The sequence below is a fragment of the Paenibacillus sp. FSL H8-0537 genome, from assembly GCF_038051995.1.
In the GTDB taxonomy this organism is placed as follows: domain Bacteria; phylum Bacillota; class Bacilli; order Paenibacillales; family Paenibacillaceae; genus Pristimantibacillus.
This window is the reverse complement of the sequence record NZ_CP150290.1, coordinates 1,047,226-1,104,896: the sequence shown is the minus strand read 5'-3', so window position 1 is coordinate 1,104,896 and position 57,671 is coordinate 1,047,226. Positions and strand designations below refer to the sequence as shown.

The following is a 57,671-nucleotide window of genomic DNA, read 5'->3' as shown; positions in this document are numbered from 1 at the left end:
AATTTCCAACATAATTTTCGTTTTTATTATACACCCAATTCTTTGAAAATTTCAATACAATAAATTACTTCCTGTACTAATGAGATTAATTTCAAAATCACCGATTTTAAATATAAATTAATTGAAATTTTCATTACCTTTAAATTACTTTAATTAAGGCATTATACCTGCATTTATTTTGTGAATAATTAAAAGGAGAGTTAGGGAGGGTGGAATTAGTCCTATTTAACGACTTTCCGATTCAAATGACTGTTAACAATCATTAAAAATAGGAAAATTAACCTATTTATAAAATTGGTGTTTTAATTCATAATTCTCCCTCTATTTCGACATTTATGTGATACGGAATTTGCTATCTGTATCAGTTATGAACCACATATTCCAAAACTTTGGTGTAAACACGTCTCTTTTACATTCCCATCTGTAATATAGGATAGTAGACCATTGGTTGGTATTGGCGGCACGTAGATGCTTAATGAGCTGGATATATATAAGCCAGCGAAAATATGACAAAGAGACTACGACTAAATAGCGAGAAATATGGTAAACTGTACGAGAATCAAATCCGAAGGGCAGTCTCGCCAGGTAAAGCGGTTAACTTCTAATGATGACGAGGGTTTTCCTCATTCAAAAAAACCACAAACCTAAAAAGGAGCAACAACATGGACTCCATCTATCAGCGCTTGGTGCAATTAAATGATCAGCTTGTCACCCAATCTCTTGGCCTTCAAATTAAAGACTCCGAAAGCCGAAATGTCGGAGGCATTATAGACTCATTTACAGGCCTGCCTCATCCGAGCCATGTCGGAACAGGCGCTGTCATCGCAAAGTGGACTGCTGCCTTGTGCAGTCCGGAATCGGCGTTTTATCGCGACAAGCAGCTGCTTGCCAGCCTTGAGCTTGCGCTGCAATATATGCTGAACCGCCAGCATAGCGACGGAACGATTACGCTTGGCTCAACCAACTACCACTCGCCGCCGGATACCGGCTTTGTCGTGATTGGTTTTGCGCAGCTTTATGAGCTACTGGAGCAGCAAAGTGTGGAATATCCCGCTTTTGAAAAGGCTGTTTCCCTGCTTGCGCTGTTTCTGAAGCGGGCAACGCCAGCCATGCTTGAGGGCGGCTGCCATACGCCAAATCACCGCTGGATTCTAACAGCAGCCTTAGGACTGCTGAACAAGTCCTTCCCTGATCCGGCGCTTGTGGCTCGTGCGAATGCATGGCTTGCAGAAGGCATTGATATTACTGCCGATGGCGAATGGACCGAGCGCAGCAATGGCATCTACAATGCTGTCAGCGATATTGCCCTGTATCATACAGCGCTGTCGCTTGATCGCCCTGAGCTGCTGGAAAGTGTACGCAGCAATTTGCGAATGATGCAATATTTGGTTCACCCTTCCGGCGAGGTTGTAACGGACTATTCTGGCAGGCAGGATTATGGACAGCCATCGGATATGTCCGGCTATTTTCTCCCCTACCGCTTGATGGCATCGTATGACCGTGATCCGCTGTTTGCCGCCTTGTCCGATTATGCGGGTCCTTTCTTTAAACAGTTCTTCTCGGTGACAGACCATCCGCTCATTGGCTATCTGCTCTATCCGGAGCAAATGGACATCAGCCATTTAGAGCGGGCTGCGCTGTCTGATCGATATGTAAAAATCATCAACGGTCAGCACCCGATTCATGAAGATTTGCAGGAGATGAAAAAGCAGGGGCATCAGCTTCACATTACGCACAGCTCCGCGCATACCGCCTTCGGCGCGCCGCTCGTTCGTGTCCGTGATGGACAGACAAGCGCAACGGTTATGACGAGTGCGCCATCCTTCTTCTCGCTCCGACATGGCTCAGCGAGCCTGCTTGCGGTTAAAGTGTCGACTGCCTTTACACCCGGCGTCGTCAGCTTCGACCAGTTTCAAGCGGAAGACGGACATTATAAGCTCGGCAAACGCATGTATAAAGGCTATAATGGGCCCATTCCTAGCCATTTGCTTCCGAAGCTGGAAGCGGACGGTGTAACAGCGGACGCCCCTTGGTACCTGCTTCCCCATGGAGAGCGGGAAAGAACCCATTTGCAGGAGCATTTTATCGAATCGGAGCTTACGCAAACGGCAGACGGCTGGGATATTCGCCTGCATTCCGATAAGCTGCAAGAAGATGTAATGACGCAGCTGACGTTTGTTTTTGCCAAGGATGGCAAGCTTAGCGGTGAAGGTCTCGAAGCCATTGCCGGCAGCAGCAACTATTTCTTGAAGCAGGGCTCCTGCCGCTATGAAACGTCAGATGGCTCGGCAATTGAGCTGACGTCCGGCGCATTCGAGCATTGGATGCCTTCCGTTCGCGACGATAGCCACCCCGCTGGCTGTCAAAGCGTGATCGTTAATTTGTTGTCCCCAGTCGATAACCGCTTTTCGATTCGGTTATCGTCGTAAAAGCTATGGTGAAAGGTGGCTGCGTTGCATGAAAAGCTTGACTTCCGATCGCCATTACCGTTGGATTTCTGTGAATTAGCCCCCATAGGGGGAAATCCAACGGTAAAAGCGAACGCTGCGCTTCTCCAGTTCAAGCTTTTCATTCCACTCCGCCCCTCTTCACCACACTTTTAAAACAAACCAAAACAAAAAAGCTACAATGCCGCTTTTAGGCCCCCATTTTTATTTTGGGGGCCTTTTTTAAAACAGATGAAGAGCAGAAGAGCAGAAGAGCTGAAGAGCTGAAGAACAGAAGAGCAGAAGCAACCCCACATACACAAAGAAGGAAAAGTGAAACCGAAGTCTTTTTTCATAGAACGGTCGAATATAAGTAGATAAAGAACTTTTGCTTGGGGGAGGTTTTATCGCGAAATGCATATCCATACGGTTAAAAAAGGCGATACGCTGTGGCAGCTCGGACAGCGCTTCGGCGTCAGCACGGATGCTATCGCTACAGCAAATGGCATATCCGCTGATGTTCCACTCGTCATTGGCCAGGCAATCATTATTCCTTTGGAGGCTGGCAATCATAAGGTGCTTCCGGGAGAAAGCCTATGGTCCATCGGCCTGAAATACGGCGTTACAATCGAACAACTCATGCGCGCAAACGAGCTCAAAAACCCTGCCCTCATTAAGGCAGGCCAAGTGCTCGTCATACCGCAGCCGGAGAAGCCTATCATAGAAGTGAACGGCTATACGGAAAAATTCGGCGCAAACGGCGTAGCGCTCGTCCATGAAATTGGCGCCAACCTTACTTATCTGAGCCCATTCAGCTATCGTGTCCAGTTGGACGGCACGCTTGTGCCAATTGACGACAGCGCTATAATTGAAGCGGCGTTTCAAGAGAAAGCAGCACCAATGATGGTGCTGACCAATTTCGAGAACGGCACCTTCAGCAGCGATATTGCCCATGCTGTGCTGACAGATGCCGCGATTCAAAGCGCGGTCATTGCAAGCGTCTTGTCCGTGATGCAGCAGAAGCGCTACATGGCGCTGAATGTGGATTTTGAATATGTGCGGGCGGCAGATCGTGAAGCGTATAATGCTTTTTTGCAAAAGCTGGTGGATACGCTGCATCCCTATCATCTGCTCGTATCTACTTGTCTTGCCCCGAAGCAAAGCGCGGAGCAGAAAGGCACGTTATACGAGGGGCATGATTATGCCGCCCATGGACGGATTGTCGATTTTGTTATTTTGATGACGTATGAATGGGGCTGGTCTGGCGGACCTCCGCTCGCTGTCGCTCCACTCAACGAAGTCGTTAAGGTGCTGAATTATGCGCTATCCGTCATCCCCGCCTCCAAAATTGTCATGGGCATGCCGCTCTATGGCTATGACTGGACGCTGCCGTACGTAAAAGGCGGCAAGTGGGCGCCGACAGTCAATCCGCCCCAAGCCGTCGCTCGGGCCGCTAAATATGGCGCAACGATTCAATATGATCCGATAGCCGAATCGCCTCATTATACTTACTATGATGAACAAGGCGCGCAGCATGAGGTCTGGTATGAGGACGCCCGCAGCGTACAAGCCAAATTCAATATTGTGAAGGATTATAAGCTCAGAGGAGTAAGCTACTGGGTGCTTGGCGTACCCTTTCCCCAAAATTGGTACGTCCTGCAGCAAAATTTCACCGTCCGCAAGCTGGTGTAGCAGCGTTGCTACCTTGCCAAAAAAGCCCTCCGCTGCGGGAGGGCTTTCGCTTTTTGTTATGTCCATCGTTCGTTAAAACATTCGATTGTCTTACCTCGGCTATTGCTTCAACGCCACAAATATATCAATCTCATTTTCTGTGCTTTCGGGTTCATATCGCTCATCCCAAACTTCGAAATCATAATGCTGCGGCACATGTCCCGTTTCTTCCATCCACTCGCCATAAAGATAATTATACGAGCGGCTAAGCTCCGATTCAGGCCCGATATGCGTGTAGGCCGCATACTTGCTTTCAGCCACCGTATGACTCATCATATGCAGCGGCACATCGCCGAGCTCGCTTACTTCGCAGCAAATGATATTTGTGAACCGATCTGTCTGGGGATTAAAATCAGCAGTCATCGGATAAATTTGAATTAAAAGAATATGGTCATTTTTCCTATGCAAAATTTCTGCTTTTCTTTCTACTAAAGAATGATAGGTCTTCTTTCCAAATCCCGACTCAAACTCTTGAACGCTCGCTTCTACTTTAAAGCCTACGACCTGGAAAAGCGGCAGTGCTACGACCTCTGCTTCTCGTTTCCGTTCCATGAGCTGTCCTCCATTCAATTCTATCTAAACAGGCAGGAAATACAGCTATTTTATCATAAAAAAGCCATCCCCTCGCGCTCATCGGTAAGACTGCTTCCGATGCTGCACTTGGGGATGGCTTTTAATCTGCGAAGCACACTGGCTTTCGCTTAATGAATGATAATCGATAACGGATTACTCTGTCGGCTGACTGACAAGCTTGCCGCGCAGCTTGCTGCCTGCATCCGTATCTGTATCCGCTGCTGCATCCGTGTTTGCTGGCTGTGGTGCTGCATTCGACGTGCGGAGCGGAATTTCTTTCAGGAAGAAGGTCAAAATGACCGCACCGACCAAAATTAGCGTGCCTGCAAGAAACACGGTTGAAAGCGACGAAGCGAGCGCTTCGCGAAGCATTTCCACCATTTTTGTAAACAACGGTTGAAGGTCGGCCGGCAAGCTTTGGTGCAGCTTTTCCAGCTCTGGCTGGTTCGTCAGCATTTGCGGATTCGCAAATACGGCGAACTCTTGGGCCACTTTCGGATCAAGCTTGCTGAGGTCAACAGCGTCTCCCGACTGGGCAAGCTCGGTCAGATTGTTTTTCAAGCTGGTTGAAAGCACGGTTCCCATTACAGCAATACCGATGGTACCGCCCATATTACGGAACAGCTGCATGGCCGCCGTTACGGCGCCAAGCTCCTTGAATGGAACCGCATTTTGAATAGCCAGCGAGAATACCGGCATCCCAAGGCCGAGACCTAGGCCAAAAACGATCATCGCCAGAACTGCCATCCATACGCTGTTCATAAACACCATCAGCACCATGCCAGCCACCATAAGCGGCATGCCGATTAAGGCGAATTTTTTGTATTTGCCCGATTTGCTGATCAATTGACCGCCAATCGCGCTCGTAATAACCATACCAATCGACATTGGCATCGTGACATATCCAGCATAGGTTGGCGAAATCGCCAGCACGCCTTGCACGAAGAAGCTGAGGTAAATCAAAGCGCCCATCATCCCGAAGTTCATCAGGAAGCCAATTACATTAGAGAGCGTTACAATCCCATTTTTGAAAAAATGAAGCGGCAGCACCGGGCTTTTCGCCTTGGATTCGACGAATACAAAAATCAGTGCCGATACGAGCGTTGCCGCGAATAGGCCAATCGTTTGGGCAGAGCCCCACGCATATTTCGTACCTGCCCATGTAAAAGCAAGCAGCAATGGCACAAGCGTGGTCGTCAGAAACAGCGAGCCCAAGTAGTCAATCGACTCGGATTGCTTGCGTTCCGTCTTCGGAAACAGCGTCAAAATCATAATGAAGGCGATAATGCCGATCGGAAGGAAAATCCAGAATACCCAGTGCCATGCCATGTGGTCAACAATATAACCACCAAATGTTGGACCAATAACGCTGGAAAAGCCAAAAACGGCTGTCATAATTCCGGTCCATTTGCCGCGCTCCCGTGGCGGGAATAAGTCGCCTACTGCGGTAAAGGCCGTTGCCATAATTATACCTGCGCCCACACCTTGAATCGCACGGTAGAAAATCATTTGGTAAACGTCAGTCGATGTTCCTGCAAGAAAAGCGCCGATGATAAAAAATAAAATACCGGCCAATATAAAAGGCTTACGTCCGTAAATATCCGACAGCTTGCCGACAAGTACCGTCGCGATGGTTGAAGTGAGCATGTAGATCGAAATCGACCATGTGTACAGCTCCATTCCGTGCAGCTCCGCAATAATTCTTGGCATCGCCGTACTGACGATGGTTTGGTTGATCGCTGCAAAAAACATAGCGAACATAATCGCAACCATAATGGTCAGCTTTCTTTTTTGTGATAAATGTTCCATAGGTTAAATCTCTTCCCCTCATTCGGTATGAATTAATTATGCATATGATCGTTTAGCTTTTTGAAAATCCGTTTTAAATGTGCGATGTCCTCAGGTGCCAGACAGTTTAACATCATGCCGAGCGTCTCTTTTTGATCATCCGATATTTGGTCGAGAGTAGCTTTCCCTTTCTCAGTAATATCGATGTATACGACGCGGCGATCTTCCTCATCCCTAACTCGATCAATATTGCCTTCCGCAGATAGCTTATCAGCCAATCCCGTTATGGCAGCAGCGGAAATGCACATTTTCTCTGCCAGATCGGATACTCTTTGCTGTCCATCTTGTTTGAGCCAATAAAGCAGCTTGAACTGGGACAATGACATATTCCCTTGCATCCGCTTGTTCCACTCTGAATTCGCATTTTTCATGATCAATTTGAACATGGTGGAGAGCTCGACAACGTCTTCCTTGCTTGGCATGTATTCACCCCTTCCCTATTTGCGTTCATCGTCCAATCATTCCAGCGCTTTATCATAAAGCGCAATTAATAAATATTTCATTACTAAACTATTTATCACTATAAATCTTTTTGCGAAATTAGTCAATGCTTTAGCCTATTTGGTTTTGTGACATGTGGCGCTTCACTTGGGCAAAATCAAAAAAGAGCCGAAATCTGCAATACAGATCTCGGCTCTTACTATTTTAACTATAATAGATGCCGTTAATGATAGCTGCGTTCTACAGCTCAGCCAACAGCTTAGTCAAAGCTTTATAGCTAATTTCAATGCTTTCCAGCTCGCCTTTATTTGTTGCGTCCTGCTCTACAATAATGTATTTAGTGCTTGTATGCTTCTGGGTCGCCTGCAAAATGCCCGCAATATCAATCGTGCCTTCTCCAATTTCAGTGAACGCATCTGGGCTTCCAATCGACATAAATGTTCCCATCGTAACGGGCTCGTTCTCATCAAGCGTTTCAAAAAGGTTAACCGGATTAACGCTCGCCGGCAAATCCTTCTGATGAATAAATTCGCAGCGGCTGCCCAGCTTCTCGATATAGCTTACAACATCAACGCCGCCACGCAGCGCCCAATAGGTATCAAGCTCAAACCCAACATTTTCAGGAGAGGTATGCTCCAAAATAATATCGAGCGCATAGCTACCATTGAACTTCTGGAACTCATGGAAATGGTTATGATAAAGCAGGCTGATGCCCTGCTCGCGCATTTGGCTGCCGTAGCGGTTCAGCTTCTCGCTGAATGCAAGGACATCCTCGTAATTGGTGAAAAATGATATCGGAATAATCGTTTTCGTACAGCCCAGCTCTTTATTGAAGGCAATGACATCAGCGATTTGGGCATCGTCCGAGACGAAAATATGAGTGGCGATTACGTTCAGGCCCGCTTGATCTACAAGCTGCTTCAAATCAGCAGCCTTGAGATCGCCGAGCTTGAACAAATCCTGGCCTGTAAAATCGAGTGGAATTTCGATGTTTCGGTAGCCAATTTCCGCAATTTTATTCAAAGTGCCAGCGCGATCACGTGCAAATTCGGTTTTGGCAGAAAACAACTGCAAGCCAATTTCCAATGTCATAAAAGTAATTCCCCTCTCGATGTGAGCATAAAAACGTTTACATTCTTTTTATACCTTAAAGCTTGTATTAGCGTCAATGTTGCATATTTTGCGCAGCTGAAGCTCATTCTAAATATACATATCTATCCATTCAAACCTTTGCCATGGTATAATCGCAAAGTAATAGAAAAGGCTTACAAGGGCGGTCGGCTACCTCTCGATAGAAGGGAGGGATGCCTTGTGACAGTATTTGAAGCACTCATGCTTATGCTTACCTTTGGTACGCTTCTCGTGGCGCTAATAGCACTACTGTTCAATAAAAACAAATAGACCGCCCTCGGTCAAAGGTAGCGGTCTATCTATCGTCATCCTATACTGAAGCCTACCGCCCTTAAAAGCGGCTATTGCGCGGAGAGTCGTGTTACCAGCACGGCTCTCTTTGCATTGTACGCATTTTCTAATCGTATTATAACACGCATCATTGCCTCTAGTCATGTGAAAGTCATCTAAATGTTGACTTTATATCTAGCCTTCATGCAATACAGAGGCAACCGCTTGCTTCCAGCCTTTGTACAAGCGGTCACTCTCCTCCTGCTTCATCGCAGGCAAATACGAGCGATAAGCGCTCGCCTTAGCGCCCAATAGCTGAACCAATTGCTCCTCATTCTCCCAAAAGCCTGCACCTACGCCGCCCATATAGGCGGAGCCCATAGCGGAAAGCTCTGCTACATCGGATTTCGAGACAGCTTGCCCGAGCATGTCCGCCTGAAACTGCATCAGAACGGCATTGTCCGATGCTCCGCCATCGGCTCGCAAACCTTTCAAGGCGATGCCGGTCTCCGCCTGCATCAGCTCGGCCGCATCGCGCACCTGATACGCGATGCTCTCCAAGGCGGCGCGCACAATATGCGCCTTGCCCGTTCCCCGGCTCATGCCGGTAATCGCCGCCCGGGCATGCGGCTTCCAATAAGGCGCTCCCAGCCCGACGAAGGCTGGGACAAGATAGACGCCGTCATTATCCGGCGTCTCCTCAAGCAGCTGCGCAAGCTCGCTAAACGAGCTGAACAGCCCCAGATTATCCCGCACCCAGCGCATGCTGTCGCCGGAGGTGCGAATAACCGCTTCCAGCGCATAGGTCATTTTGCCGCTGAGCCCCCAGGCAATGGCGAGCACCAGCCCATTGCCGGAAGCGACCGGCTTGCTGCCCACATTCATCAGCACCGATGTTCCGGTGCCATAGGTCGCCTTCGCAGTGCCCGGCTCCAGGCACAGCTGTCCGTACAGCGCAGCCTGTGAATCCCCTACGATGCCCGTAATCGGAACTCGCTCAACGAATAAATCCGAGTCGTTCGTATAACCGAACCGCTCATCCGAGCATTTCACCTCGGGCAGCACAGCTGGCGGAATGCCGAACAGCTCGCATAATTCCACATCCCATTGGAGCGTGTGGATATTGAACAATGAAGTCCGACTCGCATTCGTATAGTCGGTCGCATGCACTTCCCCGCCCGTCAGCTTCCACAGCAGCCAGCTGTCGATCGTACCAACGAGCAGCCTGCCTGCTGCGAGCAGCTCTTTGGCGCCAGCGGCATGCTCCAGCAGCCAGCCCCATTTTGCCGCCGAGAAATACGGATCAAGCAGCAGGCCTGTCTTCGCCTGCACCAACGGCTCCAAACCGTCCGCCTTTAGCGCATCACAGCGTTCTGCGGTTCGCTGGCACTGCCAGACGATGGCGCGATAAACAGGCTGCCCCGTCTCCTTATCCCACATCACAGCAGTCTCCCGCTGATTCGTAATGGTAAGTGCCACAAGCTCGCTCGCTGCTATGCCTGCTGCTCGCAGTGCTTCCTTCGCTGCCTGCTTCACCTGCTCATAAATTTCCAGCGGATCATGCTCCACCCAGCCTGCTTGCGGATAATACTGCGTATGCTCTGCAGAGCTGCGCGACACAACCTCGCCCGCATGATTAATAACGAGCGCCTTTGTGCCGGAGGTGCTTTGGTCAATCGTCAGCAGATAGCTTTTGTCCATCGCCGATGCCCTCTACTTTCCCAGCATGCCTAAAGCAATCGCTTTTATATTGCTGCTGCTAATGCCATAATGCTCAAACACTTCTGATGTTTTGCCCGCAATTGCCGGCTCATCGGGAATGCCCAAAATCCGCATCGGCACCGGATGCTGCTGCACAACCACCTCAGCAACCGCTGCACCAAGACCGCCATGAATGCTGTGCTCCTCAACGGTAATGATCCCGCCTGTTTCCTGTGCAGCACACACGATGGCTTCCTCGTCAAGCGGCTTAATCGTATGCATGTTCAGCACGCGTGCCGACACGCCCGCTTCCGCCAGCTCCGCCTGCGCATCCAAAGCGATTCTTACCGTTTCTCCCGTCGCAATAATCGTAATATCCGTGCCTTCGCGCATCGTCACGGCCTTGCCGATAACAAATTCATAGTCATCCGACTCGTAGCTGTCTTCAACCGGATTGCGGCCGATACGGACGTACACGCCACCCTCATGCTGAACAAGTGCTTCGGTCATCCGCTTCGTCTCATGGCGATCCGCTGGCAAAATAATCGCCAGCCCCGGAATCGCCCGCGCCACGGCGATATCCTGCACCGAATGGTGCGACATGCCGAGTGCGCCGTAGCTGACGCCGCCGCTAATGCCAACCAGCTTCACATTCGTGCCGGAATAAGCGACATCGACTTTAATTTGCTCAATGCTGCGCATGCTCAGGAAGCAGGCCGGTGACGTTACGAATGGCTTTTTGCCGCTATGGGCAAGGCCTGCCGAGATGCCGACTATATTTTGCTCCGCGATGCCGACCTCTACAAACTGCTCGGGATAAGCATTCGCGAAAGGCGCCATTGCCGCAGAGCCGCGCGAGTCGCTCGCCAGCACCATAATATCTTTATCCTCCTGCGCCAGTGTTACCAGCGTCTCGCAAATGACTTGCCGATTCGGTATTTTATTCGCCATCGCTTATTGCACCTGCCCTTCCTGTGTGTAGCTGCTGATGACGGCTTCAAGCTCGGCAAGCGCCTTCGCCAGCTCCTCGTCACTAGGCACATGGTGATGCCAATGCGGAACATTTTCAGCAAAAGACACTCCCTTGCCCTTCACCGTATTCGCCATAACGAGCGTCGGTTTGCCTGCTATAGCAGGAGCAGCTTCGAAAGCTTCTACAAGCGCGTCGATATCATTGCCATCGATGGAAACGACATGCCAGCCGAAGGCCGCCCATTTTTCCTCCAATGGCTCCAGTCCCATGACCTCTTCCGTCGAGCCGCTAATTTGCAGCCGGTTGCGGTCGATAATGCCGACCAAATTGTCGAGCTTGTAATGAGCGCCAGCCATCGCCGCTTCCCAAACGGAGCCCTCAGCTTGCTCGCCGTCGCCCATCAAGCAAAATACGCGGCTCGCCCTCGCATCCTTCTTCGCGGCAAGCGCCATGCCCACCGATATCGCCAGTCCGTGCCCAAGCGCCCCCGTATTCATCTCAATGCCTGGCACTTTATTGTTCGGATGCCCGATGAGCCTCGTTCCAAACTGGCTGAACGTCGCAAGCTCCTCCTTCGGGAAAAAGCCGCGGTCGGCCAATATGCACCATAATGATTCTACTGAGTGCCCTTTGCTTGCAATAAAGCGGTCGCGCTCCTGCCATTTTGGCCGAGCCGGATCAATCGTCATAATTTTATAATATAAGGCCGTTAAAATATCCGTATTGCTCAATGAGCCGCCCGTATGTCCTGTTTTCGCGCCATGGATCATGCGCAGCAAATCCATCCGTATTTGTGCCGCCTTGCTTCTGAGCTCCGTGCTGCTCAAGCTTGCATTGCTCCCCATCGTTAGCCCTCCTCGTTGTTTTCCTTAAGCGTTGTCCTCTATTCCGATTACAAGCCCGAGCCGCGCAGCCATGCCTGAATTTCCCGCTCTGTCGGATCAACTGCATCTGGCTTCAAGCCAGGAATATATTGACACGCTTCATACAGCGCCGGAATCGCATTGGCGTGAATGCCAACGGAGTGGTGAACATAAGGACCTTTGACCAGCTTCTCTTCCCACAACGGCCAATCATTGACCTCAACCCATACATACGAGCCGCGTGTGTACGGTCCTTGAATGCCGCGGGCTTTGCCTAAAAACAGCTGGTATTCGCCGTGGTCGCCGTCGAAGCGGGCCAGCGTCATGCCTCCGCCTTTAATTTCACCTTCATGTGTACCCGGTGCATGGTCGTCGAACAGAAAATGCTTGCGCAGCCGCGGCTTGTTCTCAACAGACAAGGAGACCGGGAAGTTGCCACAATGGAAGAGCAGCTCGCCGTTGGCGTTTTCCGGATGGCGTACGGTCAAATCCGCGAAGAAGGTTGGATGCTGATTCATCGTCGCCGCCTGCACCATGACTGACGTAATCGCACCGTGAATATCTGTCTCACAGGTAACTGGAATTTGCTCATCGGTGAGGATCGCATTAGCGAGGCATGGCATAATGCCCATCGCATCCTGCAGCGACGACCAGCATTGGATCGCAATTGCTGTGCTGCCTGTCTGCATGGCATATTGCTTCATCGCTACCTTAAGCGCAGCAATGCGGCGCACATCGGCTTCCGTCACTTCCGACCAGTCGAGCTTAGCTTTAATGTAGTCAATCGCTTGCGCCAGCTCAGAGCTGCTGCCTTTCTCAATGCGCTGCGAGGCGCGCTGAATATCGACTAGCGTAATCGGATGAATTTCAATGCCGAACCGCTCAAGCAGCTCGCCTTCATTGCACATCATCGTCCAAAAGGAAGCCGGGCGCGGCCCGATTTGCAAAATTCTTAAAGAACGGAATTTACGAACGACATTCGCCGCGGCGATAAAATTCGTGAAGCCGCGCTCGAACACCGGATCATCGACCCTTGTGTTCGTGACATAGGTGAATGGAACGTTGAAGCGGCGCAGCACCTTGCCGGAAGCGAATAATCCGCACTGCGTATCGCGCAGCCGCATGCCGTCTTCGAGCGGCGACTCATCGCGCGGGCCCCACAGCAGCACCGGCTTGCCGAGCGCCTTGCCTACACGGGCAACGGTGTCTTCGGTACCGAAGTTGCAATGCGGGAAAAAAACCGCATCGACATTTTCACGCCGAAAATGCTCCGCAATCTCGTCTGCATTAATATGATCATCATAGAGCAGCCCCTCGCTGTTGAGACCCTCAAGATCGACAATGTCTATATCCATGCCGAAGCTTTCGATTTTTTCCTTAATGAGCACCTTATACCGAAACGCATCCTCTGCACTAAAAACAAACCGTCTTGTCGGCGCGTAGCCGAGCTTCAACTTTTTCACCACTGACTCCCCCTTATTGACTCATAATGATCGATTAGGCCAAGCTGTTAAGCTATTATGCAGACGCATTGGCGCGCCGCATTTGAATCGCCATGTAAGGCTTGCCCGGCAGCTCAATGCGGAACGTTCCTTCATAGGTACCAGTCTGCTTGGTCACCGTCATGTTCCACGTATCCAGTACTTCCACCTCATACGCAATGCCCGGCTTCATCGTAAAATTCCGGTAGCGCGGCTGATTGAAGCCGTAATAAAACAAATAATACGTATCGGCAATGCCAGCCGATGGAGCGTCCCACTCAGACCGCAATGGATTTAAGCCCTGCTCCGGCCCTTCCTCCAGCACTTTTCTCAGAAAAGCAATGCGCTCTGGGCTTGTGCCATGCAGCTTGCCGCCCTTCGACCACCACAAAATGTCCTCGGGGTGCAAATACGTCTCCCCATGACCGACATAACCGCCGCGAATCGCACCTTCCCAGAAGCGGCGCACCATTTCCTCACCTGAAATATTGCCCCAGCCCATATCGATGTCGCCTTCATAAGCACATTCGTCAATGACAATCGGCTTGTTCCAGTCCTTGCGCCACTGGTCGGTGTTCTCCGCTGTCCGGTAAACATCCACCCGCTGAACGCTGCAATGGGTGATCCAAGAGCGGGTATAGTCATAAAAGCCGAAGCAATTGTGAATGGAGATGAGATGACCGTAAGGGTCATTATCCGTGACGATCTGGGCAAAACGCTCCCAATCCGACTCCTCCTTCGCCCACATCAGGTCATATTCGTTGGCAAGCGACCACCAGACGTTGCGGTATGCGGCCAGACGTGCTGTAATGTAGCGCAGGTAGCGGTCATCCGCCGACTTCGGCATTTCCGAGAAGCCCCAACGATCGTAGGCATGGAATAAAATCAAGTCCGCCTCAATGCCCAGCCTGCCTAACTCGGCGATCCGCTGCTCCAAATGGCGGAAGTACGCGGGATCAAAGCGCGTGAAATCCCATTGTCCATCTGCCGAGCGCTCAAACGGATAAAGCGGCGGTTCATTTTCATTAAAGAGGTAAGCCTTGGGGAACACGCACATCCGCAGCTTGTTGAAAGGCGTCTGCGCGAGCGTCGCAAGCGTCTGCTCCTCCAGCTCCTGCCCCTGATGCGTCCACGCATAGCAGGTGGTTCCTACAGGCAAATAACGGCTGCCGTCCTCGTAGGCAAAATGAAACGTGTCCGCTACCCGAACCGGACCGTTGTTTCCAGCTTCGGCGCTGCGGCAGGCAAAGCTGCCCGTAATGCCGTTCATGGCGCCGACGCTGCTGCTCGTGCGATAGTGCCACTCGCCTTCGGCATCGGGCATAAAGCGCACGCGGTAGATGCCGTCGCCATCATAGAAGCCTTGGGCGGAGAGGCTTCGCTCTCCTTGGCTGAACACGGCGCTGATCGCCGCGTCCGTGAAAGGGTTGCCATGAGCGGGGCCATGCAGCTCCAGCTCATAAACGTCCCAGCGCGCAACTTCACCCTGCGCAAGCAGCTTCGCTGATCCCTCAGCTTCAGCCTGTGCCTCTAACGTTACTCCTGCCGAAAGCTGTGCTGCTGAACCTTCATTGCTCTCATTGTCTAAAGCAGAAGCAGCCTTCTGCTCCGTTTCATCTTCAATTACATATTCAATGCCAGAGAGCTCGCCCAGCACCTCTGCTACCCATTCCGGCGAGCGCATTAAGGCTTGGTTTGAGGTTGCGAAGCGTGGCAGCGTATTCATTTTAATAAAAGAAAGATAAGGCGAATCCGCAAGCTCAGGAGCATGCTTCAACAATACCTTCCGCCCCTCCGGGCTTGCCCAAATATATCCGATCTTCGTTTCTTCGCTAAAAATCATCTTCGCGTCCTCCTATTGGCTTCTGCTTTTGGCTATTATAAGTTTAGTCGAACGAACTAAACTAAATACTAAACTATTGATGGACTATTCCTGCATTCTTACCCCTAATTTAGCAGTAAAACGGCATCAAGTCAATAAGTTTATATAAATAAAACGCTTTAATTTAGTATATTAACTAAATTATTTAGCTAAACTAGCATTGTCCATTGCTTTTAATGTCTGCTGGATATACACTAAACTTACTAAACAATCGGCTACAAGCTCGAAGGGAGAATCACTTATTGTGAAAATGGAAGACATCGCTGCTCTTGCTGGCGTATCTAAATCAGCTGTTTCGCTTGCCTTCAGCGGCAAGCCGGGCATTGGACAAGAAACCCGCGAGCGTATTTTACAGGTTGCGAAGGACAATGGTTATCTGCCTAAAACGCGTGCCGCCCAGCCGGAAGCCGCCAGCAAATCGCTGACCTTTCTCGTTCTAGCCAACTCTGGCATCGTATTGGAACAATATTATCAACAGCCTTTTTTCCGCGAGCTCATTCATTATATAGAGGTGCGCTGCCGCGCCAAGGGGTATTCGCTGCTGTTTACGTCGATTGACGTCAACGCTTTTTCCAGTGACAGCCATGCCTTGGCGGAGGATATCCGCAGTGATGGCGTCATTTTGCTCGGCACGAACCTTGATAGGGGGCAAATTGCAAGCTTGGCTGAAAGCTTGCCGGCACAGCTCGTTGTGCTCGATACATGCTTTGAAACGCTTCCCGTCCATTTCATTACGATTAACAATGTGATGGGCGGTTATCAGGCGGGCGAGCATCTATGCGAGCTTGGCCATGAGCATATCGGCTATTTGGCCTCCAATGTGCGGATCAGTAATTTTGATGATCGGCGCAAAGGGTTTATGTCCGCTTTAGAGGAGCGGGGACTGTCAATCGACGAGAATGATATTTTCTCCGTAGCCCCGACGATAACCTCATTCCAGGAGGAGCTGAAAAATCAGCTCGCCGCCTATCAAGCTGCCGGACGCCAACTGCCGACCGCCTTCTTCTGCGAATGCGACTATATCGCGATCAGCGCCATCAAGACGCTGACCGAACTTGGGTTCCGCGTTCCCGAGGACACCTCTGTCGTCGGCTTCGACAACATTTCGGAGGCGCGGATTGTTTCACCGGAGCTCACGACCGTTCATGTTGAAAAAGAACGCATGGCCCATCTAGCCGTTGATTTGGCGATTGAAGCCATTGAACAGGACCATGAGGTCAAAACCAAAATTGCCGTCGACACGCAGTTTATCGTCCGCCACTCGTCCAGCGCACCAGCTAATCGATGACGAATAGCCCTTCCAGGACCGCGCATTGCGAGAGCCAGGAGGGGCTACTTTTGAAATTGTTACTGAGACCACGCAGCCCGGGGCGTTCGGGGTACTCGCGGCGCTCGGGGTCATCGGGGTGTTCGGGGTACTCGCGGCGTTCGGGGTACTCGGAGCGCCCCTCTTTTTTGAAGGACTGAGTTTCCGCTATTTTGGCTTTTGAACCGCTTTCAGGGCGCACGCGGACAGGAAATCCGTTATGACCGTCTTTCTCCTGTCAAAATGGCTATTTCCAGCACATTAGCGGCTTCTGAGTCCGCAGCCGGTGCCACAACCCGTGTTTTGGATGAAATAGCCGCTGCTGTGTCCACCAAGTCTAGCTTTGTGCAAGGTGTAAGATGCAAACCCCAAGCCCCAATTCATAGGCACAGCTGCGCCTATTACTTGTATTTGTAAGCCTCAATATAAAGAGCAGAGGCGTAATCGCCCACCGCAATGCGATACGCAGACTCATCGCCGTTCAGCACTCTGCCCCGCACCCACTCATTTTGCTCGAATGCACCTTCCTCCACGCGGATCAAGCCGACCTTCGCGCGTTCACCCTGTTTAGGCAGCAGCTCCACCGAAAAGCCGATCCCGGCGAAAATAAACCGGTCATCGGACAGCTCAATGACGAGCCCGCCTGCCGGAGGCGTCCCTTCTGCTGCCCGTTTGTAGGACAGCTTCACATCGTAGCGCGAGAAGGGGAGTATACAGCCGCCATCGTTTTGCTGGAGAAAACCGGTCATTTTTCCCGTTCCGCGATTTTGCCCAATCAGCCCCAGCATTCCGCCGAGCAGCTTATAGCTTGCCGCAAGGTACGGGCCTGTTCCATTTACGATAAACCCGGAAAAATCAATATTCAACGCCATCATAATGCTGAAATCAGGCCCGCCGCTTGCAGCTTCCTCAGGAAAAAAGCCCTCAATACCAAACGGTGCAAATCCTAGTGCATCATGCTGGCCCATGGCGTAAAACACATTGGCCGCCGACGAGACGTCTCGCCGCGCCTCAGGGATGAACAGCGGGTTGCCATCCTGCGTGTATTCCTTACAAACGTCCGCAAAGCTGGACAAATAAATATCAGGAGCATATAGGCATAGGGTCGGTGCTGCAAGCTTCCACATTTTCATCACCTTGGCAACTGGCCCGCCGCTTGGATACGTGCCTGCACGCCATGGATATTGCTCCAGCCATGCATTGACGAACATCGGTAGCGGATAAGGCTCACTGCCAGCGCTCGCAATTCGTTCAACTGCCAGCGCATAATGGTACGCCATGAACCATTCGCCTGCATCCGTTCCAAAAGCCTGCTCCCAGCTGCCCTGTACGCCATATGCGTCAGCTACCTGCTGAGGCACTGCCGCTTCAAATACAGCATTCGCCGCTGCTGAATAATCCCGATCACTGCCTAGAAAGCCGATTTCGTTTTCTACCTGCATCATAATAACGGTGTGCTTTCCCTCATCAAACGCTTTAAGAAACGCCATCAAACGCTGGAAGGCTGCCGCATCAGCCGTTACCGCCGCTTCACACAGCGGAGAAATGGTGTCCGTTGGCGAACCATCGGCATAGGCGGCACGGAAATACGTCGCATAGTCTCGTTTCACCCAGCTCGGCACGTAGCTGGACTTGCCATTTTTCCATAAGCCGAACCAAAGCAGCACTAAGCAAATTTTTTCCGCACGGGCCTGCTCAATTAAACCTTCTACGAGCGAAAAATCAAACACTCCCTGCTCTGGCTCGATTAATTCCCAATATACAGGGGCAATAATTGTATTTAAATTCAGCTTGCGAACTTCCGGCCACACCTTCTCCTGCATATAAGCCAGATTTGAAGCGCTGGAATTGTGTATTTCCCCGCCAAGCGCAAGGTACGGCTCACCATTTACGTATAAGGTGGCTGTACCATTCTCGCTCACCAAATGAGGGATTTGCTGCATTATGTCTAACCCCTTCCATTTCAACAGTCTACGTATAGAAGCGCGGAGAAAAAAGGAGCCTTACTCCAACGTTTTCACCACGCTTCGATTTAATAGCTTTATAAATTCAGCGGCTTCCTTAGACCTTTGTCATTAACCCTTAGTCCTTAGTCCTTAGTCCTTCGACTTTACAAGCAGCTGCACGGGCCCAATTAAACCGCCTGGCTCCTGCTGCATAAAGCGCGAGAAGAAATCCTTTTGCTGCTTGCCCAGCGTATTGGTCACTTCAATGACAAGCTGGTTCGTTCCCGGCTGAACATTCGCGCCAGCTGCAAAGCGATAAGGCGGAGCAATCGCCGTACCCAGCTTCACGCCATTTACCGATGCCTCCGCTGTCTCAAACGCGGCACCCAAATCCAAGTACAACGGCTCGCCCTCGCCATTCCAATCGAAGGAAAGCTCATAGCGAATCGTTCCGGTGAAATCCGGCAGCAGGTGCGGGGCATTGATATTTTCAAGCTCGCTCAGGTTGCCGTAGCTTTCAAATACCGGATATTGCAGCGCACCGGAGGTTGCAACCGTCCATTCGCCAGTCAGCTCTACCGGTACACATGCTGTACAATCGGGCAGCGTCTGTACCGCCAGTTGCGGCAGCGCTTCTCCCGACAGCACGATTAAAGTCTCGTAGGCGCTTAGCCTTACCCTCAGGCGGTTCACGCCGTCAGCCTGCTCTACGCTTGCCTCGCTCAGCTGATTGTCAAAGGCGTTATAAATCATCATCCGAGCGGAGGTCTGGAAGCTGACATCCGTATCCACCGTCTCATAAGGATGCTCGTTGAAAAAGAAATATACATCGCTGTCTGGATGCCCATAATGGTAATAACGCAAATACGGCGCGGCATCCGCCGTCTCAATATCGTACATGCCTTCATAGCGAAGCGTCGCCGCGAGCTCGGCAAGCGGAACAATCGCTGCGTGCTCCAGCGCTTTCAGGCGCTTAAGCTCCACCGCTTCGCCGCCGCCCTCAATCGTGCGGGCAGGCAGCCCATCTACAAACAGTACCTTCAGCCCTGCTTCTGCCAGCTCGGCAAGCTGCTCCATGAGTACTGCCGGCAGCGCTTCCGCATAAGGCACAATGAGGCACTGGTATTCCTCCTTTGCCACAAGCAGCTCGCCGTCCTTCACCGCGAACGCTCCAGAAGCCAGAATATCAAACGGAATAATATCGCAGTCGATTTGCGCCTGCATCAGCGCCTTAATGGGCTTCTGAATCAGCATCGCCTCAGCGCCTGACCACTCCGCATCCGCATGGTAAAGCACCGCCGCCGTCGCATAATGGCGCCCCCCGTTCAGCAAATGGCTGATGCGGTTCGTATAATCATTGAGCTGGCGATAATAGCGGTATTGCGGATTTTCGCCGCGTGCATACAGATGCGGCGGGCAGTCGGCATCCGGGAACTCTTTTTGCGAAAAAGCGTGGGGCACGAAATAGTTAATGCCGCGAACGAGCATATGGTCGGTCAGCCATTTCATCAGCTTGAGGCCTTCGCTCCAGCCATAGGCGCCGAATACTTCGCACATCGCCCGACCCTTTTTCTTGGGATCGATATGCGCCAGAGATGAACCAAGCTTCGCTAGGGCATAATGAAAAAACTCGCTGTCCGTTTCTCCGGCAATCCAAGTAAATGGCACCTCGTCAAAGCCTGGCATAATTTGATGCAGCACGACGTCAATGCCAGCCATATCCTGCCCCCACATCGAGCGGAAGAAATGTCCCGGCCCACAGCCGAGCCGCGCATGCACATTGTTATCCTCAATGATATGTCCGATATACTCGACGCCGCGCTCGCGGCACCAATCGCCCAGCTTGCCGCAGAAATGCTCGGCATACAGCTTGCTGACCGTATTCATAAACGTATAGCGCAGCGCTTCCGTCTGCTCGCCGCCCTCGTACCACAGCAGCGGCAGCAATGCCGCAACAGGCTGTCCGAACTCGGCGGACAGCAGCTCCAGCATATCGTGGCGCCACGGCAGAACGATGCCCTTTTTCCCTAGTCTGGAGTTGAAGTCAAACGTCGTTTTATCGTTGTAGAAGCCCGGCTCATCGGAGAAAAAACCAGCGAGCGTTTTGCCAAAGTCGTCCCGATACCGCTCGTAATAACCCTCATAAATCGCGTCGATTAATACTTGCGTTGACTCCGGTACAATCGGATTAATATAGTTCCGTTTCGCTTCCTCCGCGCCTTCCGCTGTCTCAATTAGGACGAAAATGCGCCAAAAGCCTGCGGGAATATCCCAGTAAAGCACATTATTTTGCACACTGGCTGTCAGCTCAATAAATCCGCTAAGCTGTTCAGCCGCATCAACACTCGGCTTACCTTCACGCTTAACCGCAACAGCCGCAACTAACCTATCGCCCGGCTGGAGCAGCGTATGGAGCAGGAAGGAGGCTTGCGGAGCCGGGCCGACAGCATCAATATGCCGCTCCGCCAAATACGTTCTGCGCAGCTCGGCTGGAGCTTCCTTCAGCTTGCCTGCCGCATGTCCCGTCGGAAAATGGTCGTCATCGAAAAACCACACCTTCATGCCTCGGCTGCGAGCCTCGTCCATAATGATATCGATATCCCGCCACCAGCCGGGACCAAGCATATCCGGATGGGGACGCGATTCCACGATGACCGCCTTGATCCCTGAAGCATAGATTCGCTCCATTTCCTCGCGGATCTGTCCTTCCTCTTCGCCGCGCTGCCACAGAAGAGGCATAATATAGTTTTCTTCTTCGCCTGCCAATACATGACGTAAGCGTTCAGCCATTATCGTCGTCCCCCTACCCTTTTACAGCACCGATCGTAATGCCTTTAACAAAATATTTTTGGAAAAATGGATAAGCGACAAGAATCGGAATGACGCCGACTACAGCAATTGCCATCCGCACGGTGCCGCTTGGCATTTTCGCCATGCTTTGACTAGCATTCGAGCCAAGGCCGCTGTTCGACAGAAATTGAATATCCGTCAATATTCGGTTCAAAATGTTCTGAATGCTGAACAGCTTCGGATCTGTTAAATAAACGAGCCCGTTAAACCAGTCATTCCAATAGCCAATGGTCTGAAACAAGCCAATCGTAGCCAAAATCGGCAGCGACAGCGGCAGCACGATCGAACGAAAGGTTCTGAATTCAGTTGCCCCGTCAATGTAAGCCGATTCCAAAATCGGGACAGGAATGGACGTTATAAAAAACGTGCGCATGAGCATAACGTTAAAGCCGTTCATTAGGAGGCCTGGAATAATAAGCGCCCAGATCGTATTTTTAATATCGAGATACTGCGTGTAAATGAGGTAAGTTGGCACAAGGCCGCCGTTAAACAGCATCGTGAAAAAAACGAAAAACGCTAGTGGATTACGCAGGGGGATATCTCTCCTCGACAACGGATAAGCAAGCATGGACGTAATCACCAAGCTGACCGACGTGCCCAGAACGGTAACCAATATTGTTATGCCATAAGCCCGCAGCAGCTCCTGCGATTGATCAAGCAAATAACGGTAAGCCGTCAAGCTGAACTGTTCAGGGAAAAAGGAATAGCCATTGCTGATAATCGCCTGCTCATCGGTGAAAGAGGATATAACCAATAAGGCAAAGGGCAGCAGGCAAGCAATCGATACGGCCATCATAAATAGGTTGGCTGACCACTGCCATATTTTATTTTCATGCGTCATGTCATTCACTCCTTAGAATAATGCGTTGTCTTTGTTGATTTTGCGTACAATATAATTCGCGAGCAGAACCAGAATGAATCCGACCAAGGATTGATACAAGCCTGCTGCAGAGGACATCCCGATATCACCAAGCTGCATTAAGCCGCGATATACGTAAGTGTCAATAACGTTCGTCGTATCACTGAGCGCACCTGCATCCATCGGAACCTGATAAAACAAGCCGAAGTCGGAGTAAAAAATCCGGCCGATTGCAAGCAGCGTCATCATCGTAATAACTGGCGAAATGAGCGGCAGCGTAATGGATTTAATCTGCTGCCATTTGGATGCGCCATCGAGCGTTGCCGCTTCATAATATTCCTGATCGATTCCGATAATGGCTGCCAAATATACGACGCAGTAGAAACCAACGCTTTTCCATATATGCACGATTGTCAAAATATAAGGCCAGTATTGCGCCTCGCTGTACCATGAAATCGCATCGAGTCCCAGAAACGGAAGCACCGTCTTGTTCATAAAGCCTGTTTCAATGCTAAGCACCGCATAAACCAAGTAGCTGACAATAACCATCGATATGAGAAAAGGCAGCAGCACGACGCTTTGATAAAAGCGAGCCATAATTTTACTGCGAATTTCATTGAGCAAAATCGCTATTCCTACCGCAATGACCAAATTCAATATAATAAAGCCGCCGTTATACAAAATCGTATTTCGCGTAATGATGTAGGCATCTGTCGTTTTGAACAAATATTCGAAGTTTTGCAGCCCAATCCAATCACTGCCCCAAATCCCCTGGGCAAAATTGATGTTTTTGAAGGCGATAATGAGACCGAACATCGGTGCATAATTGTTAATGATCAAATACGCCAGCCCAGGAAGCATCATTAGAAACAAAGGCAAATAGCGCTTGAACTGTTTCTTTTTCACATTTGATTTGGCAACCTGCTTTGCCTGCTGGGGAGCTGCCGCTGCCACTGTCCCTTTATTTCCCGTCGTTTGTTCCATAGGTGAACCCCTTCTTTCTTCAGCATGAGCTTGTCGCTGTCTTATACTTTGATGATAGTGCATGCGCCCGTGCGCCCTCTACCGCTCAGACGACTTCTCATTTGCACTATTACGACGCTCCTGCTGCCTGCCCCACCATTGAAAGCCTCATGCTAGCCAAAACAAATAGGCTGTTCCAAGGTCCATTTGCATGACCTTTGGAACAGCCTATTTGTTTTCAATAATAGAACTATGACTGCGTATGAATTAAAATTTTCGCCTGCGCTTTGTCTTTGATGAGCAGCTCTAGACCTTCCTCAACGAGGTTGTCCAGCTTGATTTTTTTCGTGATGACCTTCTTAATATCAAGGCGTCCTGAGGAAACCATGGCGATGACCTCTGGGAAAATATGATGGTAGGCAAGTGAAGTTTTAATTGATATCTCCTTCACCAAAATGCTGTTTACATCCAAGGTAACGGGGCTGGCATAGCCGGCAATAATGAGCAGCTGTCCGCCTTTTTTGATGACTTCCAGCGCGCTTGTGAATGTCGCCTGAGCGCCTGCCGCTTCAAAGGCCACATCTACGCCGTTTGCATGCTGGGCCAATATCTCTTTTGTTGCATCTGCTTCCAAGCTGTTCACAACCGAGCTTGCTCCGACCTCAAGCGCTTTTCTTAGACGTTCAGGGGAAATATCTACGGCAATAACGCTTGCGGCTCCAGCTGCCTTCGCCGCCATAATCGTTAAAAGACCAATTGGGCCTGCGCCATAAACAACGACCGCGTCTCCAATTTTCAACTGGCTTCCCTTAACTGCATGAACCGTTACAGCGGTCGGCTCCATCAATGCCCCTTCTTCAAGTGAAACATTGCTTGGAAGCTTATGAGCTTTGCTCGCATTTGCGATTGCATATTGAGCAAATCCGCCATCATCCTGCAAACCAAGGAAAGCAAACGGACTAGCCAGATTGTACTTGCCGCGCTGTACATAATAGTCATCCTCGGCATACACGATCGGCTCTACAGCTACGCGATCTCCAACAGCCAGATTCGTTACACCTTCGCCAAGCTCGGTTACAACCCCAGCAAATTCATGGCCCAGCACAAGCGGAAGACCGCGTCCTGTCACGGGATGAGGCTCAGCCGATACGCCAAACCCATGATGGTAGGCATGCAGGTCGCTTCCGCAAATTCCGGCCCATTCTACCTTTATTTTCACTTGGCCTGCAGCAGCTGCAGGCTCGTTCACATTTTCGATACGGACATCTTTAGCTCCATAAATAACAGCAGCTTTCATAAACCACATCTCCTTTAGCAATAAAATGATAGCGCTTATATTTTCTTACCGTTATTGTACTCCTGTTGTTAAATTAAATATATTTAATTATACTTACATTTAATTAAGTAATACTTATGTAAAGGAAGCGACCTATGAACCTTGAGCAGCTGATGTATGTCGTCGAATTGAGCAAATCCAAATCATTGTCTGAAGCAGCAGCGAATCTTCATATTTCCCAATCTGCGCTTAGCCAATCCATCACTAGTCTGGAGAAGGAGCTGGGGCTAAAGCTGTTTAGACGTGCACGAACCGGCACCTTGCCTACCGCAGAAGGTGCATCCATTATAAAAAAAGTACATGAAGCAGCCAAAATTATCGAGGAAATTCGACTGGAAGCAGCTAGCAGCCTGAGCAGCCTAAGCGGCGAGCTGCGCCTGTCCACGATGCCCGCCCAAATGAAGACGATGGTTAAAGTGATCGCTTGGCTAAAAAAGGAGCATCCCGCTCTTCGCATCGAGGTATCTGAGGACGGCTCATTGAATACGCTTGGCAGCGTGCGGGAGGGGCTGGCTGATCTTGGCATGATTGCGATGCGGGAAGACAAGCTGCCAATAGAGGGTCTCTCGTTTCATTCGCTGTGCAAGGGAAAAATGGTGGCGCTCGTTGGCGCACAATCTCCGCTTGCCTCACGGGCATCCATATCGCCGGAGGAATTGCGGCAATACCCTTTCGTCCTGTACAAGGATGATCATGTCGACCAGTTTATCCTTGATTTCACCAGGCAGCACGGGCCCGTGGAGGTGTTATTTCGAACCGATTACGATGTCGCCATTCAAAGCGCATTGCTGGAGGGGCTAGCTGTATCAATCGGCCATGACTATTCCTTTAGGCAAAATGCCAACGAAACGATCCGGCAATTTGCAATGCTTGAAATTGAAGATTTTTTTCAGCAGCCTGTCCACTTTGGCTGGGTCCGAGCTAAAACCCGTCCGAATGCTCCGGTAATGGATTATTTTATAAACCGTTTTGAGCATGAATATACGTTCAAGTAGACCGCTTTTATATATAAGAAAAATTCGAAGAACCATTCACAAGCTGGCCTTGTGCCTTCTCTTATCTGGCACAAGGCCTTAGCTTCGCTTCGCTGCACTGGCAGCGCTTGCCGCTTATTTTCCGCGCTTCGCCTTGGTGCATTTAAGCTGGTAGGTCTTTCCATATGCTTTGCCATATCTAACGATTCGCCGCAGCATAGACTGATCGGCCAGCAGCGAGAACGGGCAAACGGCCGGCACGGTATTCACCTCAAGAATCCATGGCTTCAGCTTCGCGTCAATTGCAAAGTCGAGGCCCAGTTCCTTGATGCCGGGAGAAACGCCGCGCAGCAGCCGCGCTGTGCGAAGGCCAAGCCGATCCATGCTTTTCAGCAATTTCCGGCGCCCTGCTGGCCCAGCATGTGACTTAAGCACTTGCACGGTCGAATAAATCGATCCGCCTTGGCTGCCATTGGTTACAATTTTGCCCGGATGGGCCGCTCTGCCAAGCGTCCCGGTCGCTGCCCAGCCGCCCTGCGGTGCGCGCTGCACCATAAGCCGAATATCGAAGCGGCGTCCTTTATGCTTCAGCAGGCGAATGCCCTTTTGCACCAAATACCGCTTCCCCTTCATCTCCTTATGAATCGAACGGTAAGCTGCCGCGTACGTGGTAAAGGTCGATTTTTTCGATCCTAATTGATACGTATACTTCGCCCCCAGCTTCTCCATCCTCATGACTCCGCGCCCCTGCGAGCCCCGCGAAGGCTTCACATAGACCATTCTATATTGCGTCAGCATGCTGCGCAGGCTGTCCTTTGTCGCCAGCTTCGTCCGCGGGATGTGCTTGTTCAGCGTTAGATCCTTCCGCATCGCGATCGTTTTGCTCCACTTATCCCCAATAATCCGGCTCTTGCTCTTCACAATTTTGCTTCCTTTGCGGCCGCTGCTCCTCACACGCAACCCCGTCGATATCTTCCTGCTCCTCGTCACTTTACCCCTCCATTCTATTCTCCTATTAGCATACGAACCTTTTTGAAAAATGGTTGTAGGCCGCTGTCGGCATAGAACGAACCATCATGCAGCGGCTTCATATGCTTAATTAAGGCAACCTGTCAGGATGTTTGTTCGATTCTAAGGCAAAGCTCTTCGCTCGTCCCAGAAGGACGACGAAGTCGTTTTTGCTTGGATTCCCAATACGCGGCCGCCATCGGTACGTTAGTTAGGAGGCATAGGCATACATGGAGCCAAAACAGACGCTTCAGCAGCACCTTGCTCTTATTTGCCATTTTCATCCTTGGTATGGAGAGCTGCTTGCAGAGCAGGGCATTGAACTGAACGCTGCTGTACTGCCGGAACTGCCGCTTATGACGGCGGATAGGTTGGAGGAGCATTATTTCACGCAGGAGCTGCGGACAGAAGCCGGGCTCTCCGTGTACCGTACGTCGGGAACGTCCTCCGGCATACGCAAAGCGATTTATTATTCTCCGGAGGATGATGAGCAATACATCGCCAGCAAGGCGGACTGCTTCCGAGAGTGGCTGGCAAGGAGCCCAGCAGTTGTTACAAGGGCGCTGGCTGATATGGGAACGGGACATGCGGCTAGCACAGCCATTACGATTTTTCAGCAGCTTGGCTTCCAAGCAGACTCGCTTTCCTTCTCCTTGCCAATAGAGGAGCATATCAAGCGATTGGCCACTTTTCGCCCACAGCTGCTGTATACGATGCCTTCCATTCTCGACGCCATTGCTGCCGCTGCTCCAGATCCGGGGGCCTTCGGCATACAGAAAATCATTATTGTCGGCGAAATTGCGCCGCCAGTCTGGCAGGGCAATATGGCTGCGCGGTTCGGCATCAGCGCTTTTGATATTCTCGACACCTACGGCTCCATCGAGATCGGCGCTATTGCTTCCTACTCTCACGAGCATAGCGTTTATGTACTAGATGCTGGCATCCATGCCGAGGCGCTCCGTGCTGACGAAATAGATGCACGCTTCGATGCGCTGGAGGACAATGAGACGGTGCTTGTGCTTACGTCATTCAAGCGCACCCTGTTTCCCGCCATTCGTTATGTCACCTACGATGTGATTAGGGATTTCGGCACGGTCATCATTGATGGACAGGTACGGCAAACGTTCAGCTGCATCTCGAAACGGATTGGAACCGACCTGAAGCACGGGGAAAAAATAAGCCTCTACGACATCGAAAGCGTCGTCCAGCAATTCGTAAGCGACGCCGAGCTGCGCGTCCGGCTGCAGGGTAATAAACTGTCCATCCATATTCGCAGCAAAAGGCTGGACGATGGCATGCTTACCGTTATACAGCAAGCCATTGAGCAAAAAATCGAAGCGATTGGCCAAATGATTCGGGGTCGCATGCTGTCCGGCATCGTGGTGACGCGCGCAGCGGAAGATGAGACGCTTGAGCGAGGAGCGGTCAAATCGAAAAAACTTTATTTTTAGGAGGCGCTAATCGCCCATGGGAAAAGATTGGCTTTCTTGTATCGGTCAGACGCCGCTCGTCCAGCTGTCAAAGCTGTTTGCGAATGATCGCGGCATTACCGTGTATGCCAAGCTGGAAATGCTTAACCCGAATGGCAGCGCGAAGGACCGCTCCGCCGCCCGCATTATTGCTGCGGCCTTGGAGCAGGGACGCATCGGGCCCGGCTCTGTTATCATCGAATCCAGCTCGGGCAATATGGCCATCAGCCTCGCCGCGATCTGCTCCTATCTTGGCATGCGGTTTATAAGCGTCGTAGACCCTAGAACGACGCAGCAAAACATCCGCATTATGCGCGCTTATGGCGCCGTCATTGAACTCGTTGAGGAGCCAGACCCGGATACAGGCGAGTTTCTGCCTGCCAGGCTGAACCGCGTTCAGCAGCTGCTTGCCGAGATTCCGGGCAGCTACTGGCCGAATCAATACAACAATGAACATAATTACCTGTCGCATTATGAAGGCACCATGCAGGAAATTGTGGCCTCACTGGGCCGTGTGGATTATGTCATTGGAGGTGTCAGCACCTGCGGCACGATGCTTGGCTGTGCGCGGTATGCCCGCGACCATAAGCTGGATACGAAAATCGTAGCTATTGACGCGGCGGGCAGCATTATTTTTGGCGGGGTCAGCGGAAGCAGGCTGTTTCCGGGCCTTGGGGCCGGCATCGTTCCACCATTCGGACAAAGCCGCTTTATGGATTATGCGATAAAGGTTAACGATGCCGATATGGTTGCAGGCTGCCGAATGCTGGTGAAGCAAGAGGCGCTTTTGGCCGGGCCATCGTCTGGCGCCGTTATTTTTGCCCTTCAGTCGATGATGCATGAGCTGCCAGATGGTTCTGCTTGCGCCGTTATTTTGCATGACCGCGGCGAACGTTACATGGACACCGTCTACAATGATGATTGGGTCCAGCAGCAATTCCTCCGTGGGGAAGGAGAACTCGCGTGATTTACCTTGGGGAAAAACATATCCGTGCCGTTGGACTCCATTGGCAGGAGCTGGCGGCGCGCATTGAAGATGCGGTGCATGTGATGGATAGCGGAGATTATGCCCAGCCGGTAAAGCCTTATTTGCGATTATACAGCCGCTGCAACGTCATTATTACTTGTACGGTAAGCGACAGGCGCTATATTAATCTGCCTTCACTCCCAGGCAGCCTGCTGCTGGACGTTTCGCTGCGCGACTATGCCTCCTCTGCCTTGAACGGCGTAACCGCCATCATCGTCGATGACTGGGATGAGGTATGCCGGGAAAATACCGACATTGAGCTGCTGCATAAGGAGCGGGGGCTGGCAAAAGAGGGTACCCGCTCTCTTGCCGATGTCGTATGCCGCAGCGCGCTTGCCGGCTTCGATCCGGCTGAGCCTGTTCTATTTTGCCCCATGGGAATGGCCGTCTTTGACATTGCAACAGCTGACTATTGGGTGCAAAAAGCTCGGGAGCTCGGGATTGGCCTGGAAATCGACGGCTAAGGCAGGGTATGTACCGCCAGCCTGTTACTCATGCGCCATCATAAAAATACAAATAACCGCCAACCCTCATGATGAGGATTGGCGGTTGCTGTGGTTACGTCAGGCTGCTCTGCTGTTTTATTTCGCTGCCGCCCATGCATCAAGCTGCTTCTGTTTTTCTGCAACGATTTTGTCGATGCCCGCTGCTTTCAGCTTGGAGATAAAGTCTGGCAGTGTTTTCTCCGGATCAAGCGTACCTGTTTCCAGACCGAGCCTGTATTGATTCAGAACATTCGTTACCGAAGCAAATTCCGTCTTCACTGACGCAGAATCGAAAGTAAAGCCTAATGCTTTGGATTTCGTTGCGTTTTTATTGAATTCATCTGTTTCTTTCCAAATATCTGGGTTGTCCCCTTCAAAGGAGTAGGACATGAACTGGTTACCGAACAACCAGCCTGTATTCGGGTTGTAGCCACTATTGTTGGCATCTACGCCATCTGCATATTTAATGATGTTTTCTTGATCAGTTTTTACATAATGCTTGCCTTCAATGCCCCAGTCCATCAAGTTAATAATATCTTTGTCGCTGTACATCAGGTTCAGAAACTTCATGGATGCTTCAGGATTCGTCGCGTTGCGCGGAATACCCCACATAATGTTAGTTACCGTCTCTGTTTTGGAAACCGGAGCCGTGATTTCACCTTTTACGATTGTCGTACCCACAATACGTGATTCCTGCATCTCGATGCCCGGCTTAAGGTTCGCCACATAAGCAGCTGTGCGTCCTGCTTTAATCAAATCCGCGATGCCCTCTTTGTTCGTTGCTGCATCCTTCAAAATATAACCCGCTTGATACCAGCCGCGAATACGTTTAAGCAGCTCCGCATATTCTGGCGTTTCAAAGTAGTTGACTACTTTTAAATCATCCTGCCCATTGTTAATCAGAACGCCATAGCCATCCCCTAATTTATCAAGCTTGAGCAGGTAGTCAGCAATCGATTGCCCAGCCGATCCCGGAGAGATAGCCGCCATGTTCGGCTCGTTCTCTTTCAGCGTTTTCATCATGCCTTCCAAAGCGTCAATCGAGTTGATTTTGGCAGCGTCGATGCCGTATTTATCAGCCAGATCCTTACGGATCAGCACGCCATAATTGACCGCCAAATCACGAATCGAAGGTACGGCATATATTTTTCCGCCAATGCTGCTTGCTTTAATAAAATCTTCTCCAACTGCTGATTTAATGCCTTGTCCATGCTGCTCCAGCAGATCATCAAGCGGAAGCAGCTGCCCCTTCGCCACTTGCGGTGCATAACCAAACGTTGCGCTGCTGCCCGTTACAATTAGATCTAGCTTCTCATTGCTCGTCAGCATGAGGTTCATTTGCTGATTCCATGCGCCAATTCCGATTGGGAGAAGCTTCACAGTTGCATTAATTTTCTCTTTAGTCAGCTTGTTCAGCTCGTCCTGTACCGCTTGCAGGTCAGTAGGCGTATTGCCAAACGTGACGTACGCAACAGTAAGCTCTGCCGCTGCATCTGTATTGCCGCCTGAGTTTGTAGCGCCTGCTGTGCCTGTGCCCGCTTCTCCGTTGCTGCCCGTGCTGCTGCCGCCACATGCGCTCAGCACCAAGCCAAGGATGAGGACCAAGCTAATCATCGTTGTTATCCTTCTCATTCGTAATTCCCCCGATGCTTTATAGTATCGAAATCCAGCTCGTCTGAAGCGAGTGAATCTATACTCATTGTAGAGAATCCCCATCCCTGCTACTGCCCCGCAAACGACTTTTTGGTAAGCGTTTTCCGACTATTTCAATGGCCCTGCTTCTTGAGCTCATAATTTTGCCTGAATTCCAGCGGATTGAGGCCTGCGTACTTCTTAAACATCCTTGAAAAATGCGAGAAGTTCGCATAGCCTACGTGAACCGCTATCGCGCTGACCGGCATATCCGTCTTCATCAGCAGCTCCTTCGCTACAAGCAGACGTTCATTGAGCAAATAATCGGAAATGGACAAGCCCGTTTTCTTTTTAAAAATACGCGTTAAGTAGTCCGGGTTTAGGAACACATGGTTCGCCAGCTCCTCACGCGTAATTTCCTTGTTCTGATTCAGCTTAATATAAGCAATGACCCGCTCGACTACCGTCTGCGTCTCTTCAACCGTCTTCGCATAATCCGCCGCTTTGGTCACAATATGATCGATCCAGCCATACATATCCGTCACCGAACGGCTCGCCCGGCCCGAAAGCTCAATAGACTCGTCATCGCCAAACAATTGATGGGCCCCAATGCCCTTCAACTGGAGCATATAATACATCATTTGCAGAAAATCCTGGTGGAATGTATGCAGCCGCTTCGCATCAAGCGTTCCCAGCCGAATGCACTCCTTAAGATGAGCATCTATTGCCGCGAGCAGCTTGTCCTTGGAGCCTTCCTTCAGCAGCACCGCCCACAGGCTTAAATCGGGCAGCTTCATCTCTGGCGTCAGGCTCGACCTGCCGCTAGTATGCAAGACGATATTGCTAAGCGCTACATTGTTCTGATCGAGGTCGGTTAGCCGCCTTGCCATCGCCGACAGCTGGTAGCTAGGCACGGGCTCGCCAATGTAACAGGAAAGATCACAATAGAAATAGGCATTGGAGGCCGAAATAAACAAGGAGCAGGCATCTCGCAAAGCGGCAAGCTCTGGCTCGTCATTGATCTCCATTGGCAGCAGCGCAACGAGCTTGTCTTTTTCCCATTGCACCAAATGCCCGCTAGCGCCATGGTTCAAAATCGTCTCCTCTGCCGCATTGCGCAGGGCGATTTCCATAATTTTCTCATCGCGCACCGACAGCTTCTTGCGCCAGCGCTGAACCGAGATCAGAATGGGCAAATGCCGCAAATGCTCCATATAGGGCAAATATCGCTCAGTAGCCGCTTCTTTAATGGAGGTTTCATAAGCTGGTATCGTCTGGTTCAGAATGTCCAGCCAAAACCGCTCCGTCATAATCGGCTGCTGCTTATACCAATATTGTCCGTATTCGCTGAACTGGGCGAGCTCGCTGTCCTTATTGATTTTGTCGGTCGCTTTGACAATAACCTTCTCCAGCTCCGCATAGGGGATCGGCTTGAGAATATAATCGAGGCTGCCGAGCTTCATCGCCTGCTTCGCGAATTCAAAGTCCGCGTGGCAGGTCAGAAAAACCGACTCCGTCTTCGGATATTTCTCACGCACCCACTCCAGCAGCTCCAATCCGCTGCCCTGCGGCATTTCAATATCGCACAGCATCAGATCGATGGACTGCTGGTCGAATATTTCCTTCGCTTGGCGGATATTATAGGCGGTATACACCTCGCTTACTTGAAGCTTGTCCCAATCGATGGCCGATTCAATCGCCTTGACCGCGTGCACTTCATCATCGACAATGAGTACCGAATACATGTAAACTCCCCCTTCGCTAGCTATGATCCGTTTCCGCATTCATCGGCAGGATGATTTCAACAATCGCCCCTCCACCGTGCGCATTGGCGAATGATATTTGCGCCCGGCCTTCATAGAGTAGCCGCAGCCGCTCGCAAATGTTCCAAATGCCAACCTGTCCGCCTTGTTCCCTTATTAATTTCCGACCCTCCTGAAGCTCCTTCAATACCTCTTCATTAAAGCCTTTGCCAGTGTCCTGCACGACAATTCGCATTTTCGGTACATCAGTTGTGTCCAGAAGCTCAATACGAATATGAATATGCACCGCTTCATCCAGCGTTACGGCGTATTTGACAGCATTTTCAACAAGGGACTGAATAATGAGCGGCGGCAGACTGGCGTTCATCATATAATCGGGCGCCTCGATGCTGCTTGTCAGGCTGTCCGGATAACGCAGCTCTTGAATGCGGACATAGTTGCTTACATGATCCAGCTCCTGCTTCAAGGAAACGAAGCTGAGGTTACTGCGGAACATATAGCGGAAATAGCCCACCAAGCACAGGGTCAGCTCTTGAATCAGCTCATAATTGCGCACCTGGGCGAGGCTGTACATCATATTCAGGGAATTCATGAAAAAATGGGGATTGATTTGCAGCTGCAAATGCTGCAATTCCACCTTTTGCTTGCTGAGCTGCTCCTCGTATACATCAATACGCAGCTGCTGAATATCCGCCATCATCGTATTGAACGTTTCGTTAACTAGCTGAAACTCCTCGGCGCTAGGAGCGGCCTTGATACGGACGTCCAGATTGCCTTCACGTATCCGCTTCATCGCCGCCAAAATCCGGTTCAGCGGGAGCAATATTTCCCGGCGCAGCATCAGCAGTCCGAGCGGTAAAATAATGAGCGAGCCTAGCGCGACAAAGGTAATCAGGCTTCGCAAATAAGGGAGATTTTCAAGTATTTTTTCATCCGGTATAACGGCTACTAGATTAAAATCCCCCCGAAGCGAAGGGGAGCCCACGACAAGAAAGCGGGTTTGATCCCCGGTCATATAATAATCAGCCAAGCTATGATTGAGCTCAATGCCATGATCCTGAAACAGAGTAGAGGACGTTAGCGGGATTCCATCGCTCGTCGTCAACAGCGACTGCCCCTTTTCACCCAGATCAATCAATCCCAGCCCACCAATTAATCGATTGGCATTAACCCAGGCACCAATATAGCTGCCGCCCGATTCCACGATATGATAAATATAATATTGATTATTCAGCTGCGTAATTTTCCAATCAGCGGTGTGCAGCAGGCTCCCGTTGTTCTCCTTGTCCATCATCACCTGGTTCAAAAAAACCCGCATTTTTTCCCGTTCTCCGAAGGGTCTGCTCACTTGCGGACTAAGCATTAATTCCTTCTCCTGATCCGAGTATACGAAAAAAGCATCCATGCTTTTATAAATCGCCAGCGCCTGCGACAGCTTGTTGGACAGGCTGATTTTCGCCATATAATATTCATCCGGCTGCCTTGTCGTGCCCATTACCAGCAAATCCGGATCTACAGCGGCGATGCTATTTACATATTGATCTACATCCTCAAGGCTTTGATCGATCTGATCCATATACAAGGTCATCATATTCCGGTTCGAGTTTGCCACCTGATTGCGCACCACATCAATCGAATAAAAGCTGTTATACAGCAGCAATATAATGAGCGGCAGCGTAAACAGCAGAACACTGGTGATTAATCTCGTTCGGATCGAGCTCCACGATAAAATTTTCAATCGACTGTTCATCCACAAAGCCCCCCCGTTCTCCGCGACTACTTAGATAATGGGCCAATTGCTACGCCATTATCATGAAACTTAGCACGCACTAGGAAGGTAGATCAATCATTATCGGGAAATTTGTCGAAAACCTTGTCGAAAATCGCTCCCAGCTGCCATACGCTTCCTGCTATTCCTCTATTTCATATTTGAACCAGTCGAAATACGCTGGCGCTGTATTATTTTTCCCATTTCCCGTTGCATAAAGTCCGGCATACACACCTGTAAAGCCGCCAGCTGCCTCTTTGGATAACATGGCACATTCTCCCGTTCCTAATACATGCGTCTGCCCATACGGTAGCGAGTAGCTGAACGTATAATGCGTTTCATTAGCTTCTATGCCGAGTCTAATAATAGAGTCGCTATAATCCGCCGAGTGCTCGATCTTCCATAGGCTTCCGATCCGGCGACGCAAAATCACCTGATTTTTCCCTTCCAGCCTTACGAGCGCAATTTCATAATGGAAGCGCTCATTCATGAGCACCGTCATCCCCGCTTCCTCTCCGCCCAGCTGCGGCTGAAAGGCCATTAACGTCGACCATTTCGCCTTAAAATGCTGCTGCCTCCGTCCAACGAATGCAGGCGACTCCGTATCATCGAGCGTGTGGGCGCTGCCCTGCAGCTTCAGCCAGCCCGGACGCTCCGAAAGCGACCAGCTTGCCTCGCTCGGATTGCGCAGAAAATTCCAATGCAGCGCCAGCTCCGGCTCATTGAAATCATCCAGCTCCTGCCAAGGCTCCTGCTCGCTGAGCGGCAAATTCGGCGCGTCCAGCTCCAATGCCGCTCGGCCGTTGTCACCAATAATTGGCCAGCCGTCCGCCGTCCATGTCACCGGTGCGCCAAACGTTTCACGGCCCAGATGATGCGCTGCTGGGTAGCCGATCGGGCGAATGCCAAGAAACACTGCCCACCATTCCTGCTCAGAAATTTGGATAAGCTCGGCATGTCCCGTCGCCTGTATCGGGTTATCGGTGCTGCGCTGCGTCAAAATTGGATTATGCGGGCAGCCTTCAAACGGGCCATACGGCTTCTTGCTCCTCGCCGCAGTCACCATATGCCCGTATTCGGTGCCGCCTTCAGCAATGATGAGGTAGTACCACTCGCCAATTCGGTAAAGATGCGGCCCTTCAGGAAAGGAACCGCCTGTTCCTTGCCATATCAGCTTCCGCTCGCTAAGCAGGCGGCCCGACTGCAAGTCCAGCTCTGCCTGATAAATGCCTGGAAGCTCACCGCCAAACATGACGCTCGTTCCGGTAATATAGACTTTCCCATCCGTATCGAAGAGCAGCGATGGATCGATTCCCGGCCATTCCTCCAGCCATACCGGCTCTGACCATGGCCCCTCCGGGTCGTCTGCCCAAACATAGAAATTTTTGAATGCGGTTACATTAGTCGTGATCATATAAAAACGCCCATCGTTATATCGTAGTGTCGGCGCAAAAATCCCTCTGGAGCTTGGACTGCCGTGCAAGGGTACTTGGCTTTCTCTCGTCAGGCAGTGCCCCATTTGTCGCCAGTTGACCAAATCCGTGCTATGAAAAATCGGGACGCCCGGAAAATATTCAAAGGAGCTCGTCACCAAGTAATAATCGTCCCCTACACGGCACACACTCGGATCAGGATAAAAACCGCTTAATATAGGATTTGAAAATAGCATATTTAGTTCCTCCTCTTGAAGGGCAGTGACCAAACTCATGGTTATTCACCAAACTGCTCATCTGTTTTCCTTCATTGTAGTCTGGCCATCCCTCGCGATGCCGCCGTTTGGACGACCTATCACTGCCATTTTCACGACTTTTTTTATCAGCTGCACAGTACAAAGGCCGCTATTCCACGCCAAAAAGCCTCCCCTCCCCGCATGCTAATGCGGTTCAGGAAGACTTGGGCCTTGATCTATACGGATCTATCATTCAATTCGTTCGATTGTTTGAAGGATACTTAACCTTCCAGCCATACCGTTTTGTCAGAAACGGACGTCCGCTTCGCTTCCAGCGGCTGCATATCAGGATATCCGAGATATATGAGGGCAACAAACTGCTCCTCCGCATCAAGGCCAAATGTATCCTTCATCAGCGGATGGTACATCGGCTCGCCTGACCGCCAGATGGCGCCCAGCCCATTCGCATGGGCAGCGAGCAGCAGGTTTTGCACAGCGGCTTGCGCCGCCGCCAGCTCTTCCGCATAGACAGCGCGCGGGTCCTCTGCCGGCGAGCATACAACGCCAATGACGACAGGGGCACGATAGGCTTTAGAGCGCTCCTTCGCCAAGCGGTCCTCCAAAGTGGCACCGATGCCGGTCTCAAGCGAAGCAAGCGCAACACGCGCATACCCTTCGCCCAGCTTGGCACGTCCCTCTCCTGTCATGACGATAAACTTCCATGGCTGCGTATTATGGTGACTAGGCGCCCAGCTGGCTGCCTCCAGCAGCTTTTCGATGAGGCGGCGATCAATCGGGTCCTGCTTGACTCTTCCGATTGTACGTCTTCCCCTTATAGCCTCTTCCACTTGCATGTCTATTCCCCCAATCCTCAAATTAAGCTTTCAACCAGGCCGCATACTCACCGTAGCCCTCTGCCTCAAGTTGATCCTTTGGAATAAAACGCAGAGCTGCGGAATTAATGCAGTAGCGCAAGCCGTTTGGTCCCGGGCCATCATTAAAAACATGCCCCAGATGCGAATCAGCCGCCTTGCTGCGGACTTCCGTGCGGATCATAAAATGGCTAATATCGCGGTGCTCCGTTACTTTCGATTCCTGAATCGGCTTCGTAAAGCTAGGCCAGCCGCAGCTTGAATCAAACTTGTCGCGCGAGCTGAAGAGCGGCTCTCCCGATACGATATCTACATAGATGCCTTCTTCCTTATGATCCCAATATTCGCCGGTGAATGCCCGCTCGGTGCCGCTGTTTTGCGTCACTTCGAACTGAATCGGCGTCAGTCGATCTTTCAGCTCTCCTAGACTCTTCTTAAATTGCCAATGGTTTGCGAGAAAATCCTCGCGTCCAGAGCCTTTGCGGTAAGATTTGTAGCGCTGCGGATTTGAACGGTAGAAGCCTTGGTGGTAATCCTCCGCCAAATAAAAAGGCTCCGCCGGTTCAATCGGCGTTACAATGGGCTTATCGAACCGGCCGCTTGCATCAAGCGCCTTCTTCGAGGCTTCCGCCTTCTCCCGTTGCTCCTCGCTATAATAAAAGATGCCGGGACGATACGAGTTGCCGCGATCCGCGAACTGGCCAGCCAGATCAGTCGGGTCGATTTGCTGCCAGAAAACATCTAGCAGCTTCTCATAGGGGAAAATCGCCGGATCAAATGTAATTTGCACCGCTTCAGTATGGCCTGTCGTCTCCGAGCAGACCTGTTCATAGGTCGGATTGGGCACATGGCCGCCTGTATAGCCCGATACTACCTCAATAATGCCGGGCATCTCCTCGAATGGAGAAACCATGCACCAGAAGCAGCCTCCGGCAAATATCGCCTTCTCATATGATGATGACTCATTCTGGTTTTCGTTCAATTCAACTGACATGTCTATACAGCCTCCTTTACAGGCTTGCTGCAGCCGCTGCTGCTATACAATCGCCTGACCCTTATTATACCTCAACTGCCAGCCTCCGCAAAAGGACAACAAGACCTGCGCCCTATTCTTTGTTACAATGTAGTGACACGCGCAACAAAATGGCTTTTTTCCCGTCCAATACTATAGCCGTATAAGTCAGGTTACGATTGCAGTTCGTTCAGCCTCGTTGCAGCACACAATAAGACTTTCAAAATGAGGTGAACGTTAAAATATGAGCAACTTGCAAGAAGCTGAGCTTTCCAGCCACCATGAGCCGCTGCGGCGGCGCAAACGTAGCAATCGCGCTTTTTTCGTATTCGTCATCATCTGGATCATTCTAATTTCCGGCGGCGTCATGGGCGCCAAATGGTATAGCGACAAGATCCAGCATGACGTCGCCACTGATCTGGAGCGCCAGACATCCGCGCAAATCGCGGCGATGCAGCAGGACTACACCCAGCGGATGGACAAGCTGGAAGCTTCCTATAAGGAAGAGCTGGCCCAGCTCGATGCGAAGGTGGATGCCTTGAATGAGCTGCTGACCTTTACGAAGGACAATGCCGATTCCAAGACCGACAACAGCAACAAGCTGTATACCCAGCTTAATGAAGTGAAGAAGAAGCTGAACGAACTGCAAAAAAATCTGGATGTGTTGAAATGAATGTATCCGTAAAAGCACTGAATAGGACCATGCTGCTCGCGTGTACCCCTTTTCTTGGCATGCTGCTTTGGCTGCTGCTGTCGGAGGTGGTCGTTGAGCTGTCTACCACAGCTTTTCCCGTTCACGAGGCTGAAGCGCAGCGGCAAGAGCCCGCAGCCTTCACCTCGAAGACAGCGGCGGGACTGGAGCAGGCTCGTACAACAGCCGAGGCGACAGGAGACTTGATAAAGAAGGAAATCACGCTGTATAACCGGACTAATGCGGAGATGAAGCAAATCGCCAGCACCGCAGCTGCCCAAGCCCGCATACCGCTTGATATTTATGACCAGCTCATTACGAGCAAGCTTGGAGCGCCGTCGGCTACCATTAATACGGACAAGCTTCGCGCCCAGCTCTTCCGTATCAAGACGCAAAACTTTCAAAGCTACGCGGTGAAAATCGAGCTGAAATCAGACGATGCGATGAAAATGGCGCTCGGCGGAGACAAATATGGCGGCGCGGAGACGACGCTCGCAGCAGTGAAGCGTCTCGGCGCGTATATCGGCATCAATGCCGGAGGCTTCGCAGACGCTCAGGGCGTTCGCTACCCGCTAAGCACGACGATGATTGACGGCGAATATGTGAATGGCTTTGAGCCGTCGTTTGCCGATTTATTTTTTGTCGGCTTGAATGAGGATAACGAGCTCGTAGGCGGAAAATTCACCAGCAAGGCGCAGCTCGACAGCCAGCATATGAAATTTGGCGCTTCATTCGTGCCTGTCCTGCTGCAAAATGGTGCCGCCATGCCGATTCCCGACAAGTGGAAAAATAGCCCGAAGCGCGCACCACGCACGGTTATCGCGAGCTATAAGGACAATCAGCTGCTCCTTCTCGTCGCCGATGGCTATAACGAGAATGGCAGCTCCGGCGCGACGCTTGCAGAACTGCAAATTTTACTTAAGCGCTACGGCGCCGTTAATGGCTTTAATCTCGATGGCGGTGGCTCCTCGTCGCTGATCTGGAACGGCAGCGTCATTAATAGTCCTTCCGATCGCCAGCTCCGCAAGCTGCCAACGAGCTTCCTATTTTTCAAGTAATGGCTTGCACGAATTTTTCTATTCTCTAAAAACGCAAAAAAAGCGTTCAACCCTGCTGCACGAGCGGGTTGAACGCTTTTCGTTGTTTATTCGCCGCCCATAAATACGTAGCGCCCGACGACAAGCACGGCGAGTATCCACATGAGCCAGTGAATTTGGTATTTTTCCTTGGCTTTGCCTGATAGGTTGGCTACAGAAGCCAATACAACATAAGACACAATACCGAACGAAATGCCGTTCGCAATATTGTACGTAAATGGCATCAAGGCGAGCGTCAAAAAGGACGGAATCGCATAAACCATATCCGTGAAATCAATTTCCTTAATCGACTGCATCATCAGCACGCCGACGATAATGAGAGCCGCATTCGTAGCTGCTGGAGGCACAAGTGCAACGAGCGGCGAGAGGAATACGGCGAGCAGGAAGCAAATACCCGTCGTAACTGAAGTAAGCCCCGTACGTCCGCCCTGTGCGATGCCTGAGGAGCTTTCCACATACGCTGTCACTGTGCTCGTACCGAGCATAGCCCCGCCGCTAACGCCGATGGCATCCACGAACATCGCTTTGCCGATGCGCTTCTTGCCTTCCACCGGATCTTTCATATAGCCAGCGCGGTTCGCCGTGCCGACAAGCGTTCCGAATGTATCGAACAGCTCTACAAAGGTAAACGTTAGAATGACGGTCACGAGACCGACTTCCAGCACGCCAGGGAAATCAAAGTGGAACAAATTCATTTTTGAAAAATCAGGCACCCATGTTTGTCCGCTCAGCTTCTCGCTGATGTTTACCTGGCCAATAGCAATTGCAATGACCGTCGTGAGCAAAATGCCCCACAAAATCGCCCCAGGAATGCGAAGCACCATCATAATTCCGATAATGAACAGTGCTATAACCGTAAGCGCTACTGTACCATTGTGCAGGCTGCCGAGGTGAATGACCGTTTCCGAGCCCGACACGTCGGTATATGCGCCCTTGCTAATGTCTGTGAAGCTGGATACGGCAATCGTCATAATGCCGCTGCCCTTAAGGCCGATAATCGCGATAAACAAGCCGATACCGACGGTAATCGCATGTTTTAGGCTGTCCGGCACGGCTGTAATCAGCATTTGCCGAATTTGAGTCACGGTCAAAATGATAAAGATAATACCCGAAATAAATACCGCTGTAAGTCCCATTGCGATGGAAATCGGCTTTCCAGTCGCCTGTGAAGAAATAACCGTAGCTGCGAAATACGCATTGAGCCCCATTCCGGGCGCGAGAGCTACGGGGAAATTAACGAACAGTCCCATCGCAATCGTGAAAATACCTGCTGACAGCGCCGTAGCCAAAAATACGGCTCCCCAGTCAAATCCGGCTGGTGTGAGCACAATCGGATTAACAGCCAGTATGTACGCCATGGTCATGAAGGTCGTCAGTCCTGCCATAATCTCCGTACGAATGTTCGTACCATGCTCTTTCAAGCGAAAAAATCGTTCCATCGCTAATCACTAGCCTCCCAAAGTCAAATTATACTGCCCACTGATGCATTATTTTTAGAAACTCATTTTAATCAATTGCTTCCTTGTTTGTCAATGATTTAAAACGAACATTTATAATAGCCACCCTTAAATCATTCGGTTTTCATTGCAATTCCTTCCCAAAAAGGCTGTGATCCCCTTCCATTCATCTTTGCTTTCCGTAAATGAAAGCGTTTGAGGAAAGGCGAATAACGGCAAAAAATGCCCCTTCGGATAGGATGTCCGAAAGGGCATTTTTTTATATATTTTTGCGGTTATCGGCCTCCGCCTTGAGGTCTTCCTCCTCCTCCACCGCCGCCACCGAAGCCGCCTCCGCTGCTGGCAGTCGTTACGCCGGATTCATTCAACCAAGTTACGCTGCTTGAAATTTCGAAATCGGTCACTTTCGTACCACCTGTATAGGCGCCATCCGTATACATGCCATCTGCATCGCTGCCGGTTGAGCTTCCACCTGTGTAGAGGGTGTAGGAACCGCCTTGCGCAAGCTCCGGTGAGCTAATCACTATAGATTGATAGTTTTTCGATGGCGCAAAGGTCATAATCGTATTGCCATCGCTATCCTGCAGATGGACTAACGCACCCGCCTGCTGAGCTTGGGAGAACGTCATCGCGATTGTAGATTGACTGGAATCGTCAGCTGTGGCCTGAAGCATGCCTGAGCTTCCTGCTGCCACCAGCGTTCCTCCACTAATGTCAAAGCTGCCATCATAGTCCAATGAACCATTGCCGTTGCCCGTTGGGCCATTCACTATAACCGTGCCGCCAGTCATCGTAATCGAGCCGTTCGAGTCTAGTCCATCGCCTGCTGCATCCACGGTCACATATCCACCGCTAATGGTGAGCAGGTTGCTGGAGGCTGCGCTGAACTGATCTGCTCGACCTCCTGCCGCCCCGCTCGTTTCATCACTGCCGCCTGCTACATTGATGCCGTCATCGGAAGCAACGACATGCGTCTCGCCGCCGGAGATCGTAATAATTGCTCCTTCTATGCCTTCGTAGCTCTTCGTGATGTTAATGCTGCCTCCGGCAATTGTCGTCAATGCGTCAGCATGAATGCCGTCATCACCTGAAGCCATTTCCAGCTCTCCGACTGTTACCGTCACATTGCTGTTGCTGTGCAGGGCATCATCTGCTGAATCAATGGCGAAGGTGCCGCCGTTAACCGTCAGATCGCCGCCTGCCTTAAGCCCCTTCGCACTCGTTGATTCGGTTGCCGTAGCTGCTGTCGCCGCTGCGTCGGTTGATGTGCCTGTTGCCGAAGTGGCATTCATTCCGCCTCTTTGCATGCCTCCTGGGCCCTCTTCCTGCTTCACTTCACCGTTCACACTGCCTCCACCTGTTACGAGATTAAAGGTTCCGCCATCTACAATCAGCGCTGTTTCAGCTTGGATGCCGTCATTGCCGGCTTCAATCGTAAATATGCCATCCGCAATCGCGACAAATCCACGGCCCTCATTGGTAGCATTGGTCGATTTAATGCCGTCTCCTTCAGCTTTAATCGTTACTGTGCCATCCGTGATCGCAACCATATCCTTACCGACAATGCCGTCATCCGCAGCCGTGATGTCGATGGTTCCAGATACGATTTTCAAATCGTCTTTGCTTGTAATTCCATCATTGTAGCTTGCGACTACCGTCAGCTTGCCCGTACCATTAATCGCCAGATCCGCTTTGCTGAAAATAGCCGCGCTTGGCTCATCCGTTGCAGCATCCGCGAATACGTAGGTTTCACCATCGGAGATCGTGTTTTCCGTACCTTCCTGCAGCGTAATGACTACATTACCCGCTTCCTTAATGTAGATTCCGGCGCTGTCATTATCATGAATGGCAGCTCCATTAAGCACGAGATGAACGTCTCCGTCATCCTGTACATCCACTACAACTTGCCCGTCGCTCAGCGTTCCGCTGAGAACGTAGGTGCCGGCTGCCGAAATCGTTACGGAGCCGCCCGAAGCTTTTGCTCCTGAGCCAGTAACGGCAGCGCTTGTTCCATTCAGCTTGATCGTCGTGGACGTCTCGGCGCTCCAAGCAACAGCCTTTTCCGCCTCGTCAAACGTCACTACATCCGATACGGCAACACTGGCTGGCAATGCAGCAGCAGTGGTATCGCTGCTTTGTGAACTAGCGGCTGCGGTGGTGGCTGACGTAGTAACCGCTGACGTTGTTGTTGTTGATGCTTGCGATGAGGTACTGCAAGCCGACAATACGACCGAGCAAATGAGCAAAACACCTAACATCTCGCGAAATTTATTCTTTTTCATATAAATCATCCTCTCCGTTTAGGTTGGTTTAAAATATAAGAATTCATAAGTTTCACCCTTATAATCCTCTTATATTTCACCGGGAAACGTAGCTTTGCCGTCAGAAGACGGCGACAGCCGTTTACGCTTAATAGTCATTCATAGTTGGGCTCATTGTTAATGAGATATCCATGTTGCCGTTTCTGCAGCGAATCGCATCCAGGAATTCCTTCTTGTTCGTCTGCTCATCAATGGTAACGGTGTAAACCAGCTCATATAAGCTGCCAAGTTCAGTCGTGCGGATCTTGCTTAGCGCATATCCCACCTTGAACTCAGCAAAAACTTCAGCAAATGCTTCTTCATACCCGAGATTTTCCGGGATCGTTACTTTCAGTACTTTTTGCAGCGTCTTTCTTACGCCAAATTTAACGCGGTTAAGGATAACCATGAGTACACAAAGGATAATCGTGAACAATACCGCGTAACCGAATGAACCGACTCCGCAAGCTAGACCCGCTGCCATAGTGAACAATACAAAGGTGATGTCTTTAGGGTCGCCTGGCGCGCTTCTAAACCGGATAATGGAGAAGGCTCCTGCAAGGCTGAACGCTCGAGCGATATTGCTGCCGATAAGCAAAATGATAATCGCCACTATGACGGGCAGCAGCACCATCGTCAGTGTAAAGCTTTGCGAATAGCCATTCGGGTTCGTTTTCATATAGGTGTAGCTGATCATTCCACCAAGAACAAGGGATAATAAAATCGTGATAACGGCTGTGCTAAAGGTCAAATCAGTTGTCGTGAGCGTTGTGGAAAAAAGAGAATCAAGCATAAAGGACACTCTCCATTTCTAGCTTGCTGTTTTTCAGCATTTTTTTATATTCATTGCCGTATTTCGAAAAGCTTGTGCGATACATCTGATGCTCCGACAGCATTCTCGCCAGCCACATCGGGATCGTCTTCTCTGCCTTCACTTCCATGAGCCATTGTCCAGGCTCCAGCAGCGGTTCGCCATAATTGCCGCTTTCGAGCCTCAGATCATACCGCCGACAATTAATGTTCGTATCAAAGGTAATGCGGAGGTCGCGATTCTCTTTGCTGAACAACGCTTTACGGTCATAACCCAGATACACTTTAGGCTGCAATTCATATTGCTGAAGAAAATAGGTGATTTCCTGCAGCACCTGCTTGTTCATGTACCCTTGCACCTCCGGCTGAAGTCCCGTACGGACAAACTCATAGGCTTCGTTCAGCTTCAGTCCCGTTCTTCTTTTGTTAACCAGACCGAACACCTTTTTCTTAATTTCCAGATAAACCTTCGCATCCTCCTTAGGAGTGCCGTAAGCTCGGAGGCGAAGCTTTTCCTTATACTTCGGCTTGGACAGGCAGTTGCGAATCAAGGCATCATGCTCGGTGTCATAATACAGGTTGGTAATGGAGTAAAATTCATGCTGCTTGTTGTAATCATCCAATTCCATGTATTCCAGCAGTTGAAGGTAGAAGTTGCGGTAGGCTGCACTGCCAAGCAAATATTTGTTTTCATATCGGTTAAAAACCTCAATAGCCATATCGTTCAAATCCTCTCTATTTGGTCTCGCATGTTATTGGCTTGGCGATCTCGTTAGTGGTTTGCGCCCTGTTCTCGCTTGCTATATTCGTATCTTAGTCCCCAAACCTTTAACGAAACTTAAATGAATTTACAATATTTTAAAAGAAGGGTGAAGATAATACTTCGCTCCATGAAAAGATCGGCTTCCGATCGCCATTACCCTTTGATTTCTATGAACAGGCTGCGTTATATGTAGAAATCAAAGGGTAAAAGCATATGCTCACGATGCTGCTTTCCTACGGAAAGCTTTAAGCGAACGCTACCGCTTCTCCAGCACAATCTTTTCATTCCGCTACGTCTTTTTCACCATGCTTTTAAGAAACCTTGTCAAACGAGGCCTATCCGCTGCAAACATTAAGGTTGACTAAAGGTAATCCTGATATAATGACCTTATTAAAAATATAGGAAGGGATATCATTTCGTTATTCTTTCTCTATATTTCTCGGAATGAAACGTGCCGCGCCACCAAGGACGGCTTTCGGCCGTTGCACCTTGATACACAACCTATATATAAAGGATGACTGGCCATGAGAATTTTAATTGTAGAAGATGAGCTTCATTTAGCTGAAGCTTTGAGCCAAATATTAAAGAAGCATAATTACGCCGTTGACGCTGTCCATGATGGCATTTCCGGGCTCGACTATGCACGAAGCGGCATCTATGATTTGCTGCTGCTTGATATTATGATGCCGGAGATGGACGGAATCAGCGTCCTAACCCAGCTTCGTAAAGAGGGCGTATCTACCCCGGTCATTCTGCTGACCGCAAAAGGGGAAATTACCGATATGGTGGCTGGGCTTGACCATGGAGCGGATGACTATATCGCCAAGCCTTTTTCATCGGAGGAACTGCTTGCCCGAATACGAGCTGCACTAAGGCGCAAAGGCGAGGTGCTGCCGGAGGATGCGTTAAAGTTCGGAGATATCGAATTAAACACAACAAATTTGAAGCTTTCCGTTAAAGATAAAGAAATAAAGCTCAATTTGAAGGAAAGTGCTCTACTCGAGCTGCTGATCGTCAGGAAGCAGGCGATTACCTCCAAGGAGCTGATTATTGAGAAGCTATGGGGCTTTGACTCAGAGGCGGAGCACAACAATGTGGAGGTATACATCTCTTTTTTGAGGAAAAAGTTTACGTTCCTGCATTCGACGGTACGCATTAACACGATTCGAAACGTAGGGTATGTATTAGAGGTGACTGCCTAATGTTCACAAAGCTCAGAAATCGGTTTCTTATCGTTAATTTGGTCATCATTTCGGTCGTCATGCTGATTGCCTTCGCTTCCATTTACGTCATTACGTATCGGAATGTACAGGCTGATATCAACGATGAGATTCACCGAGTAGCTGATTTTTATCAGAAGCCCTCTGGCGGTTTTGATTCTTCCCCCTCCGGCAGACACAAGGGCGATTCTCCTTCTGCACCTATAGATAACGGGTCTATGGATAGTGGAGCCATGGATAGCGGACCTATGGATAATGGGGATTCACGGCCGGAGCGTTCGGTTGCGTTTATGCTGAAAACAGATGTCAATTGGAATATTACTAGCACGACCTCTCCATTTGCAGTAGACAATGCATTTTGCATCGCTGCGGTGCAGGAGGCTTCTACGGTGAATAAAAACACCGGACAGTTCAATTTGGATGGGAGCCACTGGGCGTTTATCAAGCAGCAGACCAATGAAGGATATAACCTGGTCTTCCTTGACGTCACCGCCCAGCAAGAGATTTTGACCAATTTAATTTATACGTTCTCTTTTGTTGGACTCGCGATGCTGATCATCTTGTTTTTCACCAGCCGTTTCTTCGCTAACCAGTCGATCAGACCCGTGAAGGAAGCCTTCGATAAGCAGAAGCAATTTATCGCCGATGCTTCCCATGAAATGAAAACACCGCTTACGATCATTAACACCAATACGGATGTGCTGCTCTCTAATAGTGAGGATACGATTTACAATCAGGCGAAATGGCTGCACTATATCAAGTCAGAAACAGAAAGAATGACGAAGCTGACCAATGACCTGCTGTATTTAACGGAAATGGATGATTCCCGAGCAAACATGATCTATAGAAAGTTCAATATGAGTGAAGCGGTTGAAAATATTATTTTAACGATGGAAGCTGTCATATTCGAAAAAAATGTGTCTCTGGTTTATGAGATTGAGCCAGATTTGATGGTGCAGGGCAGCAGAGAGCAGATCAAGCAAGTCGTCATGATTTTGCTGGACAATGCTGTCAAATACACAAGCGCCAAGGGAACGGTTACGATGTCGCTCCAGAAGCAGCAAAACGATGTCGTGCTGGCGGTCACCAACACCGGTGAAGGAATTGCCGCTGAGCATTTGACCCGTATTTTTGACCGGTTTTACCGAACCGATTCCTCCAGGGCGCGCAAGCAAGGCGGATACGGACTTGGTTTGGCGATTGCCAAATCCATCATCGATCAGCATAAGGGGAAAATTTACGCGAAAAGTACAGTTGGCGAGTCAACAAGCTTTTATGTTCATCTGTCTCGCGGGGATTAGGCGGGGGCTAGCGGCTCCTGCGTGCGGCACCTCTAGAAACGCGTACAAAAAAGACTGATGACGGCTCATCAGTCTTTTTTCAAATATAAGCATTTATAAGTTTCACCCTTATAAACAGCTTATCTTTCATCGCGAAACGGTAGCTTTGCCGCCGGAGGACGGCGAAAGCCGTTTACGCTTGGCTATTTTGCAATCGTTAAGGTGTACTCGCCTATTTGGAAGCAGACTGGTCCGCTCCATCTGGTTGTGCGCTCTCGATTGAACTTTGGTTGCCTTGTAGTCGATTTAAGTTGTCCGCTGCTGCTGCGCCTGACGCCAATGTGCTGCTGAACATAATACTGATCATCAGCATACTTGCTGCTAATGTCTTTTTCATAATGGTAGCCTCTCATTTCTGTCCCATATGGATGTGAACAATACCTATTATAGACAAGCAACCTTAATTGGATATGAATTTTTGAGGAAATATTTATGGAGCTTCTCATACCTGTTTAATTGGAAAATAGAGGGAGGCGCTTTGTCCATCAATTATATTGTCATTTTATGGTTGAAGTGATACGCTTGCTTAAAGCAGCCAATTGAAATGGAGGAGCATAATGATGAAGATGAACAAAGGATTATTTTCGAGCCTGCTTGTTTTGGCGGTTACCTCAACCAACTTTGCGTTCACAAATGTAAGCGCAAACAATTCAGATTCCAAATCTGTACAGCCTTCCTACTCGCTAATTGTGAAGGGCTTTGACTGGGGGCCAAGCGTGCACAAAATCGTCCTGAACACCGGTAGCACGATTCAAGGAAACTCGCTGGCTACTGACAGCTTCAAGGTATTGGTGGAGCGCAATTATCCCATGTTCAACTTCGAAACCCAAAGCTCCTATGACGGCTTCGATAGCGGCAGCAGAAAAATAACTAACACCTACCTTTCCGACGAGGAAGGCAATAAGCTGAATCAGCAAACCGGCCGGTACATTACGATTGAGATGAGCGTTCATCCTGATCTTGCAACTGCAAGCACGTTTAACTATGATTTGCAAACCTTTACGAATCAATATGTGGATCTTCAATATACAATCATTCAGCAGAAAGTGCTCAAGGATAATGCGGGCAACGCCATTAATGATTTGACAACGACGAAGGAAACTCCGCATACGGTCTTGGAACAGACTGTCGACAAATTTGATACAACAGGAAAATTCCATTATAAAGACTCTAAACATGGCGACATTGCGCTTACCTATGCCTCTTATATGCCTGATTCCGACGAGAAGAAGCTCCCTCTAATCATCTGGCTCCACGGAGCTGGAGAAGGGGGAACCGACCCTCGTATAGCCCTATTGGGCAACCGGGTAACCGCATTAGCTGAAGACTCTGTACAGAAGTTTTTTGGCGAGGCAGCTGTTCTTGTGCCCCAAACACCTACCTTCTGGATGAATAACGGAACCGGGCAATATACGCAGGATGGCAGCAGCATGTATACAAGCGCCTTGACGGCCTTAATCAAACAATATGTCAAAGACAATAAGGCGAATATTGATCCGAAGCGAATTTATATTGGCGGCTGTTCGAATGGCGGATTTATGACCCTTAATATGCTTCTTGCGAACCCTAATTATTTTGCAGCTGCTTATCCATCGGCAGAGGCCTATTTGGACTCTTGGTTAACGAACAGGGATATCGCCAAGCTTAAAAATGTTCCGATCTGGTTTACGGCCGCCGGAGCGGATCAAACCGTAGATACTTCAAAGAACACAACGCCTACCTATAAGAGGCTCATTGCTGCTGGTGCACCAGATGTCCATTATTCTTATTTTGACACCGTGCTCGACAAGAGCGGCCAGTACGTCAAAGGCAATGGAAACAACAATCCATATGAATACAATGGCCATTGGTCCTGGATTTATGTACTGAACAATGAAGTGTTGAGCGACTATAATGGCAAGCCTGTGAAGGTGGGCGGTAAAGCCGTCACCCTTATGGAATGGCTGGCGAAGCAAACAAAATAATGAAAGTTAAATCATAGGCAGCCCTTTTCTTAAGGTGCGAATGCGTTGTAGACTTTACGTAGCTGCGTATTCGCACCTGAGAAAATCTGCATACCCCTGTTTTACTCCTCGACGATTAACTTACTGTTCAATAATGCGAGTACAACATCCATTAGTGAATTGTGTTTCTTCTGAACACCTTTCATAACTTCCTTCCATAATCCTGACTTTGAAGAAGTACCTTTGCCAAAAAGACTCGAAGCAGCTGAATTCCACTCAGTTAAGGGCTGAATATTGCCATCATCTAAAATGAGCCGCGCAGCATTAATGGCGACCACACCATACTTGTTCATCCCTATCATCCTTTCAGCTATAATCAAATCATTCCCAAAATTGTATTCCACTTAAGCTGCGAACTAGCTATAATGCCTATATACAGGCTAACATATTCCAATACATTTGAGGCATCGTATTTGGCTTGAAGCAGCTTGGCAATTCGCGAGTGATTCAGAAATATGACTATGTACTTAAAGGATGGTTGGTTGTGAAAAAATATACGTTTATCATCGTTCTATTCCTACTTGTAATAGCCGCGGTAACGGTACCTAGCAAGCAGCAATATGCCGAGTGGCTTAAAGGGCACATCAAAGAGGAAAGCAACAGTTTAATTATCAATTTGGGCGTGGACCTGCTGGGCACAACGATTATTGAGAAAGTAACCACTTGTCAAAGCTACGTAGTTTTAAGTGTATGCACAACCGAAATTAGTGAATCTGAAAAAATCAAGGCAGCGGGTTTATTCAATAATTTTATCCCACTGCAATTTCCTAAGTAAACTCATCATATTGCAAATATTAATAAGCTTCCTTCAGGCTGCGGTATATTGCACACAGAAGAGAGTTATTTAAGCTTCGTGCAAAGTCTCCGCGGACACAGCAGACGCTATTTCAACGAAATCACAGGCTATGGCAGGGAATGCGGACTCAGGTGACGCTATTGCACTGCCAAACATGCTTTTGACGGGAAAATGAGAGCCATAACGGCTTCCCTGTCCGCTTAAGGTCTCAAATCGTCTCACATGTTAGAATAGCGGAAACTCAGTCCTTCAAAAAAGGAGTTAACGTGTCCCGAGCTGCTCGCTCCCTGCAACACTCGCATGCAGCGGTTTTTAAGCCTCTTTTTCGCTTCCAGATGAGATTGGCCTGGGATAAGTGCTAAGTAAAAAGTAACCGCACAATTCTGATTGGCATATACACTCTAGTTGAACTTGTAAGAAACACCCGTTAAGCTTTCTGAAATATTCCATAACCGATTTGAAAGATCAGCATCGTATAATTTATTAATAATCTCGGCACTCTTAGGATAACCTTTCCTGCCGCCTCTGCCATCCGGGCCTATATACTCCCCGCCCTTGATTGTAGGTGCTGTAGCAGCATACAAGGTAGGCAAAGCCCCCATATGTGCTGGCTGACTAAATAAACCCGTAAGCATACGCATGAATGTGTTGGCCTGTTTTCCTGAACCGAAGGAAAATAAATTGGTATTGGATATTCCCGGATGACAGACTACGCTTGCCACATCTAAATGATTGGAACGCAGCTTGTTTTGAAGCTCTCTGGCAAACATGAGATTGGCCAGTTTGCTTTGTCCATAAAACTTTATAGCGCTGTATCCCTTGGAACCGTCTAAATTGTCAAAATCGATAGCGGCATTATGAGCAGCTATACTGCTTACGGTAACAACTCTTGAATTTGGAGTCGAAATTAACTTTGGCAAGAGCAGGCCTGTCAGTGCAAAATGGCCCAAATGGTTTCCGCCAAACTGTGATTCAAAGCCATCCTTGGTCAAGCGAAGAGGCGGAATCATAATGCCTGCATTATTGATAAGAATAGACAGCGACTCATATTGATTCATAAAATCTGCAGCGAACGTCCTAACGCTATTCAAATCACCAAGGTCGAGCTGCATCGGTGTCACATGTGCACCCGGATAGAGCGACTTTATTTTGCCGACTGCCTCGCTTCCCTTCTCCATGTTCCGAACAGCTAATATAACCTTCGCCTTTCTTTCAGCTAGTGCTGCTGCTGTTTCAAAACCTAACCCGCTATTCGCGCCTGTAATAATGACTACTTGCTCTGACACATCTGTGATGTTGTCTTTGGTCCAAACTACGCTCATTTGTATGCACTCCATTTCTATTGTTTATAGCAGCTTGTTTAAAAGTGCAGCCATTGTCTGCATTTCTTCCAACGTCATCTTATTAAACATATTTTCCATGAGCCGATTAATTTCTTCTTGCGCTGTGGCTAAAATGTCTTTGCCTGTAGCGCTGATTTCCAACTGCACCACTCTGCGGTCCCGATGGCCCTCTGACCGGATGATATAACCGTCATCAAGCATTTTTTTTGTAAGCAGCGTTATGCCGCCCGTCGTTATGTTTAGGTCGTCCGCCAGCTTAGAGGGTCTTTGCGGGCCTTTGTCATTTAATATTCCAAGTATTCTAATATGACTTTTTGAAAGTCCCACTTGATTGTTCTGATTCCAATCCTTAATCCATTTCCGCTCCAGTATCTCGAAGGTTTGAAATAGCTTGAGGTAATACTCGAGTTTCAAATTCTCCATTTCCACCTGCATCCTCTCTATACCTTCTATCTATCTTATATATATCTTATAACTAAGCTATATTAAAGTCAAATACATCGTTATGGGTGGTTTCGAGCTTGATTTAGCAGAAAATGACTTGATTGGATTAAAAAACGATGTCATCCTAACGAAATTATAAGCACAGTTGGTGTTGTGAACATGTCCTATGTCTATTACAATATAATATGTTCTCAACTTAGTTACAGAAAGGAATTTGGCAATGAACAACCATTCCAACTATCAGGTCTTATTGTATTATAAATTTGTTGCGATCCCCGATGCGGAGCAATTCGCAGCCGAACATCTGGCTTACTGCAAGGAGTTAAACGTGCGAGGCCGCATTCTTATTGCGGACGAAGGCATTAATGGCACGGTTTCCGGAACGATTGAGCAAACCGAGCAATACATGCGAGACCTGCTCTCCAATCCGTTATTTGCCGATATGGTATTTAAGATTGATGAAGCTGATCAGCATGCATTCCCTAAAATGTTTGTCCGTTATAAAAAGGAGCTCGTTACTCTCCGCTACGACAAACCGCTTGACCCTAATACATTAACCGGAACGCATTTGTCTCCAAAAGAGTTCCACGACTATTTGCAAAGGGAAGACGTCATCGTGCTTGACGGCCGAAGCGATTACGAATACGATCTCGGACATTTCCGCAATGCGATCAGGCCTGATCTTAAAACCTTCAAGGAATTTCCGGAATGGCTTCGCGAAAATATGGCGGATATGAAGGACAAGCCGATCATTACTTATTGTACTGGCGGTATCCGCTGCGAGAAGCTGACTGGCGTCATGCTAAGCGAAGGCTTCAAGGATGTCTATCAGCTTGATGGTGGCATTGTCACCTATGGCAAAGACGAGGAAGTTCAAGGAAAGCTTTTCGATGGCAAATGTTATGTGTTCGATGAGCGGATTTCGGTGACCATTAACCGCACGGATGAAGCTGTCGTCGTCGGAAAATGCTATCACTGCGAAGCTCCCGCGGAAACCTACATTAACTGCGCCGATGATACTTGTCACCGTCAGCATATTGTATGCCCGGACTGTGAGGAGACCCATCACGGCTTCTGCTCTATGGATTGCGAGGAGCATGTGACAAGCGTTTAATGGGTGCTGAATATAAAAAAACTCTCTTTCCATTGCCATTAAGCGCAAAAGAAAGAGAGTTTTTTTGATTATGCTACGTTACGACTATTCCCACTCAATTGTAGCTGGTGGTTTCGAAGTAACGTCATAGACGATACGGTTCACGTTGTCTACTTCGTTTACGATACGAACCGAAATTTTCTCAAGCACATCCCAAGGGATACGTGCCCAGTCTGCTGTCATTCCGTCAATCGACGTAACAGCGCGGATACCTACGGTGTAGGAATACGTGCGGGCATCGCCCATAACGCCTACGCTCTTCATGTTCGGAAGCGCAGTAAAGTATTGCCAAATTTCGCGGTCGAGGCCAGCCTTGGCAATTTCATCGCGAAGAATCGCATCCGACTCGCGTACGATCGTCAGCTTCTCTTCGGTTACTTCGCCAAGCACGCGAATCGCAAGGCCTGGACCTGGGAATGGCTGACGCCATACGATGGCATCTGGCAATCCGCACTCGGAACCGACTTTACGAACCTCATCCTTGAATAGCGCTTTAAGCGGCTCTACAAGCTTGAATTTAATGTCTTCCGGCAATCCGCCGACATTATGGTGGGACTTGATCGTTTGGGCTGTAGCTGTACCGCTCTCTACGATATCCGTATACAGCGTGCCTTGCGCCAAAAATTCAAAGTCATCGAATTTATCCGACTCTTCTTGGAAAACGTAAATGAATTCGTTGCCGATAATTTTACGTTTTTGCTCAGGATCGTCAACGCCCGCAAGCTTGCTCATAAAACGCTCTCTTGCATCGATTTTGACAACCTTCATATCGAATTTGCCCACGAATGTTTCCATAACGCCTTCTGCTTCATCCTTGCGGAGCAAGCCGTGGTCAATAAACATACAAGTAAGCTGATCGCCGATCGCCTTGTGCAGCAAAATCGCAACAACGGAGGAATCTACACCGCCGGAAAGGGCGCATAGTACCTTCTTGTCACCAACCTGATCGCGAATATCGCGGATTGTATCCTCGATAAATGTCTCCATCGACCAGTTGCCGTCACAGTCGCAAATGTTGTAGAGGAAGTTGCGAATCATTTCATTGCCGAATACAGAGTGACGAACCTCCGGATGGAATTGCACCGCATAGAAGTGCTTGTCCGGGTTGCTCATTGCCGCAATTGGAGCATGCTCCGTGCTTGCGTCAACGTTGAAGCCTGTTGGCGGCTCTACTACGAGATCGCTGTGGCTCATCCATACGGTTTGGCGAGCGTCTAGGCCTTGCGTCAAACGGCTGTCCGGCGTAAAATCAACCTCTGCTTTACCGTATTCACGTTTGCCTGCGCGCTCTACTTTACCTTGCAATTGATGCGACATCAGCTGCATGCCGTAGCAAATGCCAAAGATCGGAATTCCCAGATCGTAGATTGCCGGGTCAACAAGCGGCGAGTTCGTTTCGTATACGCTGGCTGGACCTCCTGAGAACACAATCCCTTTCGGCTGAATTTCACGAATACGCTCAACCGATGTATTAAATGGCAGCAGCTCGCTGTATACGCCCAAATCACGAATGCGGCGTGCGATTAGCTGATTGTATTGTCCTCCGAAGTCCAGAACAATGATGATTTCATTTGGCTTGTTCATTACCGAGCCTCCCTCAATTAATGTAGTAATTATATATAAGGCGCTTTGAGCGAGTCAAGGCTGAGCGACGATAATCCTTCTTTTTTAAAGGAGAAGCGCCTCATATGGATAAAAAAGGTAGTATAAAGGCGGTAAATAGGACCTTCCATGACGGAAGGCCCCCCAACAAAGCTGCTGCGCTGCTTTAAGATTTAACGAGTGCCTGGAGCACATCGTCCAGCTTTTGGAATGGATGGGATGAAAAAAAGCAAGCAGTCGCATTTTTGATGGACTGCCTGCTTCTTTGGAGATGCGGAGCAAGCTGATGGAGCTGGCTTGCTCCGATTGGTTATGTGCGCCGCGCGGAATGCCTGCGGGCACATAATAGGGCGGCCGCTGCCGACAGCTCCTCCGGCAGCGGCGCTTGCCAGGCACGCCGCTGCCCATAGCGGGCGGCGTCATCCCAGGTGACGAAGCGCTGCAAGGCTTCGGCCTGGGAGGTGGGCAGCAGAGCGGCCTGCGCTGCTGCGTATTGCCTTGCTGTTTGCTGCGGCTGCCTTTTGGCTACGCAGCGGTCCAGCTGTGGCCAGATTGCCGCCGATACTGCGGCAAACTGCTTTTGGACGCCGGCGCTGCCGCGGTCCGGCGTCCCGCCGCGGGAGGCGGCGCTGTAGCGGCGCAGCGCCAGCCGCAGGCGCAGCCGCCTATGCTGCGCCGCAGCGCAGAGCACGGCTGCCAGCGCCAGCGCAGCCGCGCCTGCGGCGCCTTTAGCGGCGGGCGTCGCCCCCGCCGCTGCCTCGGCGGCGCCAAGCGCCGCACGCGCAAGGGCATCCGCCCCTTGCGCGAGAGCCGTGGCGGCCTGCTCAGCCGCCGCCACAGCCAGCGCTTGCGCGCGCTGCCCTATCGGGCGCGCAGCAGCGCTGGCAAAAGCTCCGGCGGCCCCTTCGCCGCCTGCCGCCGCACTGCCGGCTGTTCCCTCGCCGCCATACCCCGGCGTCGGATCAAAAGGCACCCAGCCTGCGCCTGGGAAGTACACTTCCACCCAAGCATGGGCATCCTTGCTTTTCACCTCATAGGCAGTCAGCTTTACTCCTGCATGGGCGGTATCCTTTCGTGTATCCGGCTGCTCCGAAGAAACGGTGCCGGGCGCAAAGCCCTTCACCCATCTAGCTGGTATGCCTTGTGTACGAAGCATAATGACCATCGCACTGGAAAAATGCACGCAATACCCTTCATGCTGCTTAAACAAAAAATCGTCCACGAAATCTGCTCCGCCTTTAGGGAGCGTACTATTTTCAGCCGAATAGGTATAGCTGCTTCGCAAATAAGTTTCAACCGCCTTCACCTGATCATAGCGGCTCGTTAATCCGCCCCCCGCTACCTCGGCTGCCAGTGCAGCAACACGGCTCGGCAGCGATTCCGGCAGCTGTAAATACTCGGCCAGTGCTTCCTTCTCTCCCGCTTGCATACCGCCACTGCGCAAGGCAGCTTCATCCATCACGGGAAGCAGCGTCTGAACGGTGTACCTATCTATAAGCACCTTATCCGAAGGGGCGTACAGCGTACCCGACGCTTCATTTTTTAAATAAGTGTTCAGCTTGCTTTTTGGCTCCGAGGAGGTTATATCCAGCAAAGTACCGGATGTCCCGCCCATAAAAAGCGGAAGGCCTCGCTCCGCCTGTTTAAGAAGCACCGTTTGAACGACGACTCGCTCTGGGCTGACGGCTGTCTCCGCGCCTGTACCTTGGCTTTTTATATCCCTGCCTTCTCCAGCCTCTGCACCTTTCACTGTACCTATCTTTATATCTGCATCTGTCTCTGTCTCTGTCTTTAGCGCTGTATCTGCCTCTACCTCTATCGCTGCCTCTGCAATGGCCTCTACCGCCTCACTTTCTTCCTTCACACTTCCCTCGCCATTAACGGACACAATCCGCTCTCCACCATTTTGAATAGGCAGCAGCGTCAAACGCTGCTCCGTTTCCTGCCACCCTTTACCGGTATAAAAGGCTTTCGTCTCCCCGCGCCAATATGTCCGCACAGGAGACAGCCCCGTAAAAACAATTCGTTCATCCTGCTTTAACGGAGCGCCTAATGTGCTGTCATCAAATCCATAGCCCGTGGAAGCGTAGCTGCCGCTTGCATCTGCCGAAGCCAGCGCAGCCTTCGGATTGCCGTGCTCCAGACCAAGCACATACTGCTCCAGCCTTGCGGTTAGCGGCTCCGTCCAAGCTGCGGGGCTATTTGCAGCGGATTTCCCTCCGGAAAGCAGAAGTCCGGCGCCCAGACACAGCCCCACAACAACGAAAGCGGAAGTCGACCAGCGATAAGTTGCTGTCTGCGCTTCCTCGCGGCTCTCTTCCCCCTGCAGCCTTCTCATCCGTGCGAACATGACTATCGCTCCAAGCAGCATGCCCTCCACCGTCACGCGCAGC

General features: G+C 50.1%; 45 protein-coding genes (1 of these 45 running past the window's edge). 14 read left to right on the top strand and 31 right to left on the bottom strand.

Annotated features, from left to right (window positions below; genetic code table 11):
• Window positions 1-662 precede the first annotated feature (662 nt).
• A complete protein-coding gene (locus tag MHB80_RS04560; RefSeq protein WP_341281062.1) occupies window positions 663-2,429 on the top strand; it encodes a hypothetical protein in 1,767 nt (588 codons plus the stop codon).
• A 411-nt stretch (window positions 2,430-2,840) separates the two neighbouring features.
• Complete coding sequence (locus MHB80_RS04555) at window positions 2,841-4,118, top strand: LysM peptidoglycan-binding domain-containing protein (protein ID WP_341281061.1); 1,278 nt, start codon at window positions 2,841-2,843, stop codon at window positions 4,116-4,118.
• Window positions 4,119-4,217: 99 nt separating this feature from the next.
• On the opposite strand, the gene MHB80_RS04550 is transcribed toward MHB80_RS04555, so the two are convergent.
• From MHB80_RS04550 to MHB80_RS04510, 9 genes are all read right to left on the bottom strand, one after another.
• On the bottom strand, window positions 4,218-4,709 hold the full coding sequence (locus MHB80_RS04550; RefSeq protein WP_341281060.1) for an effector binding domain-containing protein: 492 nt from the start codon (window positions 4,707-4,709) through the stop codon (window positions 4,218-4,220).
• 174 nt (window positions 4,710-4,883) lie between these two features.
• Complete coding sequence (locus MHB80_RS04545) at window positions 4,884-6,539, bottom strand: MDR family MFS transporter (protein ID WP_341281059.1); 1,656 nt, start codon at window positions 6,537-6,539, stop codon at window positions 4,884-4,886.
• A gap of 32 nt (window positions 6,540-6,571) precedes the next feature.
• Window positions 6,572-7,000 carry a MarR family transcriptional regulator gene (locus MHB80_RS04540; protein WP_341281058.1) on the bottom strand — a complete coding sequence of 143 codons (429 nt, stop codon included), beginning with the start codon at window positions 6,998-7,000 and terminating at the stop codon, window positions 6,572-6,574.
• Window positions 7,001-7,259: 259 nt separating this feature from the next.
• Window positions 7,260-8,111 (bottom strand): sugar phosphate isomerase/epimerase, encoded by an 852-nt coding sequence (locus MHB80_RS04535; protein WP_341281057.1) that lies wholly within the window; start codon window positions 8,109-8,111, stop codon window positions 7,260-7,262.
• A gap of 504 nt (window positions 8,112-8,615) precedes the next feature.
• Complete coding sequence (gene glpK, locus MHB80_RS04530) at window positions 8,616-10,121, bottom strand: glycerol kinase GlpK (RefSeq protein ID WP_341281056.1); 1,506 nt, start codon at window positions 10,119-10,121, stop codon at window positions 8,616-8,618.
• A 12-nt stretch (window positions 10,122-10,133) separates the two neighbouring features.
• The gene (locus MHB80_RS04525; protein WP_341281055.1) at window positions 10,134-11,072 is read right to left on the bottom strand and encodes a transketolase C-terminal domain-containing protein; all 939 of its coding nucleotides are present in this window, start codon (window positions 11,070-11,072) and stop codon (window positions 10,134-10,136) included.
• Between the two features lie 3 nt (window positions 11,073-11,075).
• Entirely contained in the window at window positions 11,076-11,921 is an 846-nt protein-coding gene (locus MHB80_RS04520; RefSeq protein ID WP_341282862.1) for a transketolase, read from the bottom strand.
• Between the two features lie 65 nt (window positions 11,922-11,986).
• Window positions 11,987-13,420: an L-fucose/L-arabinose isomerase family protein gene (locus tag MHB80_RS04515; RefSeq protein WP_341281054.1), complete on the bottom strand. Its 1,434-nt coding sequence runs from the start codon at window positions 13,418-13,420 to the stop codon at window positions 11,987-11,989.
• Between the two features lie 55 nt (window positions 13,421-13,475).
• Window positions 13,476-15,281, bottom strand: coding sequence for a DUF5605 domain-containing protein (locus MHB80_RS04510; RefSeq protein WP_341281053.1), 1,806 nt, complete (start codon window positions 15,279-15,281; stop codon window positions 13,476-13,478).
• 283 nt (window positions 15,282-15,564) lie between these two features.
• Here MHB80_RS04510 and MHB80_RS04505 point away from each other — a divergent pair, with 283 nt between their 5' ends.
• Window positions 15,565-16,608, top strand: coding sequence for a LacI family DNA-binding transcriptional regulator (locus MHB80_RS04505; RefSeq protein WP_341281052.1), 1,044 nt, complete (start codon window positions 15,565-15,567; stop codon window positions 16,606-16,608).
• A 419-nt stretch (window positions 16,609-17,027) separates the two neighbouring features.
• On the opposite strand, the gene MHB80_RS04500 is transcribed toward MHB80_RS04505, so the two are convergent.
• The 5 genes from MHB80_RS04500 to MHB80_RS04480 form a co-directional block, all read right to left on the bottom strand.
• Window positions 17,028-18,569 (bottom strand): DUF5597 domain-containing protein, encoded by a 1,542-nt coding sequence (locus tag MHB80_RS04500; protein ID WP_341281051.1) that lies wholly within the window; start codon window positions 18,567-18,569, stop codon window positions 17,028-17,030.
• Window positions 18,570-18,722: 153 nt separating this feature from the next.
• The gene (locus MHB80_RS04495) at window positions 18,723-21,362 is read right to left on the bottom strand and encodes a glycosyl hydrolase (protein WP_341281050.1); all 2,640 of its coding nucleotides are present in this window, start codon (window positions 21,360-21,362) and stop codon (window positions 18,723-18,725) included.
• Window positions 21,363-21,375: 13 nt separating this feature from the next.
• Window positions 21,376-22,263, bottom strand: coding sequence for a carbohydrate ABC transporter permease (locus tag MHB80_RS04490; RefSeq protein ID WP_341281049.1), 888 nt, complete (start codon window positions 22,261-22,263; stop codon window positions 21,376-21,378).
• 12 nt (window positions 22,264-22,275) lie between these two features.
• Window positions 22,276-23,145: an ABC transporter permease subunit gene (locus tag MHB80_RS04485; RefSeq protein WP_341282861.1), complete on the bottom strand. Its 870-nt coding sequence runs from the start codon at window positions 23,143-23,145 to the stop codon at window positions 22,276-22,278.
• A 349-nt stretch (window positions 23,146-23,494) separates the two neighbouring features.
• The gene (locus MHB80_RS04480; protein WP_341281048.1) at window positions 23,495-24,541 is read right to left on the bottom strand and encodes a 2,3-butanediol dehydrogenase; all 1,047 of its coding nucleotides are present in this window, start codon (window positions 24,539-24,541) and stop codon (window positions 23,495-23,497) included.
• A gap of 134 nt (window positions 24,542-24,675) precedes the next feature.
• Here MHB80_RS04480 and MHB80_RS04475 point away from each other — a divergent pair, with 134 nt between their 5' ends.
• Window positions 24,676-25,575 (top strand): LysR family transcriptional regulator, encoded by a 900-nt coding sequence (locus tag MHB80_RS04475; RefSeq protein ID WP_341281047.1) that lies wholly within the window; start codon window positions 24,676-24,678, stop codon window positions 25,573-25,575.
• Window positions 25,576-25,689: 114 nt separating this feature from the next.
• On the opposite strand, the gene MHB80_RS04470 is transcribed toward MHB80_RS04475, so the two are convergent.
• Window positions 25,690-26,544, bottom strand: a complete 855-nt coding sequence (locus MHB80_RS04470) for a YheC/YheD family protein (protein ID WP_341281046.1) — start codon at window positions 26,542-26,544, stop codon at window positions 25,690-25,692.
• A gap of 248 nt (window positions 26,545-26,792) precedes the next feature.
• On the opposite strand from MHB80_RS04470, the gene MHB80_RS04465 reads away from it, so the two are divergent.
• Genes MHB80_RS04465 through MHB80_RS04455 form a run of 3 tightly spaced genes read left to right on the top strand, consistent with a single transcriptional unit; the run spans window position 26,793 to window position 29,522 of the window.
• Entirely contained in the window at window positions 26,793-28,013 is a 1,221-nt protein-coding gene (locus tag MHB80_RS04465) for a hypothetical protein (protein WP_341281045.1), read from the top strand.
• A gap of 16 nt (window positions 28,014-28,029) precedes the next feature.
• Complete coding sequence (gene sbnA / locus MHB80_RS04460; RefSeq protein WP_341281044.1) at window positions 28,030-28,998, top strand: 2,3-diaminopropionate biosynthesis protein SbnA; 969 nt, start codon at window positions 28,030-28,032, stop codon at window positions 28,996-28,998.
• The gene (locus tag MHB80_RS04455) at window positions 28,995-29,522 is read left to right on the top strand and encodes a hypothetical protein (protein WP_341281043.1); all 528 of its coding nucleotides are present in this window, start codon (window positions 28,995-28,997) and stop codon (window positions 29,520-29,522) included. Before sbnA ends, MHB80_RS04455 begins: the two co-directional genes overlap by 4 nt.
• A 117-nt stretch (window positions 29,523-29,639) precedes the next feature.
• Here the strand turns inward: MHB80_RS04455 and MHB80_RS04450 are convergent, their stop codons facing one another.
• The 6 genes from MHB80_RS04450 to msrB form a co-directional block, all read right to left on the bottom strand.
• Window positions 29,640-31,157: an ABC transporter substrate-binding protein gene (locus MHB80_RS04450; protein ID WP_341281042.1), complete on the bottom strand. Its 1,518-nt coding sequence runs from the start codon at window positions 31,155-31,157 to the stop codon at window positions 29,640-29,642.
• A 152-nt stretch (window positions 31,158-31,309) separates the two neighbouring features.
• Window positions 31,310-32,920 carry a response regulator gene (locus MHB80_RS04445; protein WP_341281041.1) on the bottom strand — a complete coding sequence of 537 codons (1,611 nt, stop codon included), beginning with the start codon at window positions 32,918-32,920 and terminating at the stop codon, window positions 31,310-31,312.
• A gap of 16 nt (window positions 32,921-32,936) precedes the next feature.
• Complete coding sequence (locus MHB80_RS04440; RefSeq protein WP_341281040.1) at window positions 32,937-34,688, bottom strand: histidine kinase; 1,752 nt, start codon at window positions 34,686-34,688, stop codon at window positions 32,937-32,939.
• A 160-nt stretch (window positions 34,689-34,848) separates the two neighbouring features.
• Window positions 34,849-36,375 (bottom strand): glycoside hydrolase family 43 protein, encoded by a 1,527-nt coding sequence (locus MHB80_RS04435; protein WP_341281039.1) that lies wholly within the window; start codon window positions 36,373-36,375, stop codon window positions 34,849-34,851.
• 281 nt (window positions 36,376-36,656) lie between these two features.
• Complete coding sequence (locus tag MHB80_RS04430) at window positions 36,657-37,229, bottom strand: nitroreductase (RefSeq protein WP_341281038.1); 573 nt, start codon at window positions 37,227-37,229, stop codon at window positions 36,657-36,659.
• A gap of 22 nt (window positions 37,230-37,251) precedes the next feature.
• Window positions 37,252-38,241 (bottom strand): peptide-methionine (R)-S-oxide reductase MsrB, encoded by a 990-nt coding sequence (gene msrB / locus MHB80_RS04425; protein WP_341281037.1) that lies wholly within the window; start codon window positions 38,239-38,241, stop codon window positions 37,252-37,254.
• Window positions 38,242-38,503: 262 nt separating this feature from the next.
• Here msrB and MHB80_RS04420 point away from each other — a divergent pair, with 262 nt between their 5' ends.
• Both MHB80_RS04420 and MHB80_RS04415 read left to right on the top strand, forming a co-directional pair.
• A complete protein-coding gene (locus MHB80_RS04420) occupies window positions 38,504-38,932 on the top strand; it encodes a hypothetical protein (RefSeq protein WP_341281036.1) in 429 nt (142 codons plus the stop codon).
• Window positions 38,929-40,008 (top strand): phosphodiester glycosidase family protein, encoded by a 1,080-nt coding sequence (locus tag MHB80_RS04415; protein ID WP_341281035.1) that lies wholly within the window; start codon window positions 38,929-38,931, stop codon window positions 40,006-40,008. Before MHB80_RS04420 ends, MHB80_RS04415 begins: the two co-directional genes overlap by 4 nt.
• An 86-nt stretch (window positions 40,009-40,094) precedes the next feature.
• Here MHB80_RS04415 and MHB80_RS04410 read toward each other — a convergent pair whose 3' ends face one another.
• The 4 genes from MHB80_RS04410 to MHB80_RS04395 all read right to left on the bottom strand — a co-directional run bounded on the left by MHB80_RS04410 (window position 40,095) and on the right by MHB80_RS04395 (window position 45,333).
• On the bottom strand, window positions 40,095-41,486 hold the full coding sequence (locus MHB80_RS04410; RefSeq protein WP_341281034.1) for an NCS2 family permease: 1,392 nt from the start codon (window positions 41,484-41,486) through the stop codon (window positions 40,095-40,097).
• A gap of 293 nt (window positions 41,487-41,779) precedes the next feature.
• A complete protein-coding gene (locus tag MHB80_RS04405; RefSeq protein WP_341281033.1) occupies window positions 41,780-43,786 on the bottom strand; it encodes a carbohydrate-binding domain-containing protein in 2,007 nt (668 codons plus the stop codon).
• 127 nt (window positions 43,787-43,913) lie between these two features.
• Window positions 43,914-44,597 (bottom strand): DUF4956 domain-containing protein, encoded by a 684-nt coding sequence (locus MHB80_RS04400; RefSeq protein WP_341281032.1) that lies wholly within the window; start codon window positions 44,595-44,597, stop codon window positions 43,914-43,916.
• The gene (locus MHB80_RS04395; RefSeq protein ID WP_341281031.1) at window positions 44,590-45,333 is read right to left on the bottom strand and encodes a polyphosphate polymerase domain-containing protein; all 744 of its coding nucleotides are present in this window, start codon (window positions 45,331-45,333) and stop codon (window positions 44,590-44,592) included. The genes MHB80_RS04400 and MHB80_RS04395 overlap by 8 nt, the downstream gene beginning before the upstream one ends.
• Before the next feature lie 568 nt (window positions 45,334-45,901).
• Between MHB80_RS04395 and MHB80_RS04390 the strand changes: the two genes are divergently transcribed.
• Both MHB80_RS04390 and MHB80_RS04385 read left to right on the top strand, forming a co-directional pair.
• A complete protein-coding gene (locus MHB80_RS04390; RefSeq protein ID WP_341281030.1) occupies window positions 45,902-46,579 on the top strand; it encodes a response regulator transcription factor in 678 nt (225 codons plus the stop codon).
• Window positions 46,579-47,898 (top strand): HAMP domain-containing sensor histidine kinase, encoded by a 1,320-nt coding sequence (locus tag MHB80_RS04385; protein WP_341281029.1) that lies wholly within the window; start codon window positions 46,579-46,581, stop codon window positions 47,896-47,898. Before MHB80_RS04390 ends, MHB80_RS04385 begins: the two co-directional genes overlap by 1 nt.
• Before the next feature lie 211 nt (window positions 47,899-48,109).
• Here MHB80_RS04385 and MHB80_RS04380 read toward each other — a convergent pair whose 3' ends face one another.
• Window positions 48,110-48,274, bottom strand: a complete 165-nt coding sequence (locus MHB80_RS04380; RefSeq protein ID WP_341281028.1) for a hypothetical protein — start codon at window positions 48,272-48,274, stop codon at window positions 48,110-48,112.
• Window positions 48,275-48,494: 220 nt separating this feature from the next.
• Here MHB80_RS04380 and MHB80_RS04375 point away from each other — a divergent pair, with 220 nt between their 5' ends.
• Entirely contained in the window at window positions 48,495-49,901 is a 1,407-nt protein-coding gene (locus MHB80_RS04375) for a prolyl oligopeptidase family serine peptidase (protein ID WP_341281027.1), read from the top strand.
• Window positions 49,902-50,002: 101 nt separating this feature from the next.
• On the opposite strand, the gene MHB80_RS04370 is transcribed toward MHB80_RS04375, so the two are convergent.
• Window positions 50,003-50,233 carry a hypothetical protein gene (locus MHB80_RS04370; protein WP_341281026.1) on the bottom strand — a complete coding sequence of 77 codons (231 nt, stop codon included), beginning with the start codon at window positions 50,231-50,233 and terminating at the stop codon, window positions 50,003-50,005.
• A gap of 191 nt (window positions 50,234-50,424) precedes the next feature.
• Between MHB80_RS04370 and MHB80_RS04365 the strand changes: the two genes are divergently transcribed.
• Window positions 50,425-50,715: a hypothetical protein gene (locus tag MHB80_RS04365; RefSeq protein WP_341281025.1), complete on the top strand. Its 291-nt coding sequence runs from the start codon at window positions 50,425-50,427 to the stop codon at window positions 50,713-50,715.
• A 422-nt stretch (window positions 50,716-51,137) separates the two neighbouring features.
• On the opposite strand, the gene MHB80_RS04360 is transcribed toward MHB80_RS04365, so the two are convergent.
• Window positions 51,138-52,058: an oxidoreductase gene (locus MHB80_RS04360; protein ID WP_341281024.1), complete on the bottom strand. Its 921-nt coding sequence runs from the start codon at window positions 52,056-52,058 to the stop codon at window positions 51,138-51,140.
• A 24-nt stretch (window positions 52,059-52,082) separates the two neighbouring features.
• Window positions 52,083-52,502, bottom strand: a complete 420-nt coding sequence (locus MHB80_RS04355) for a MarR family transcriptional regulator (RefSeq protein WP_341281023.1) — start codon at window positions 52,500-52,502, stop codon at window positions 52,083-52,085.
• A gap of 241 nt (window positions 52,503-52,743) precedes the next feature.
• Here MHB80_RS04355 and MHB80_RS04350 point away from each other — a divergent pair, with 241 nt between their 5' ends.
• Window positions 52,744-53,637: a rhodanese-related sulfurtransferase gene (locus tag MHB80_RS04350; protein WP_341281022.1), complete on the top strand. Its 894-nt coding sequence runs from the start codon at window positions 52,744-52,746 to the stop codon at window positions 53,635-53,637.
• An 84-nt stretch (window positions 53,638-53,721) separates the two neighbouring features.
• Here the strand turns inward: MHB80_RS04350 and guaA are convergent, their stop codons facing one another.
• Together guaA and MHB80_RS04340 are read right to left on the bottom strand one after the other, a co-directional pair.
• Window positions 53,722-55,260, bottom strand: coding sequence for a glutamine-hydrolyzing GMP synthase (guaA, locus tag MHB80_RS04345; protein WP_341281021.1), 1,539 nt, complete (start codon window positions 55,258-55,260; stop codon window positions 53,722-53,724).
• A 328-nt stretch (window positions 55,261-55,588) separates the two neighbouring features.
• Window positions 55,589-57,671 carry the 3' portion of a transglutaminase-like domain-containing protein gene (locus tag MHB80_RS04340; protein WP_341281020.1) on the bottom strand. The gene runs 521 nt beyond the window's last position, so only the last 2,083 of its 2,604 coding nucleotides appear in the window; its start codon lies off the right edge, out of view — the gene reads right to left on this strand; the stop codon is at window positions 55,589-55,591.

Bases quoted from the DNA above. Each gene is read 5' to 3' on its own strand.
- MHB80_RS04560 (WP_341281062.1), top strand. From the start codon at position 663: ATGGACTCCATCTATCAGCGCTTGGTGCAATTAAATGATCAGCTTGTC.
- MHB80_RS04555 (WP_341281061.1), top strand. From the start codon at position 2,841: ATGCATATCCATACGGTTAAAAAAGGCGATACGCTGTGGCAGCTCGGA.
- MHB80_RS04550 (WP_341281060.1), bottom strand. From the start codon at position 4,709: ATGGAACGGAAACGAGAAGCAGAGGTCGTAGCACTGCCGCTTTTCCAG.
- MHB80_RS04545 (WP_341281059.1), bottom strand. From the start codon at position 6,539: ATGGAACATTTATCACAAAAAAGAAAGCTGACCATTATGGTTGCGATT.
- MHB80_RS04540 (WP_341281058.1), bottom strand. From the start codon at position 7,000: ATGCCAAGCAAGGAAGACGTTGTCGAGCTCTCCACCATGTTCAAATTG.
- MHB80_RS04535 (WP_341281057.1), bottom strand. From the start codon at position 8,111: ATGACATTGGAAATTGGCTTGCAGTTGTTTTCTGCCAAAACCGAATTT.
- glpK (WP_341281056.1), bottom strand. From the start codon at position 10,121: ATGGACAAAAGCTATCTGCTGACGATTGACCAAAGCACCTCCGGCACA.
- MHB80_RS04525 (WP_341281055.1), bottom strand. From the start codon at position 11,072: ATGGCGAATAAAATACCGAATCGGCAAGTCATTTGCGAGACGCTGGTA.
- MHB80_RS04510 (WP_341281053.1), bottom strand. From the start codon at position 15,281: ATGATTTTTAGCGAAGAAACGAAGATCGGATATATTTGGGCAAGCCCG.
- MHB80_RS04500 (WP_341281051.1), bottom strand. From the start codon at position 18,569: ATGCAGCAAATCCCTCATTTGGTGAGCGAGAATGGTACAGCCACCTTA.
- MHB80_RS04495 (WP_341281050.1), bottom strand. From the start codon at position 21,362: ATGGCTGAACGCTTACGTCATGTATTGGCAGGCGAAGAAGAAAACTAT.
- MHB80_RS04490 (WP_341281049.1), bottom strand. From the start codon at position 22,263: ATGACGCATGAAAATAAAATATGGCAGTGGTCAGCCAACCTATTTATG.
- MHB80_RS04485 (WP_341282861.1), bottom strand. From the start codon at position 23,145: ATGATGCTTCCTGGGCTGGCGTATTTGATCATTAACAATTATGCACCG.
- MHB80_RS04480 (WP_341281048.1), bottom strand. From the start codon at position 24,541: ATGAAAGCTGCTGTTATTTATGGAGCTAAAGATGTCCGTATCGAAAAT.
- MHB80_RS04475 (WP_341281047.1), top strand. From the start codon at position 24,676: ATGAACCTTGAGCAGCTGATGTATGTCGTCGAATTGAGCAAATCCAAA.
- MHB80_RS04465 (WP_341281045.1), top strand. From the start codon at position 26,793: ATGGAGCCAAAACAGACGCTTCAGCAGCACCTTGCTCTTATTTGCCAT.
- sbnA (WP_341281044.1), top strand. From the start codon at position 28,030: ATGGGAAAAGATTGGCTTTCTTGTATCGGTCAGACGCCGCTCGTCCAG.
- MHB80_RS04450 (WP_341281042.1), bottom strand. From the start codon at position 31,157: ATGATTAGCTTGGTCCTCATCCTTGGCTTGGTGCTGAGCGCATGTGGC.
- MHB80_RS04445 (WP_341281041.1), bottom strand. From the start codon at position 32,920: ATGTATTCGGTACTCATTGTCGATGATGAAGTGCACGCGGTCAAGGCG.
- MHB80_RS04440 (WP_341281040.1), bottom strand. From the start codon at position 34,688: ATGAACAGTCGATTGAAAATTTTATCGTGGAGCTCGATCCGAACGAGA.
- MHB80_RS04435 (WP_341281039.1), bottom strand. From the start codon at position 36,375: ATGCTATTTTCAAATCCTATATTAAGCGGTTTTTATCCTGATCCGAGT.
- MHB80_RS04430 (WP_341281038.1), bottom strand. From the start codon at position 37,229: ATGCAAGTGGAAGAGGCTATAAGGGGAAGACGTACAATCGGAAGAGTC.
- msrB (WP_341281037.1), bottom strand. From the start codon at position 38,241: ATGTCAGTTGAATTGAACGAAAACCAGAATGAGTCATCATCATATGAG.
- MHB80_RS04420 (WP_341281036.1), top strand. From the start codon at position 38,504: ATGAGCAACTTGCAAGAAGCTGAGCTTTCCAGCCACCATGAGCCGCTG.
- MHB80_RS04415 (WP_341281035.1), top strand. From the start codon at position 38,929: ATGAATGTATCCGTAAAAGCACTGAATAGGACCATGCTGCTCGCGTGT.
- MHB80_RS04410 (WP_341281034.1), bottom strand. From the start codon at position 41,486: ATGGAACGATTTTTTCGCTTGAAAGAGCATGGTACGAACATTCGTACG.
- MHB80_RS04405 (WP_341281033.1), bottom strand. From the start codon at position 43,786: ATGAAAAAGAATAAATTTCGCGAGATGTTAGGTGTTTTGCTCATTTGC.
- MHB80_RS04400 (WP_341281032.1), bottom strand. From the start codon at position 44,597: ATGCTTGATTCTCTTTTTTCCACAACGCTCACGACAACTGATTTGACC.
- MHB80_RS04395 (WP_341281031.1), bottom strand. From the start codon at position 45,333: ATGGCTATTGAGGTTTTTAACCGATATGAAAACAAATATTTGCTTGGC.
- MHB80_RS04390 (WP_341281030.1), top strand. From the start codon at position 45,902: ATGAGAATTTTAATTGTAGAAGATGAGCTTCATTTAGCTGAAGCTTTG.
- MHB80_RS04385 (WP_341281029.1), top strand. From the start codon at position 46,579: ATGTTCACAAAGCTCAGAAATCGGTTTCTTATCGTTAATTTGGTCATC.
- MHB80_RS04380 (WP_341281028.1), bottom strand. From the start codon at position 48,274: ATGAAAAAGACATTAGCAGCAAGTATGCTGATGATCAGTATTATGTTC.
- MHB80_RS04375 (WP_341281027.1), top strand. From the start codon at position 48,495: ATGATGAAGATGAACAAAGGATTATTTTCGAGCCTGCTTGTTTTGGCG.
- MHB80_RS04370 (WP_341281026.1), bottom strand. From the start codon at position 50,233: ATGAACAAGTATGGTGTGGTCGCCATTAATGCTGCGCGGCTCATTTTA.
- MHB80_RS04360 (WP_341281024.1), bottom strand. From the start codon at position 52,058: ATGAGCGTAGTTTGGACCAAAGACAACATCACAGATGTGTCAGAGCAA.
- MHB80_RS04355 (WP_341281023.1), bottom strand. From the start codon at position 52,502: ATGGAGAATTTGAAACTCGAGTATTACCTCAAGCTATTTCAAACCTTC.
- MHB80_RS04350 (WP_341281022.1), top strand. From the start codon at position 52,744: ATGAACAACCATTCCAACTATCAGGTCTTATTGTATTATAAATTTGTT.
- guaA (WP_341281021.1), bottom strand. From the start codon at position 55,260: ATGAACAAGCCAAATGAAATCATCATTGTTCTGGACTTCGGAGGACAA.